Source organism: Virgibacillus xinjiangensis (genome assembly GCF_042643145.1).
Taxonomy (GTDB): Bacteria; Bacillota; Bacilli; order Bacillales; family Amphibacillaceae; genus Virgibacillus_O; species Virgibacillus_O xinjiangensis.
In genome coordinates this window covers 172,869-230,163 of record NZ_JBHRSA010000004.1, presented here as the reverse complement: position 1 = coordinate 230,163, position 57,295 = coordinate 172,869, and the positions used below count along the sequence as shown (strand labels likewise).

Here is a 57,295-nt window from a genome sequence, read left to right as displayed (position 1 = left end):
TATAAAGGAAACGAATCAAAGGGGTGTATCTGATGAGTAAGTATATTGCAGGGATTGATATCGGAGGAACCACCATTAAAATTGGGTTAATCAGTCAAGCTGGTGAAATCATGGAAAAATGGGAGATCCCAACAGATACATCCGACCAAGGGAAGCATATAGTTAAGGATATATGGGAATCCATAGTCACCAAGTTGGCGAGTATAGGAAAGGTTCGGGACGACATTTTGGGACTGGGCGTAGGTGCTCCTGGTTTCATCGATGGAGACACTGGCTTTGTATTTGAGGCAGTGAATATCGGTTGGAAGGATTTGGATTTGGCTGGGCAATTAAAGGAAATGTCCAATCTTCCGGTCTTTGTTCAAAATGACGCCAATATCGCCGTCTTGGGAGAAAATTGGAAGGGTGCCGGCAACCAGGCTCAAAATGTTATTGCCATTACGTTGGGGACAGGAGTCGGCGGCGGCATTATTGCAAATGGAGATATTGTGGACGGTGAGAACGGAATGGCAGGAGAGATTGGCCATTTCACCATCGATCCGGAAGGCCATCTGTGCAATTGCGGCCGGAGAGGCTGCCTGGAGACTATCGTGTCTGCCACCGGTATGGTCCGGCAGGCAGTAGAGCAGGCTCGTCAATATCCGGAAGGAAAACTTGCAAAACTGCAGAAACAGAAGGGAAGCATTTCGGCCAAGGATATTGCCGATCTGGCTGCCGAAGGTGATACGCCAAGTATCCGTATCATTAAAAAGAATGCAGAAATACTTGGTAGGCTCATTTCAAATATGGGGACTGTTATTAATCCTTCCAAAGTGTTGATCGGCGGCGGTGTATCCAAAGCGGGAGACATGCTGATTGATGAAATTGCACATGCTTTCCATGGTTATGCTTTAAAAAGGGTCAGCGATATATGCGAAATCAAGCAAGCTGAACTCGGAAATGATGCAGGCATCATAGGAGGGGCATTTCTTGTGAAGCAGAGACTCCTGGATGCTGAATTTGATAATAATCCTGTCTGATGATATATTAAGTCTTAATTCTCAATAAGAATCTTATTCTATTAAACTTAATATAGATGGTTTCAACTGCTTCCTGGTAGGGAAATTATTAAAGGGTCTGCGAGAAGTAGAAAGGAACAGCACTAAAAACGGCATCAATTAATTAACTGGTTAATAACAATAAGAGCATAAGGGAAAGAAATGGGAACATTTTGAAGGAGGAACTTATATGGAATGGAAACGACCCAGCGTCCCGCTGTATATTATCGCGGCGCTGTTGTTCGGCTTGAAAAGTTATATTGTATACCGCTTTGTATTTAATATCGGCCTAGAAAATTCAATGCAGGAGTTCATCCTGCTGATTAATCCTTTTGTAACGGCATTTTTATTTTTTGCCATCAGCGTTTGGTTCAATAAACAATCGCGTCAGATGAAATTCATCCGTTATGGTGCTCTGGCGGCAAGTTTGATTGTCTTTGCGAATGTAGTCTTCTACCGACAATTTACAGATTTCATCACGATACCTCAACTGTTTATGGGAAGCAACATGGCAGATCTCGGTTCAAGTATTTTCACGCTGATCATGCCATACGATGTCCTGCTTTTCGCGGATGTCGTCCTTATCTGGTATCTGAGTAAAAAGTATGAGAAAAATATGAGCGTACATTACGCACGGAGCGGAAAGGTTTTCGCCATGGCCATGTCCTTGGTTCTGCTGGCCGGGAATTTCTTCTTGGCAGAAATGGAAAGACCTCAGTTGTTCACACGAGGTTTCGACCGAGAGTACCTGGTGAAAAACATCGGTCTATTCAACTTTCACATTTACGATATTATCGTACAATCCAAGACGGAGTCCCAACGAGTATTTGCAGACGGTAATGAACTTCCGGAAATACAAGAATTCATTGATAAGAATGTGAAAGTAGAGGAAGGCAAATCTGAAATGTTCGGCGCTGCGGAAGGTAAGAATGTAATATATATCAATGCAGAATCGCTTCAGGAATTTGTCATTGGCAATACGCTTCATGGGGAAGAAATTACTCCTTTCCTAAATAGTTTGATAGATGATAAAGATACGTACTACTTTGAGAATTTCTATGAGCAGACTGGACAGGGAAACACTTCCGATTCAGAATTCCTGGTAGAGAATTCCTTGCATCCTCTCTCAAGAGGAGCAGTATTCTTCACTCACGGCGGCAATGAGTACCATGCACTTCCAGGGATTCTTGAAGAAAAAGGGTACACCTCATCGGTTCTCCACGCAAACAATAAAAGCTTCTGGAACAGGGAGCAGATGTACAACAGTATGGAATTTGACCACTTCTACGGGGAGGAATCCTATGAAGTGACGGAGGAAAACTCCTTTGGTTGGGGATTGCTGGATAAGCCATTCTTTGAGCAGTCCATGAAGTATCTGGAATCGATGGAACAACCATTCTATTCCAAGTTCATAACACTGACAAACCACTTTCCATTTGATATGCCGGAGGATGAAACTACGTTGGAGCCATATGATTCCAATTCCAATACGTTGAATAAATTCTTCCCGGCTGTCCGATATATGGATGAAGCAATCGAGGATTTCTTCGGACACTTGAAAGAAACAGGCCTGTATGAGGATTCTGTCATTGTGATAATGGGGGACCATATCGGCATCAGTGCCAACCATAACAAAGCAATGGCACAATACTTGGACAAGGATACTATCACACCGTATGACCAGGTACAGCTGCAACGAGTTCCATTATTTATACACATTCCAGGTCACGGGAAGGGAGAGGTGATTTCCGAAGTTTCTGGACAGATTGATATGAAACCAACGATGATGAGTCTGTTGGGAATTGAAGAGGATGAAAATGAAATCCGTTTTGGCAATGACCTGTTCTCTGATAACAGAAAAGGCTATGTAGCTTTAAGGAACGGCGACTTTGTGAGCGAAGAATATATTTCTACCGCTGGCATATGTTATGACAGGGAAACTGGCGAGAAGCTTGAAGCAGAGACGGAGAATACGAATGAAGATCATGCTGTAGATTCGTCAGCTGCTGCAGACGGTCCTTGTGCTCCTATCCAGGAAAAAGTGGAAAAAGAATTGGCTTATTCCGACAATCTTGTTTATGGAGACTTATTCCGGTTTATTGAGTTTGAAGAAGAAGATGAATAATAAAAAAACTGCCCTAAGTGTAGGGCAGTTTTTTTGCGTTATGGTACACAAAAGGCTGACTTGTATAATACGTCAGCCTTCTGTTTATTTCTACTGCTGTTTAAGATCCTGATATTTCCGAGATGAGGGTGGCTATCGCAAAGAAACCAAATGCCAGTGCAGTAACCGCAGAGAATCCAAGAGCAAACAAGTTCTTAAATTTCAACTGACGGATTACGGATACAACAGCTAAGAGAGCCACCAATAAAAATAAAATTGCCAATACAGAATGCATCATGTCATTTCCTCCTTATACAATTCCTAAAAGTTATCCTTGGTAAAGGAAATTCAGTTGTATTATTATGTAATCAGACGATTATATCTCTTATTTTATATTATTGTATGATTTTTGTCGAGGTATAACCATGGTTTTATCCATTGGATACCTAGTAGGAGATAATTATAATTATAGGAGGGTTATGATGGAAATACATGCTATGCAGCTGGGCCCATTAGGGACTAACTGTTATATTTTACAGGAGGGGAAGGAAGCACTAGTGATCGATCCGGGCGGTGATGCTCATAGAGTCATTGAATTTATGGAACACCAACAGTTGAAGCCTGCTGCCATATTGTTGACACATGCTCATTTCGACCATATTGGCGCCGTCGGAGAGCTGCGAAAGCATTACCAGATAGATGTATATCTTCATGAGAAAGAGGCTGATTGGCTGGAAGACCCTAAGCTTAATGGCTCTCTCCTGTTTACAGACAATGAAGTTGCTACTTCAGTTGCCGAGCATACCATAAAGCCGGGTAGGATGAATATTGGCAGTTTTTCATTTGAAGTCTTACATACACCCGGTCACTCACCGGGAAGTGTAAGTTTCGTTTTCAGGGAGCAAGACCGCGTTTTTAGTGGAGATGTTCTTTTTCAACGTGGTATAGGAAGAACAGATTTGCCTGGGGGAGATTTCCAAGAGTTGGAGAAAAGCATTAGGGAAAAGCTATATCAGCTCGCAGAAGAATGTACAATATACCCCGGCCATGGACCTACTACGGCCATTGGAGAAGAGAAAAGGGAGAACCCCTTCGTTTCTACGCGATAACAAAAAAACCCTATCCATATACGGATAGGGTTTTTTTGGCTTTTAATGTCCGAACCCAGGTACAAGTATAAATTCCGAATACCATGTAAAGCCGACGAAAAATACTGTACAGTAAGCACCGAACATATACATATACATGCGTTCAGATAATCTTAAGTAGCTCAATGTAAGGAAAAATGCCGTTTGAACAAGGAACAATAAAGCAGTTGTCGTCATATCACCTACATAGAACATAACAGTGAAAATACCTGTCCAAAAGGCAAGCACACGAAACATCCGATCCATGCTTTTCCCCCTCCTTTTGATAACCTTATCATTGTTATTATATACGAGTAATTAATAGTTGTAAACGAATGTTACTGAAGACAAAGAATTTAACCTTGCAAAATAGGTATAAATGTCTGTTCATTGGTGTTGGAACTTCATGTAGTTAGTCAACTCTGTTTGCGAATAGTCAGTAGTTATCAAAAAATGCAGCAATAACGTATCCGGGTCCATAGGAAAAATATCGATGACGACGTTTCCATCTGGGAAATCGTACATTGCGAGACGCGGCACCTCTTCTTGGGTGTCTAGATCTTTTTCTACTTTTGCTCTACCCATTTGAAATAATGTCTCAATCTTGATTTCCTCTAGATGATTCCTGCTAATATCAATGGTATTTTTATATGCATGTATACTTGAAGCCACACCGGACAAAACCACTAGAATAATCACCAGTACATACGGCAGGAAAAAGCCATGTTCTTTCTTATTCATAAAATATAAGAGTCTTTTCATATTTATCACCTTTAAGGGAAGTGACGGTTATTCGAATACCGTGGTTTAACTCTAAAAACTCCACATGTTTAATGTTTCTCAAGTAAATTTCGTGTCCTCTGCCATCTACCCGTCTTCGTATACTATTTTGATATATCTCAATGGTAGCCGTGGAATGGTCAGGGAGTTCTAACTGCATAGAGTCGGTAGTGAGTTCAAAACCGACCGATTGGATCAGGTCATTGCGGACAAAACGGAAGAACTGCTGGATAGATATTTCTTCTAGATTGTCTTTTGGTTGGGGATATAAAATCAAATAACTTACGAAAGGGAGACTTATTGCAAGGAGGCTCAGTGCAAAAAACAGATTAATGAAAGTAAACCCATCTTCATTTTTCCTTAATGCCATAGATACAATAAATTTCTTCTTTATGTTTTGCATTTTTCCATTCAGCACATCCTTTGATAAATCCGGCATCCATGAAAAAAGAATACGTAACGTCACGAACAGAATGGGATTTCGTATACTCAGCAGGCAGTGGACGGTCGTCTTGCCTGATATATAACTGTAGTTCATCGTGCAGACGCAAGGAGATATCCCGACGATCACTTAGGATTGCCTGTTCGGTGGATACAAGGGCTATTATCGGAAATACGGTGGTTACTGTCGTCATCAGGATGGTAAATGCCACCAAACTTTCAATGAAGGTGAAACCTCTAGTATTCAACAAGATGGAACCTTCCTTTCCCGGGTGGAAATACTGCTGAATAATGATGGCTTGGAGTAGTGATCAAGATCTGTCCAGCTTGGCGTATAGAGCCTGTTTTCGTAAAAGAAAGATACCTGAAGGAACTGGGAGCCATACGTACTCCAGGCGGATACTCTCTCACTTCTATTGCTTTCGATTCATAGAAAATAGTATATTTGTCGCTTTGAAAAGTAATACGTACATTATTCAGTGTGGAAGATGCAAGATGTTGGATATAAAGCACATCATGTTCAAAAGTTTCCAGAAACTCTTTCTCCCGCTGCTGTTCCAGAAGGGACAGGGAAACGGGAACGGAGAGAAAGAGGAGGATTGCGATGATACCAAGAGAAATTTGCAGTTCCAATAGGGTGAAACCCTTATTCAATTGCGGTTGGTACACTTACACTGCCGTCTGTATTGGTATAATTTAAATCCTGTCCATTTGAACATGTCGTCTGGTCTTCCGTAATATAGTCATCTGCAGCCAAAGCAGCAAGAGTTTCCGGGTAATCCCCATTTTCCAAATGATAAAGTGCAACCTGTGACTCGACAACAGATACAAGTGCTTCGCAACCTGTATCATGAACGCTCTCACTTCGGGTACTCAGATTAGGGACGATCAGAATAATCAATACAGAGATGATGGTCAACACGATGAGCATCTCAATTAATGTAAAACCTTTATTACTTTTCAACATAAATTATTCCTCCTTAAATGGATTGAATCATTTGGTACATCGGCCACATCAGAGTAATGTAAATGAATACAATGACGCCTGCCAAGATGATAAAGAACATTGGCTGAATCAAGGTTATTGCTTTAACGGTCTTTCTCTCCAATTCCTCCAATATCATTTCAGCGTATACAATCAAGTCTTTTTCCAACTCCTGCATATCTGCATTTTTTCTGAAAATGGAGGTCAACTGTCTATCCAATAAGGACATTTGCGTAAGTAATGAATAGATGGGAAGGCCTTTCTTCATTTCTCCTTCCATTAATGAGGAGTAATGCGCGATGATAGGCAGTTTTTCTTGATTTGCCATATAGGTTAAGATTTTGCTGAAAGGCATGCCCGTTTTCAACATCATCCCAAAGTGGGTAGCGAACAATAAGGAAGTATGCATTTTCAAAAAAGATCGATAGAAAGGAATCAACGTATACCATTTAATTTGCTTTTCAATATGCACAAACCTCTTAAGATAACGTCCTAATACGGCTGTAAAGGCAAGAATGATGATAAAAACGACGAGAAACGTGGTTGATATATCTATGATAAGAAGGGAGAGGTGAACACTTGCTGCGGAAGCCTCAGAGTTGGTATGAAAAAGGTTGGTGAAAGAAGGAAGCACGGAGGCTTTAAGGAAGTATAACAGAATGGAAAATATAACGAGGAGTACAAGGGGATAGCGAATAATCTCCTTTATTTTTTTCCGGTGTTTAAGCCTGTCTTCAAACATTTTGGCGCATTTTGAAATACTTCCCAGTATATCACCGTTTGCTCGGATGAAATATAAGTAGGAAATGATGGATGTATGGAAGTCTGCATCTTCAAAAGCTCGATCTAATGGCTTCCCGTTTTTTAACGAATGGATAATTATGTCTGCAGTAGACTTCAGCTCTTCATCCCACTTAACGGCTTCAAGTGCTTTAACTATCGGATAGCCTGTCGACAATAGCCGGCTCAAGCGATCCAGGAAGCGCAGTTGTTGTACGTCCGACAAACTCCGATTATTTCTTTTGGAAAGTGTTCTGTGGCAGAAACCCATAGGCAAAGGCCTTCTTTCTTAAGGAATCAAATGATTGGAAGGTAGGGGATTTACTTTTTTCCTCCCCATTGAGTATCTTTTCAAGTGGTCTGCCATCTAAAAGTTCCATTATAGCAGCTCTCCGATTCACGCTTTCTTTTAAACGAAGCGGCAGCAGTTCCAAGGCGGCAACAGCAATAAGAGATTGCTGCAAATCGACAGAAGACAATCCCATTTCCATTAATCGCTGGAGTGTGCCGACTGCATCTTTGGCATGCAGTGTACTGAGTACCAAGTGACCTGTCAAAGACGCTTCGAATGCAAAGGAAGCCGTCTGCTGATCGCGTATTTCTCCGATCATCAGAATATCCGGGTCATGGCGCAGGGCTGCTTTTAGACCTGTCTGATAGGTAATTCCGGCTTTTTCATTGATTTGCACTTGGAGGATATCATCAATATCCTTTTCAATTGGGTCTTCCAAGGTGATGGTCTGGTAGGAATTTTCTTTAAGGATGGTTTGCAAGAGGGCGTAAAGGGTGGTCGTTTTGCCGCTGCCTGTCGGGCCTGTGAACAAAATGATGCCTGCACGATTGGTGAGCCAACTTTTAATTTTTGCCAATTGATGGGGGAAAAGAAACAATTGCTCCAACGGAAGTTTATCATGCTGGGGGAGAATCCGGATGGCTAAGCTTTCCATTTGATTGACCGGTAGGGTGGACAGACGAAGAGAATAGGGGGTTCCTGAGTCGTTATGGACAACTGCTCCATCTTGCGGCTTTCTTGTTTCTCCGATATCCATTCCAGCGGTGAATTTGTAATACGTCAGCAATAGATGGTATTGGGAATTGGGGAGTTTTTTATAGTACAAGCGTTCTCCCAAAATCCTGAAATAAATATTCGTGTGGTTGGAGAACGGGTAGAAGTGAATATCCGAAGCTTGAGCTTCTACAGCGGAATGGAGCAATTGATCGGATAGAGTGGCAGCGTGATTCAAGGTAATGTTCACCTCCTCTCATCGTTTATTATTCGACAAAAAAAAAGAGACTCCTTTATTTTTCTTGCTTTTTATTAAATAAATTTGGAATAAACTAGATATAGTAAGGAAAAGATATAATACAAAGCGACGGGAGGTGATGAGATTGTCAGGTAATGATTATGTTAAATTTGTCACTCAGCAGCTTGTACAATATATGGATCAGCCCCCGGCTGAGAGGAAGAAAAAGAAAGAAAAGGACCAACAGGGACATCCTTTTTATATAAACAGATGGCTGGGAGTGATTCCCTTTGCATGGAAAACAATACGAAAGAAGGCAGAATAGCAGGGATGTAAACAACCTCTGCTATTTTTGCTTGGACCAATTCTCTGTAAGATAAAAAATTCCCCCATTGATTACTTCAAATGAAACGCTTGGCTGATAGCGTTCCTCTATTTCCTGCATCTCCTTTTCTTTTTGTGCATCTTCACCGGCTTCTCCATAGAAATAATTCAGCATATCCTGCTCCTCTCGAAGGGCAGAAATAGACTGTTCCGCCCATTCATGGGATTGATTTTCAATATAGTTGTCGAGCACGGATTGAATACGGAGGAAGCCGCTTTTCCACCGTATAAGGGGAGACAAGGTATAACAGTAATCAGAGATTTTAAGATCCAGCGGTATGTTGGAGAGTTTTTCCATCATCTCTGTTTCCATTTTTCCGCTGATTAGATGCAAGCCGATCGAATGGAGTTCCTCCTTTCTTTGTCTACCCGTATAGCTGATTTTCATGTTGATGACAAGCCACGGATGTAACGGCACGTTCTTGTGTGTATCAATTTTCTGGAAAAGTACGGTCTGTTTCTCATTGTTGATCAAATGGCGGATGATCTGTTGAAGCCGTGGGCTGCCAAAATGCACCCACTCGCCCTTTTCTCCCCTCTTGTCCGGATTTGTTATGAGCGTCAACGCCATTGGGTTGCCCTTCATTCCGGCATTATTCACATAATGCCAATAGAAAGGCCTGTTCATCAAGGCTTTATCCATTTCCTCTGTCAACTGAATTCTCAAGACTCCCTGTTTATTATCCAGTACATCACAATGGTGAGATTGGAAATACTTCTGCAAGAAAGAATTTAAATGATCAATTGCCATATTTTTTTTCCTCCCTGTCTTTTTCAATCTGTGAATGGCGGATGATCTCACCTAGATTATCCAATTTGATTTTGGTTTCACCGATAGAAGCAGACTCTTTATAGATGGAATGTATTTCCGATTCCAAGTCATTTATTTTCAATTCAGCCAATATATCATCCAAATGCCCGATTACTTGCTCGAACATATGGATTTTTTCATATAACAGGGACATGATATGTTCCTCAATGGTATCGCGGATTGCAAAGTTATAAATGTAGACATCTTTTTCTTGTCCATAGCGGTGAATTCGACCGATACGCTGTTCCAACCGCATGGGGTTCCATGGAAGGTCATAGTTGATCATTCGGTTGCAGAATTGTAGGTTGATCCCTTCACCGCCGGCCTCTGTTGCAATAAGCACTTGTGCTCGGTCTTTGAACAGCTGCCTCATCCAATCTTTTTTGCCGCGTTTGAAACCGCCACGGAAGGGAACGGAAGTGATGCCATGTTGCTGCAGATACCACTGCAAATATAATTGTGTCGCCCGATATTCCGTAAAAATGATCACTTTTTCATCTGAAAACGTTTGGATCAATTCAACTACCTTGCGGGCCTTGACATGATGTGGCAGTGTGCCTATACGGTCAAGAAGTGGTTGGAGACTATCTGTTTTCTCTTCATCGGCAGCCATCTTTTGCAATGATAAGTAACAGGCCTCCCTCGAAGAGCATAACTCCCTCAAATAAGTAATGTTAGTGAAGGAGGAAAGTGACTTGGTTGATGAATAGATATCATTGTATATATTCTTCTCTTCTTCACTGAACTCCATCCATACGGTTTCAATATGGCGGCTGGTTTGGTTCATGGAGGTTTCTTTCCTTGTATTGCGAATCATCACTTTTTGAATCAATTGCTTCAAATAGTAGTTATCCTTTAAATTGTTCCTATCCTTTCCAAATTGTTCTAGAAACGAATCATAGCTTCCTAGCAACCCAGGCTTCAATATGGAGACCAGGTTAAATATCTCAATCAGCTTATTTTGTACAGGGGTTGCGCTTAACAATAGGCAATACTTCTTCTTTAGGGAACGTACAAACTCATAGTTTTTCGTTTTATGGTTTTTTAATTTATGTGCTTCGTCAATCAGTAGAAAATCATAGTCGATATCCAAGATATCTTCCCGATGGGGAGTTTTTTTGGCAGTATCCAGGGAAGAGACGATAATATCATACTGATCCCACGGGTAGTTCTTACGATAGGAGATGGCGGGTATATAAAACTTCTCATTCAACTCTTTCACCCATTGGTTCACTAGCGAAGCCGGCACCAGCAGCAATGCTTTCTTCACCATTCCTCTGATCATGTACTCTTTTAGTATTAACCCTGCTTCAATCGTCTTCCCGAGACCGACTTCATCGGCTAATATCGCTCTCCCATTCATATCTTCTATCACTTGCTCTGCGGTGGACACTTGGTGTTCAAGAAATGTCATATGTGGTAAGTAATGCAGGGAGGTCAATCCGGAAAAATCCGGGCTTATTCTCATTTTTTCCGCGTGATACGCCATTTCAAAAAGTTCCCATGAGGATAGATTTTCTCCCTTGTCTGCAGCTGTTATGAGATGTTCAATAAAATTTTGGTCTTTCTCCACTTTAATAGATGCCATTTCGAATACTTCCTTTATAATGATAGTCGGTTAAAAAGTTTTTTAAAAATTGCTATATTCAAGATAATGATTATGATATAATCAACATTAGAACTTATGGGTTGACTGTTAAATAGTATGCCCAAAACGAAATAATTCATAAAAGCGGATGAAAGCAAGGGGAGAGTTTACTACATATTGCCCCGGTGTTTGAACTACCTGGTGCATTTTAGTAACGCCGAAGGAGCAAGCATATGCGAATCTCTCAGGCAAAAAGACTCTTGTTGGACGCAACTCTGGAGAGTGTCAGCCAATGGCAGGCCACCAAAGAAGCAAATATATATGGATTAAGAATGTTCATATATATGCAACTTTCTGGTTGAAGGACAGAGATTTCCCTATGAAAATGGGGGAATCTCTGTTTTTTTATAATTTACATTGAAGGAGTGATGAAATGACTGATATTAAAAGGACACCGATTTATCCAGAATACGAAAGTAGTGGGGCCAAGACCACCAATTTTGGCGGTTGGGACCTTCCTGTGCAATTTAAAGGTATTAAACAGGAACACGTGAACACCAGGGAGCGAGCGGGTTTATTCGACGTATCACATATGGGTGAAATCAAAGTGGAAGGTGTCAAGAGCTTGGAATTCTTGCAAAAGATGACAACGAATGATGTGGAGAAGCTTTATCCAGGCCGGGCACAATATACCTTTCTGTGCTATCCCGATGGTGGTACCGTCGACGACTTGCTGTTATACATGACTGGTGATAAGCAGTATCTGCTTGTTGTCAACGCAGCCAACACGGAAAAGGCTTTCGAATGGCTGCGGGAAAATAATACATACGGCAGTGAAGAGATTCGGTTAGCGGATGTTTCTGCAGAATATGTCCAGCTGGCACTCCAGGGGCCGGAAGCGAAAAATATCCTGCAGAAACTAACGAGCGACCCGGTGGACGAGATAAAATTCTTCCATTTCCGGAATTTGTGGTTTCCATCGCTCGATACAAATGCGCTGGTCTCCCGTACCGGTTACACGGGGGAAGATGGTTTTGAAATATATATGGACTATACATATGGAAGAAAGCTCTGGAGACTGCTGTTGGAAAATGGAAAAGATCAAGGATTGGAACCGGTAGGGTTGGGAGCAAGGGACACACTGAGGTTTGAAGCAAACCTTCCTTTATACGGCCAAGAGCTCTCACAGAGTATAACACCAGTGGAAGCTGGTCTATCTTTTGCTGTCAAAACGGGGAAAGAGGAAGATTTCATTGGAAAAGAAGTTCTGAAGGATCAGATAGAAAATGGATGCGAGCGCAGGATTTGCGGTATTGAGATGATAGATAAAGGAATACCGAGGACAGGCTATAAAGTGTTTTTACATGGGGAGGAAGTAGGTTATATCACTTCAGGTACACAATCTCCCACCCTTGGTATAAATGTTGGTAATGCTCTTGTCGATAGAGAAGCAGCAAAAGAAGGAACGGAATTGATGGTTCAAGTACGCAAACGAATGCTGAAAGGGCGTGTAGTCCCGCTGCCATTCTATAAACGAAAGAAATAGGGGAGGGAATTGGTGTGGAGTTTCGCTATCTACCAATGACAGAACAAGATAAGAAAGAAATGTTGTCCGCGATCGGTGTGGAGTCTACCGATGAACTGTTTTCTGACATTCCGGAGAATTTGCGTTATAAAGGCGAACTGGAATTGAAGAAACCGCTCAATGAGTATGCTTTGAAGAAAGAGCTAACACAGTTAGCAGAGAAGAATGTGAACATGAAAAAATATAGTTCGTTCCTTGGTGCCGGCGTATATGATCATTTTTTGCCGTCTGTTGTCGATCATGTCATTTCCAGGTCCGAGTTCTATACCGCTTATACGCCTTACCAACCGGAGGTATCACAAGGAGAACTGCAGGCCATCTTTGAATTCCAGACCATGATTTCCGAATTGACAGGCATGCCCATTGCAAATTCCTCCATGTATGATGGTGGGACTGCTTTAGCGGAAGCTGTAAACCTCAGTGCTGCGCAAATGAAAAAAAAGAGAATATTATTGTCAAAGGCGATCCATCCGGAGTACAGGGATGTTATTAGGACGTATGCGAAAGGACCTGGTTTGGAGATAGTGGAAATTGACCATGTAGATGGAACAACCAATCTGACCCAACTCGAAAGCGAGTTGGATGATCAGACGGCTGGTGTCGTCATGCAATATCCTAATTTCTTTGGGCAGATTGAGCCTTTAAAGAAAACAAAAGAGATAATGGAGCAATATAAAGCAATGTTCATCGTCTCCAGCAACCCATTAGCTCTTGGCTACTTGACACCCCCAGGGGACTTTGGTGCTGACATAGTTACAGGGGACACCCAAGTATTCGGGATACCCGCCCAATATGGAGGACCCCATTGCGGCTATTTTGCTGCCAGTAAGAAATTAATGAGGAAAGTTCCTGGCCGGTTGGTCGGACAGACGACCGATGAAGAAGGACATAGAGGATACGTATTGACGCTACAGGCAAGAGAGCAGCATATCCGCAGAGAAAAAGCTACTTCCAATATCTGCTCTAATCAGGCGCTTAACGCTCTGGCCAGTTCCGTAGCTATGAGTGCTTTGGGAAAGCAGGGATTAAGGAAACTAGCCATTCAGAATATGCAGAAAGCACGTTACTTGAAGCAGCAGCTGCAGGATATAGGACTGAACGTGGCATTAGCTGGCCCCTTCTTCAATGAATTAGTAGTGAAGCTCTCCTGTCCGGTGGATAAAGTTAATCAAGAACTGTTGAAGAGAGGGTTTATTGGCGGTTATGACCTGAGTGAGAATTACCCTGAATTAGACGGACACATGCTGATTGCGGTTACGGAAACCCGTACAAAAGAAGAAATCGATACGTTTGTTAGGGAATTGGGGGATATCAATGACTACTAAAGAATTTCCGTTGATTTTTGAGCGAGGAAAAGAAGGCAGGACCAGCTATAGTCTTCCGGAGATGGATGTTCCGGAAACGGATCTAGCCTCTGAGTTTGAGACTGATTATATCCGTAAGAATCCGTCTGGGTTGCCAGAAGTGAGTGAACTGGATATTATGAGGCACTATACAGGTTTATCCAAGCGTAATTATGGTGTAGATACAGGTTTTTATCCGCTGGGGTCTTGTACAATGAAGTACAATCCAAAGATGAATGAAGACATCGCGCGACTGGAAGGGTTCAGTCATATACATCCTTACCAGCCTACAGATACTGTACAGGGTGCATTGGAAGTGATGTATGATCTTCAAACTTCTTTGAAGGAAATAACAGGGATGCATGAGATTTCTTTACAGTCAGCGGCTGGAGCACAAGGAGAATGGACAGCTCTTATGATGATTCGAGCTCTGCATGAAGCAAATGGAGATACTGAGCGGACGAAGGTGATTGTTCCCGATTCAGCCCATGGAACGAATCCTGCTTCAGCAGCAGTTGCCGGTCTGGAAGCGGTGACCGTTAAGACGAACCCGGATGGACTTGTTGACATAGAACATCTAAAACAGGTGGTGGGCAATGACACTGCAGCACTGATGCTGACCAATCCGAATACGCTGGGACTGTTTGAAACAGAAATCAAAGAAATGGCGGAGATCGTGCATGAAGCTGGAGGGAGACTCTACTATGACGGTGCCAATCTCAACGCGATCATGGGGTATGTCAGGCCTGGGGATATGGGTTTTGATGCCGTCCATTTGAATCTGCATAAAACTTTTACAGGCCCTCATGGTGGTGGAGGTCCTGGATCCGGGCCAGTAGGGGTGACAGAAGAACTGGAGCCGTTTCTCCCTAAACCTGTATTGAAGAATCAAGGGGAAACCTATCTGTTTGACTATGATCGACCTCAGTCCATAGGGAGGATTAAACCCTATTACGGCAATTTCGGTATAAATTTGAGGGCGTATACTTATATCCGCTCCATGGGTGCCGAAGGGCTTAGGAAAGTCAGTGAGTATGCTGTTCTGAATGCCAACTATATGATGCGATCTCTTGAATCGGTGTACGACCTGCCATACCGCCAGCATTGTAAGCATGAGTTTGTTCTATCAGGCAAAAAACAGAAAAAGCTGGGAGTTCGAACGCTCGATATTGCAAAAAGACTGCTTGACTATGGATACCATCCGCCAACGATCTATTTTCCATTGAACGTGGAGGAGGCCATGATGGTAGAGCCGACAGAAACAGAATCGAAAGAAACCCTGGATGGGTTTATCGATTCGATCATTCAGATAGCCAAAGAAGCAGAGGAAGAGCCAGAGCTCGTCCAGGAAGCTCCACATGAGACAATTGTAAAGCGTATGGATGAAACAACAGCAGCAAGGAAGCCGGTATTGAAATACAATAGAGAATAAAAGAAAAGGCCCGGAACAGATGGTTTCAACTCCCGGGCCTTTTCTTTTGTTATTTTGTTTTAATCTTACCTGTCCATTTTTTAAAGCCGCCTTTTAGCTGGTAAAGGTCTGAATAGCCTTTCTTACGGAGTATCTGAGCAGCACGGGCAGAGCGTGAACCCCCTTGGCAATACAAGTAAACTGGTTTATCTTTCCGGATTTCCACAAGCCTTTGACGCAGTTGGGTAACAGGTATGTTTCTTGCTCCAAGAATATGACCTTTATCAAATTCCTGAGGTTCTCTGACATCAATCAGCTGTGCTTTCCGGTAATTTTCTTTGAATTGCTCTTCCGTCAATACTTTGAGGTACGATTTTTGTCTATAGTACCGGAAGATACTGACTCCCAGTAGAACTATTACAGCGATCAATAGAAATTCCATTATATTTCCCCCGTCATTCTCTTTTCTACATATCCATTATAGGCTTGTCTCCTTTTTTTTTCAAAGTTTTTTTCTTTAACATTGCATTTAAAGGACAGGTTGAGTAAGATAATGACTAAGACTGTCGAAAAATCTTCCGTCCTATCAGGCTGATATTCCCTGTATTTCACTATTGACAAAACGAAATGATTCTGCCTCCAAACACTATATATAGTGTTTTTTTATTTTTATAATCAATATATTGTTTTAGTTTCTTCCGATGTGGTATGGTATTACTAGATAACAACACAGACCAGCTAAAAGGAATTAGAGTGGCAAAGGAGAGGTATAATGTCGACAATCACGGCTAAATATCAGGGCATTGATGCAGCAGCACTGAACAAAGATATAGAACAATTTCCACAGGTCCACCCAATCACAAGCGATATGAAACTGACACATAATGGTGTATCCAGATTGGTTATGTTGGATCGTTATGCATTTAAGGATACGGAAAAGAAAACATTAAAAAAAGGTGATTTGGTCGTGCTGACCGTCAAGGCAGACCCTAAGTTCCCGGCCCGTGGGATCGGAAGAGTGGACGCAATTGATTGGGAGAATAACGAGGCATCCATCCAAGTTGACACAGAGTTCCAATCCGTCCTAGACGAGGAAGAGAATTCAGGCATTGTGCGACGCGGTCTGGATGTGATTGATAAACCACTCGAGTTATTTTATGAGCAGATTGCTAAAAGGAACGCTGCTGGGCTCTCCGCTGTCGAAAAAACTGTAGAGAAGCAAGAGGAGTGGTTTGAAAAATTCCATAGGGAGTTATCAAATCTTCACTTTATCCCTGCCGGTCGAGTTTTATATGGAGCCGGTGCCGATACGGATGTGACGTATTTCAATTGTTACGTCATGCCATACATCCAGGATTCCCGCGAAGGTATCTCGGATCACAGAAAGCAAGTGATGGAAATTATGTCTCGTGGTGGAGGAGTAGGCACTAACGGATCTACACTGAGACCTAGAAATACACTGGCCAGAGGGGTAAACGGAAAATCATCCGGTTCCGTTTCATGGCTGGATGATATTGCGAAGCTCACCCATCTAGTGGAACAAGGGGGTTCCCGTCGGGGAGCCCAGATGATCATGCTAGTGGATTCTCATCCGGATATTATAGAATTCATTATTTCCAAGATGCAGAATCCGCGAATTCTCCGCTACCTGATTGAGAACACCGATGACGAGCAAATTAAACAAATGGCTGAAGAGAAACTCAAATTCACTCCATTTACTGAGACGGAATTAGATCTCTACCAAGGAATCGTCAATTATCAGAACATGCCGGGTAAAGGTGGTTTTACCGAAGCTGCCATCCGTGAGGCCGAGGAAAAGCTGCGTACAGGCGGAACCTATGATGTACACAACCCAGACTTCCTGACAGGAGCCAATATATCTGTCTGTATCACAAAAGAATTTATGGAAGCTGTAGAAAATGATACGTACTATGAACTGCGCTTCCCTGATGTGGAGAGCTACTCCGAAAGTGAAATGCAAGCATATAATGATCAATGGCATGAAGTTGGCGATGTGCGCAAGTGGGAAGAAATGGGATATGGGGTTCGAGTGTACCGCCGTATTAAGGCGAAGGAGCTATGGAATCTCATCAATGTTTGTGCAACGTACTCTGCTGAGCCAGGTATCTTCTTCATTGATAATGCCAATGACATGACTAATGCGAGAAGTTACGGAGACCAAGTCGTTGCAACAAACCCATGCGGAGAGCAGCCGCTTGCGCCTTATTCGGTCTGTAACCTTGCAGCGGTCAATCTTGCGGAGATGGCTGATAAGCAAAATAAGAAGGTGGATTTCGATAAACTGAAAGAGACGGTAGAAACTGGTGTGCGCATGCAGGATAATGTCATTGATGCCACTCCATATTTCTTGGAGGAAAATAAGAAGCAGGCTTTAGGTGAACGTCGAGTCGGACTCGGTGTCATGGGTTTGCATGATCTGCTGATTTATTGCGAAACTGCTTATGGCTCTTCGGAAGGCAATAAACTGGTTGATCAGGTGTTTGAAACAATTGCAACGACAGCCTACCGTACATCCATTGAACTTGCTAAAGAAAAAGGAAGCTTTCCTTTCCTTGTGGGGAGTACAGAACAAGAGACTAGGTCCTTGCGGGAAGCCTTTATCAATACTGGATATATGAAAAATATGCCAGAAGATATAAGGAATGATATTCTTGTGTATGGTATTAGGAATTCTCATCTTCTGACGGTGGCGCCGACAGGCAGTACTGGAACAATGGTAGGTGTGAGTACTGGGCTGGAACCATACTTCTCCTTTTCCTATTATAGAAGTGGAAGGCTCGGCAAGTTTATTGAGGTGAAGGCAAGCATTGTGCAGGAGTATCTGGATGAGCATCCAGAGGCGGACGAAAATAATCTGCCAGAATGGTTTGTTACATCTATGGATCTAAGTCCAGAGGCACATGCAGATACACAATGCGTCATTCAACGCTGGGTGGATAGTTCAATTTCCAAAACAGTAAATGCCCCACGCGGCTATCGAGTGGACCAGGTCCAAAATGTATACGAACGACTATACAGAGGCGGTGCTAAAGGCGGTACGGTCTATGTAGATGGAAGTCGCGACTCACAAGTTCTGACCCTGAAAGCAGAAGAAAGCAGGGAAGGAGAGCAAACCGAGCTGTTCGAATATGAAGAAACAGAGAAACCGAAGGTTGTGCTCATGGATACGGTCCAGGAACTTGAAAAAACAGATGTTACCATAGGATCGGAAGTAGGTAATACATGCCCTGTTTGCCGTTCAGGTAAAGTTGAAGATATAGGCGGATGCAACACGTGTACTAGTTGTAATGCCCAGTTGAAATGTGGTCTTTAAATTAAAATTTCTCAGGACCGGCGTTAGACCGCCGGTCCTTTTTCATGTTCAGGAAGGAAGACCTTGTCTCTGTTTATCTTTTACGGTATCCTCTTAATACAAGAAGACTTTTTCCCTAAACTAAATCTTTTGCCGAAATGAGGAGATCGACAAATGCCTACCCCTAGTATGGAAGATTACATAGAACTTATTTATAACCTGATGGAAACTAAAGGGTATGTCCGTGTGTCTGATATAGCGGAGTCCTTGGAAGTTTACCCTTCTTCGGTGACAAAGATGGTCCAAAAACTTGATAAAGATGACTATTTGAATTATGAGAAGTACCGGGGTTTCACACTTACTGCCAAAGGAAAGAAAATTGGTGAAAGGCTGGTATATCGCCATGAACTGCTGGAACAATTTCTTGAACTCATCGGAGTGGATAAGGAGAATATCTACCAAGATGTAGAAGGTATTGAACACCACCTAAGCTGGAACTCCATCGACCGTATCGGAGATGTGGTCGAATATTTCAAAAATGACATAGACCGCATCGAGGAGCTGAAAGCTGTCCAAAAAAGGGACGAATAGTGGATATTAGAAAGTCGTCAGTAATCGCTGTTCTAATTGATTCCTTTTATGCTTAAAGATATAAAAACAGCATAAGGGGAGAGCATATGAAAATAGATGGGGTGTTTTCCGGCGGGGGTGTAAAGGCGTTCGCTTTTCTCGGAGCCCTTGAAAGCATCGAGGAGAATGGGCTGGAATTTGAACGGGTTGCCGGCACCTCGGCCGGCGCAATGGTGGCATCGTTTCTAGCTGCGGGCTATAAACATGTGGAAATTAGTGAGATGTTGCAGGAGATGGAGTTGAAGTCATTCCTTGATCCCCCTCGCCTCAGCAGGATTATACCAGCAAGCAAATGGCTGCTGTTGTATTTCCAGTTGGGGTTGTATAAGGGTGATAAACTGGAAAAATGGCTCAAAGAACAGCTGGCAGCAAAAAACATCCATACCTTTTATGATTTGAAGCCTGGTTATCTCAAAGTGATTATAAGCGATCTGTCGTTAGGCAAACTCGTTGTGCTGCCGGATGATTTGGAAAGGCTTTATGATATTGACCCGAATGAATTCTCAGTTGCTGCGGCAGTTCGGATGAGTGCAGGTTTTCCATATTTCTTCATGCCAAAGAAACTGGCAGGAAGAACCGGACAAAAAAGCATCATAGTTGATGGAGGTTTATTGAGCAATTTTCCTTTATGGGTGTTTAGCCAGGATGGGAGTCGCAATAGAAGACCTGTATTAGGTGTTAGATTGACGAAGTCGATGGAGAAATTCGGGAAGCCGAGAGATATAAATAATGCATTTGATATGTTCCATGCTTTATTTTTAACGATGAAAGAAGCCCATGATGCGAGATATATCTCCAAATCCCAGAAAAGTAACATTATCTTCATCCCGGTCGGGGACGTCGATGCCACTGATTTCCATCTCTCAGAAGGAACAAAACAGGCATTGATACAGACTGGGAGGGATTATGCCAATACCTTTCTTCAGTATTGGCCAAAATAAAAAAGAAACAGCCGTGCTGCTATTGTGCTCAGCCCGGCCGTTTCTTTTTGGATTTGTTACCGTCTATGACTCTCAAGTGCGAACCCGCACGACGGCTGGTTTTTTTCTTGATAGAGGCAGGCTGGTGTTTCTTTGCAGCCTTTGCCTGCATATTTGACGGATGACTTTTATATTTAGCTTTCGACTGTTTTACTGCTTTTTTGTATTTTTTCATATCATTCGAAGGAGCTCTCCGCTTCTGAATGAATAAGTAGAAGATACCAAAGAGTGCAGCACCTACTCCGAGCATAATCAATATATTTGTAAAGAAACTGGCTGTATTGGTCAATAGTTGTGATACGATTCCAACTGCTGCCAGGCCAATCAGCGCATAAACCAAGATGGAAAGCTTACTCTGTCCCATCCCAATATCCTCCTTTCAAAGGGTTGGAAATTGTCCTCACTTATTAATATATACCCTTTAATATAAGATTTATATCCCTTTATTAAGAAAATATCAGCTGAAATCTCTCTGTAGTAATTATTTCCGTCTCTGGCCGAATTATTCAATTCTGCGCGATTTTTTATGCTTACCTATAATTTACCAGAAAAATCATGGCATCACCAGCTTTTATTTTTATGGGTGGAGGAGGAAAGCACTGATAGCTTGAAGCTCTATTGGCCATAATAGGAGTGGAGGTGGATCGTATGCAAAAAAACAAAAAAGAGAAGCTGGAACAGAATAAAATGGAGGAGCCAATGGGGCTTTTGCCCAGATCCCTGCTTACCGGATTTATCGGTGGCATTTTTTGGAGTTTTATTGGTTTCATCATGTATTATTTCAACTTTACAGAACTCTCTTCCAAGCATTATCTGCTAAGGTCGTGGAACAGGTCAGGGTGGACGGACACTTGGCTTGGGGAAGCCTTGTCAATTCTGCTTGTCGGCCTTCTTTCCATTGTTGTTGCTCTTGTCTACTACATGCTGCTTAAAAAAGTGAACTCCCTATGGGCTGGAGCTGCTTATGGAATTATTTTGTGGGTGGTCATCAATTATATCGCCACACCTATCTTTGAAAACATTCCACCAGCCAATGAGCTGAGCTTGGAGACAATTATTTCATCGCTTTGCCTCTATATATTATATGGCACATTCATCGGCTATTCCATTTCCTACGATTATCACGAGACACAATTGAAGAAAAGTGATTAGGTGGTATGCTTCTCGACTGCTCTTATCGTTATTCAAAGCCTATGGTTTATGATAAACTGTTTACAGCTGCAGGATACGACAGAAGGTCACTTTAGGGAACAGAAAGGGATGAAAATATGGGGAAGCTTGCAAAACTCAGAGAAGCTTTGGAAGCAAATAACTTAGATGCACTATTAGTTACCAGCCCTGTAAACAGACAGTATATTACCGGTTTCACTGGTACTGCAGGGGCTGTAATCATTGGTCGGAATTCCGCTCGTTTCCTGACAGATTTCCGGTATATAGAACAGGCTCAAGAACAGGCAGAAGGTTTCCAAGTCATTGAGCATAAACAGCCGATCGAGAAAGAAATCAGGGATCAATTAAAAGACATGGCGGTATCGAGGATAGGCTTTGAGAAAAATCACGTAACGTTCAGCCAGTATGAGATCTATAAGCAGGTTTTTGAAGCGGAGTTAGTACCTGTGGGCGGACTGATCGAGGAAATCAGACTTGTCAAGGATAATCGTGAGTTAGAGATCATGAAACAAGCAGCTAGGATTGCCGATGAGGCATTCGAACATATCCAGCGGTATATAAAACCCGGTGTCAAAGAGATTGAAGTTTCCAATGAGCTGGAATTTTTCATGCGCAAGCAAGGGGCTGTGTCCTCCAGTTTTGATATCATTGTTGCTTCCGGTAAGCGCTCTGCTCTGCCACATGGAGTGGCGTCGGAAAAAGAAATACAATCGGGAGAATTAATTACATTGGATTACGGAGCCTTTTATCAGGGTTATTGCTCGGACATAACAAGAACACTTGCAGTAGGTGAAGTTAGCGATCAGCTTATGGCAATCTATAATACTGTTCTTAACGCGCAACAACGAGGACTGGATGGCATAAAGCCTGGTGTAACGTGTAAAGAAGCAGATGCACTGACAAGGGATTATATCAAGGAAAATGGCTATGGCGACTACTTTGGCCATTCTACTGGCCATGGGCTTGGTATGGAAGTACACGAAGGGCCTGCACTGTCCATGCGGTCTGAACGAAGACTTGAAGCCGGCATGGTGGTCACAGTGGAACCAGGCATCTATGTTCCAGGTGTAGGGGGATGCAGGATAGAAGACGATATTGTGATTACCGACACAGGAATGGAACGGCTTACCCATGCATCAAAAGAACTTATAACATTATAATTGAACGGAACTTTTAGGGTATAGGGAGGATAATCGAATGATTTCAGTAAATGACTTTAAAACAGGATTGACAATAGAGGTGGACAATTCCATCTGGCAGGTTATTGATTTCCAGCATGTAAAGCCAGGAAAAGGTGCGGCATTTGTTCGCTCGAAGCTGCGTAATCTGCGTAATGGCAATATCCAAGAGAAGACATTCCGTGCAGGTGAAAAGGTCAATCGTGCCCATATTGAAAACAGGAAAATGCAATACTTGTATGCTTCTGGTGATTCTCATGCTTTTATGGATACAAACACCTATGATCAAATTGAACTGACTACCAAACAAATTGAAAATGACCTGAAATTCATGAAGGAAAATATGGAAGTGAATGTCATCACCTATGAAGGTGAGGTGTTGGGAGTGGATCTGCCGAAAAACGTGGAACTTGAAGTGACGGAGACAGAGCCTGGAATCAAAGGCGACACAGCCAGTGGAGGGACCAAGCCGGCAACACTGGAAACTGGACATACAGTACAGGTGCCGTTCTTCATCAACAAAGGTGACGTACTACTCATCAATACTTCCGATGGAAAATATATTTCCCGTGCTTAGAAAAAAGGAACCAGTCCTCTGATAGAGGGCTGGTTTTTTTATGCTCATTTATAACCATAACGCTAAGGCTCCAATGCACTGTTAGTCATATTAGTCCGGCTTTGTCATACATATAATTATAAAGATAATGGCAGAAATGGAGGGTGGAAAATGAGGGAGATATTACGGCTGTTTCCGCCTGAAATGAGACAAGCAATCGAAAGGGGCATACATGAACAGAGGGATATCTTGCAGGAAATTCGAATTCGGCACCAACAGCCGATAGAACTGATTTTCGACATGGAAATTAAATGGGTGGACCGCGTGCCCACCAAGGAAGATATCATATATATCATCAACCAATTAAGCGAGTTCTCCTTGTATCGGATGGACGATGAACTTCAAAAGGGATATGTCACCATTGAAGGAGGGCATCGTGTAGGACTGGCTGGCAAAGTAAACACAATCAACGGAGCGGTCCAAGCTTTGAAACACATCACTTTTCTTAATATCCGTCTTGCTAAAGAGAAAATTGGTGCAGCTTCTCAAATCGTACCATATCTCCTGAACGGCTCCCGCTATTACAGTACGCTGTTTATCGGTCCTCCCCAAACTGGAAAAACAACGATTATCAGAGATTTGACCAGACAAATCGCTGATGGCTGGGGGGACGCCGCACCCCAAAAAGTTGCGGTGATTGATGAACGATCTGAAATTGGCGGTTCCATTAACGGGGTTCCCCAGCATAATCTCGGAATGCGCACGGACGTGATGGATGCCTGTCCAAAAGCAGAAGGAATGATGATGATGATCCGGTCAATGTCACCGGAAATCATTGTCGTGGACGAGATCGGTACCCAGCAAGACGTAGAGGCGCTCAAGGAAGCTATACATGCAGGTGTCACCGTTATAAGTACGATGCATGGAAGTAGTCTCGAAGAATTGAAAAGCAGGCCATCTGTTAGTGAACTGTTTGTGCAGCGGGCATTTCAGCGCGTTGTTGTATTGGAAAGGCAGAAAATTCCCGGTCGGATAAAAAATATCTATGACGAAAACGGGGAAGGCCTTCTCCAAAGGCGGCTTGGGGGGAAAAGAAATGAAATGGATTGGCGCACTTCTTTTCATAACGGCTACTACCTGGGTAGGCATTGAATGGAGTAATCGTTTAAGCGGGAGGCCCAAGCATATCAGGCAACTGAAGAATGCATTACAGATCCTGGAAGCGGAGATGTTGTACAGTCAGTTATCTCTGCAAGAAGCATTTTTCAGTATTTCCCGACAGGTCCCTGCACCTGTGAGCGGTTTTTTTGAAGGTTTGAGCCAGGATATGCAAGGAGAAATGAGCGAATTTATCCATGTATGGGAGAAGCATGTAGCAGGGTTGATCCGTGATTCCTGTCTTGGGAGCAATGAAGAAGAAATACTTCTTCAATTCGGCAGAACCCTTGGCCAGCATGATTTCCAACAACAGCAGAAACACATTCAATTAACAAGTAGTCACTTGCAGCGAGAAATGGAAGAAGCAAGGGATCTCCAATGGAGGTACAGTAAAATGGCCAAAAGTTTGGGATTACTGGGAGGATTGTTTATTGTATTGCTGCTTTTATAGCTGGAAAGGAGTATAGCTGTGCTTACAGATGCAAACCTGTTATTTCAAATCGCGGGGATAGGGATTATCGTGGCTTTGATACACACCATTCTAAAACAAATGGGGAAAGAAGAGATAGCACAATTTGCTACATTGCTTGGCTTCATAATTGTTCTTGTCATCGTGGTTAACGGCCTTTCCGATTTGTTCCAACAAATCAGGACCGTATTTCTCTTCCAAGGGTCGATTGCATGGATATTCTGCAGATAGTGCTACTGGGTGTTATTGCGAGCATTTTGTATATTATTGTGAAAGATATGAATTCATCCCTTGCTTTCCTGATCATCCTTGTCACAGGCATTATTATTTTTTTAGTGGTGGTACAGCATATTGCTACTATTTTTAAATTAATAGAAACATTGGGCAAAAAGGCGAATATTGAAGGAATGTATGTGGAAACTATTCTGAAAATAATCGGAATCGCTTATATTGCAGAACTTGGGGCTGGTATTACTAAAGACGCGGGACTGGGTTCCGTATCATCAAAGATTGAATTGGTGGGGAAGATCTTCATTCTGGTGCTGGCTGTGCCGATTATCACAGCACTGATTGAAGCGATCTTGACCTTCCTGCCTGCCGCTTGAAACAAAGGAGGAAGTATAGTGGATGGTCATTAAAAAAAGACATTGTATCGTATTTTTCACTGTACTATTTCTTCTTGTTGGACAAGCCCCTGTCTTTGCTGAGCCGGATACACAAGAGGTTGAGGACGCTCTAATGGATGAGATCTCCCTGGATGAGGTGCAAGAATATTGGAACGGACTAGTGGATGACTATGGAGGATATCTTCCGGAATTGGAAAAGACATCAGTATATGAATTCATCAAGGATCAGGACTCCATAACTGTAAAAGATACACTCCAAGGATTTATTGAATTTTTGTTTCATGAGCTTATTCAAAATGGAAGACTTCTTGGCATGCTTATAATGTTGACGCTATTTTCAAGTGTCCTACAAACGATGCACCATGCTTTTGAAAAATCTGCTGTCAGCAGAATAGCGTATTTTGTGGTCTATATCGTACTCTTGTTCATTACTTTGAACAGCTTTTATCTAGCTCTTTCCTACGCGAGAGATACCATTGATTCGATGACAAACTTCATGATTGCCTTATTGCCTCTTGTGCTTGGACTGATGGCCACGTTCGGAAATATTATGGCCGTCTCATTTTTTCATCCTGTGATCGTCTTCCTCATTCATGCAAGCGGCCTGCTTATTTCAAATTTCATTCTGCCATTGTTGTCATTATCCGCCCTCCTATTGATTGTAAGCAGTATAAATGAAGAATATAAAGTGACACATCTTGCGAACTTTTTCAGAAATGTAGCGATGGGGACATTGGGGGTTTTCCTGACAATATTCCTGGGCGTCATGTCTGTACAGGGGACAGCAAGTGCTATACAAGATGGAGTAGCGATGAAGACAACCAAATTCATTACAGGTAACTTCATTCCTGTTGTAGGAAGAACATTCACTGATGCTGCAGATACCATATTGAGTGCAACACTGCTCTTGAAAAATGCGGTAGGGATAGTCGGCGTACTGATCATCCTCTTTCTAGTACTCTTTCCAATCATCAAGATATTCGCCATTGCCCTCATCTATAAACTTGCTGCTGCAGTACTGCAGCCAATTGGAGATGGGCCGGTGATTTCCAGTCTAAACACGATCAGTAACTATATTGTCCTCATTCTTGCTTGTGTACTTGCCGTGTCATTCATGTTCTTACTGGCCATAGTAATCATAGTTGCAGCAAGTAACATTACTCTGCTGCTCAGATAGGGTGGTTTGAATGGATATTCTCTTCCAATGGGTAACCCAGATTATTCTATTTCTTTTGCTGGCAGCTGTCATTGATTTGCTGATACCTGCAACTACTATGAAGAAATATATAAAATTAACGATTGGTCTCATCTTGATTTTATTAATACTCCAGCCTATTTTTTATATATTTGACGTGGATATCGAGCAGCAGATCGACGCTGCCTTTTCACAAATGGAGGCAGGTGCAGGAAAGGAGGATTCCATGAAAAATTTGATAGAAATGCAAAAAAATGAAATACAAGCCTCCCAGGATGCATATATTTTAGAACAAATGGCTGTCCAGTTGAAAGATCTAGCAAGAGATCCATTAATGGAGAAGCACCAGGCGGAGATCAACGATATCACCTTTACGTTCTCCCAGGGTGAGGATTACAGCTTCGAAAGCCTGGAGGAGGTCATTGTCTATCTGCAAGATCATGGAGAAGGGGAGGGGGCAGTGAATGTTGTTGAGGAAATTGTCATCGATACAGAAGAACAGGAATCAGCCGACGAAGAACAGAATGAGCATGAAGAAGTAAAACTCCTGCTGCGGGAGGTCTGGGAGATTTACGATAAGGAAATCACCGTCATATGGGAAGGAGGGACGACTTGATAAAAAAACTGTTGGCATTATTTCAGTCAGATGGAAAAGGCGGTGGGACAGGCGGGGCATCGAAAAAAACCGGTTATATTGTCATCCTTGCATTAGCCGGCTTGATGTTTCTCATTATTGGCAATATATTCTCTACCCCTGAAGAAAATGGGTCTGCTAATGGGCCGCCAGAGGAGATGCAGTTGGAGCAGGATCAATTGGAAAGTCCCCCTTCAGATGATGTGCCGGTAACTGCGGATGTAGACGAGCTGGAACAGAGCTTCAAACAGGAAATGGAAGGAATGCTTAATAAAATTCAGGGTGTATCTGAGGCTGAAGTGATGGTGAACTTAGACTCCACCAATATAAATGTGTATGAAAAGAATCTGATCAAGGGGCAACAAACTACAGATGAAAATGACAAAAACGGTGGGACCAGAAAGGTGGAAGATACCACAGAAGAATCACAGGTAGTACTTGTACGTCAAGGAGATAAAGAAGTTCCCTTGTTAACTCAAACAGAGAAACCGGAAGTACGAGGGGTTTTTGTGGTAGCCAAGGGTGCTGATCATGCATCAGTCAAAAAGTGGATAGTAGAAGCGGTATCACGGGTTCTTGATGTGCCATCCCACAGGGTATCCGTCATGCCGAAGAAATAAGGAGGAATGATTATGTTGAAGAAACAAACCGTATGGCTATTGACTATGCTTAGTCTGATGATTGTATTAAGTGTTTATTATATGACAGCCGATACAGAGGATTTAGCTTATATTGACACGGGGGAAAATACGGCTGGCGAGGCCGTGGGTGATGAAAACCAAGAGACAGCTGGAGAGGCAGAGGTTGGAGATATTACGAATCTCGGGAATGATGAATTATTTACGTCATTAAGAATGGAACTGCAGGACAATAGAAGTATGGAGAAGGAACGGCTAAATGAAATTGTTGCTTCCAGCAACGCAACCGCTGAAGAGAAAGACGAGGCATTGGAAGCTATTGACGGAATCGATGAAGCATCAACAAAGGAGACAATCATAGAAGAGTCCATTTTAGCTGGAGCTGCCTATGAAGATGTATTGGTCCGTTCGGAGGAAGACGTGGTACATGTTCATGTGAAGGTGGATGAATTATCCAAATCGGAAGTGGTCAATATCATGCAGATGGTAAGAGATGAATTCGGAGATGTGACAGTAGATGTGAATTACCAGCCGACAGACAGTAAATAGTGGCAAATGTCACCGGACGGGTGCTTATCTGTCCGGTGACATTTGTGTCTGGAGTTTTCTTGAGTGATTACTTGAAAGGTCGCTTCTTCACAGACAATTGGTGGTATAAACAGAAATGTACACATATTTCAGAGTCTTGATGATCAAGCAATGCTATGACTTGCTTGATGTTTGGAACTATTATGTCGTAAAATATTAAAAAGAGTTATTGATACCTCATGCTAATATCTAATAAAGGAGTGCAGGAATGTTAAAAGTTCAAGAGATACGGGAAATCATTAAACTAATTGACAAATCATCTATTACGGAATTCAGCTATGAAACAGAGGGGGCTACCGTTTCATTAAAAAAATCGACACATAGTGAGGGGCCTGCCGCCGTTAGTCAAGCAGAGACGGCACCAGCCGTTCAGCAGCCTGCTCAGGGAGGTTCCAATGCAGTAGAGCACCCACAGCAGGAAGAAAAACATGCTCCTCGGCAGGAACAGAACGAACCTGCTAAAGAAAAGGAAGCAGATTATGATTATGAGGTTGTTTCCCCTATGGTCGGTACTTTCTATGCAAAACCAACCCCGGAAAGTGATCCATATGTTTCCAAAGGAAGCAATGTTTCGGATGATACAGTGGTCTGTATCGTAGAAGCGATGAAACTATTCAATGAGATTGAGGCTGAAGTAAGCGGAGAAATTGTAGAGATACTTGCGGATGATGGAGAATTGGTCGAGTATGGACAGCCGCTATTCAGAGTAAAGAAGCAGTAAGGGGATGGATCGTGTGATAAAAAAATTGTTAGTTGCCAACAGGGGAGAAATAGCTGTCCGTATTATAAGAGCGTGTAAAGAACTCGGGATCGAGACAGTGGCTGTATATTCAGAAGCTGATAAAGAAGCATTACATGTAAAATTGGCCGATGAAGCCTATTGTATAGGACCGACCTTGAGTAAAGACAGCTATCTAAATTTTACGAACATCATGAGTGCAGCGACTTTGACAGACGTAGATGCCATACATCCCGGTTACGGATTCCTCGCCGAGAACGCAGACTTTGCGGAAATTTGCAAAGCTTGTAATATCTCATTTGTTGGGCCGACACCAGAAGCCATCCAAAAAATGGGCATAAAAGACGTAGCCAGGGAAACAATGAAAAATGCCAACGTACCTATTGTGCCTGGGTCTGATGGAATTGTGGACGGAGAAGAGGAAGCAATAGAAATTGCAGAAAAAATCGGTTATCCTGTGATCATTAAAGCAACTGCTGGCGGCGGTGGTAAAGGGATACGTGTTGCTCGCACCAAGGAAGACTTGATCAGCGGCATCAGAGTCACTCAGAAGGAGGCGGAGACAGCCTTTGGAAATCCTGGAGTCTATATAGAGAAATTCATTGAAGACTTCCGCCACGTCGAAATACAAGTTTTAGCTGATAAACATGGGAATGTGGTGCACCTTGGTGAAAGGGACTGCAGTATACAACGACGTCTCCAGAAGCTAATTGAGGAAACACCGTCACCAGCTCTTACACCGGAGATCCGAGAGAAGATGGGAGCTGCTTCTGTAAAGGCAGCCAAAGCAGTAGGATACGAAGGTGCGGGAACCATTGAGTATATTTTTGACAGGAAAAGCCAGAACTTCTACTTTATGGAAATGAATACAAGAATCCAAGTGGAACATCCTGTTACAGAAATGGTTACGGGTGTGGACTTGATCAAAGAACAGATCAAGATTGCCGACCATGAAGCACTCTCGTTCGGCCAGGAAGATATAACGTTTGACGGATGGGCGATTGAATGTCGAATCAACGCAGAAAATCCATTCAAGAACTTCATGCCCTCTGCCGGCGATATAGAAATGTATCTGCCTCCTGGCGGTCTTGGCGTCAGAGTGGATTCTGCAGCATATCCAGGATACCGTATACCGCCTTATTATGATTCCATGATCGCAAAATTGATTACATACGCTCCTACACGAGAAGAAGCGATCAAAAGAATGAAGCGTTCATTGGATGAATTCGTTGTAGAAGGCGTTCACACCACCATACCGTTTCACCGTCAGATCATGGATCATGAAGTGTTTGAAAAAGGCGACTTTAATACGAACTTTTTGGAAGAACATCCAATAGTGGAAAAGAAAGATCAGTAGAGCCGAACTTTCATTAAACAGATAAGAGGAGTGATTATATGAGTGAACAACCATTGCTTAATGTCAGTGAAGACATGAGCTTGGGTACTGTAGAGATAGCTCCGGAAGTAATCGAGGTCATTGCGGGTCTAGCGGCCACTGAAGTGGATGGATTATATGCTATGAGGGGCAATTTCGCTTCTGGCGTGGCAGAGAAGTTCGGCAGAACCACCCATACGAAAGGTGTGAAAGTAGAACTGACAGATACCGGTATACTTATCGATCTGTTTGTTATATTAAATTATGGTGTTTCTATACCGCAAGTTGCTCAGAATATACAATCGGTCATCCGGCAAACCATCAAAAATATGACAGCATTGGAGATTAAAGAAATCAATGTCCATGTTGTCGGAATGCAGATGGAACATGCAGCAGAAACGGAAGAAATAGGCGGGTAGAAGAAGGGGCCAAGAGATAACTCTTTTGGCTCTTTCCTATTTCGTTTATACTGGTGCAAAATGGCTTGTCGGATCACTCTAGCGTTGCTACCCTAATCATGATATGATGAACTGCAGATAAGTATATAGAGGAGTTATGGATATGAACCGACACACAGCAAGGGAAAAGGCCCTCCAGATCCTATTTCAAATGGATCTCCATGAAAATGAATCACAGGCTGAAATGGAAGAGATGCTTGTAGCCGAAGGGAATGAACCGTTTCTTCGTAATTTGGTTGAAGGTGTCCGCCAAAGAAAGGAAGAGTTGGACGGTATGATCACTGATAAACTGGAGAATTGGTCGTTTGATCGGATTGCATCCGTCGAGAAAACCATCCTGCGCATTGCCGTGTATGAAATCAACTACCTGGATGATATTCCTTCCACTGTCTCCATCAATGAGGCGGTAGAATTGGGAAATAGGTTTGGGGATGAAAAGTCTGGAAAATTCATTAATGGGGTTTTATCCAAAATTATAGCTTAAAAAGGGGAATGGTACAGTGTCAGCTGAAGTGATCAACGGAAAAGAATTGTCATATGCTCTGAAACAGGAAATGAAGGAAGATGTAAAACTATTGAAAGACAAGGGGTTGACCCCTCATTTAACCGTTATTATTGTCGGGGATAACCCAGCCTCTAAATCTTATGTGAGAGGGAAACAGAAAGCCTCCGATGAGGTCGGCATTAGTTCAGATCTGATTGAACTCCCTGCATCGACCTCGGAAGAGAAACTGTTGCAAACCATAGAGGAACTAAACAATGATCCTTCCGTCCATGGTATTCTAGTGCAGCTTCCCCTTCCTGATCATATTAGGGAAGAAAATGTCATTGTATCCATCGATCCTTCCAAAGATGTGGATGGATTCCACCCGGTGAATATCGGGCGTATGATGACAGGAGAAGATACCTTTCTTCCATGCACGCCATACGGTATCATTACTATGCTGAAATCAAAAAACATAGAGATAGCCGGAAAACATGCAGTCGTATTAGGCCGCAGTAATATTGTCGGTAAACCAGTAGGACAGCTGCTGCTTAATGAAAATGCCACCGTTACATATTGTCACTCAAGAACAACCGATTTAAAGTCATTTACGAAACAGGCTGATATTCTTATAGTGGCCCTCGGTAGAACTGAGATGATCGATGAGACATATATTAAAGAAGGTGCTGTCATAGTAGACGTAGGCATCAACCGTCTGGATGACGGTTCACTAACCGGTGATGTGAATTTCGACCGTGCCAAAGAGACTGCCTCCTACATCACACCCGTCCCACGGGGAGTCGGTCCGATGACCATTACCATGCTGCTTAAAAATACCATCAAAGCAGCAAGAGGATTGTCCGGAAAGTGAAAAGCGACTTTCTTACGGTTTCTGCCCTGACGAAATATATTAAACGTAAATTCGAAACAGACCGCCATTTAAGGAATGTATGGCTTAAGGGTGAAATATCAAATTTCAAGCATCATAGCAGAGGCCATATGTATTTAACGATTAAAGATGATAACGCCAGGATACAAGCGGTTATGTTTGCAGGCAGTAACCGATACCTGAAGTTTAAACCCGAAAATGGCATGAAGGTACTGGTCAAGGGAGAAGTAAGTGTGTTTGAACCCTATGGACAGTACCAATTATATATTCAGCAGATGGAGCCGGACGGTATAGGGGCATTGTATCTTGCATTCGAACAGTTGAAAGATAAGTTATACAGGGAGGGTGTGTTTGAGGAGGCTCATAAGAAGCCTATTCCTCAATACCCTGTTCATATCGGTATAATCACCTCTCCAACCGGCGCTGCTGTCAGGGATATCATTACCACTCTTGATAGGAGATATCCAATTGTCGAAAAAACAGTGATTCCAGTTCTTGTACAAGGAGAGAATGCGGCTTCTTCTATCAGGCGGGCTATTGAATTTGCCAATGAACGAGGGAACTTTGATGTGCTGATAGTCGGTCGTGGTGGAGGGTCGATTGAAGAACTATGGAGTTTCAATGAGGAGTCGGTTGCCAAGGCAATCTTTGCATCACAAATCCCTATCATATCTGCAGTTGGCCATGAAACAGACACGACTATCTCCGATTTTGTCGCTGATTTACGTGCACCTACCCCAACAGGAGCCGCGGAGCTTGCAGTACCTTCAAGACAGGATCTACTGGAGAGGGTCGACCAATTAAGAAACGGACTTTCAAGAGAATTAGGAGGACTTGTACAAGAGGCTGAGCGGTATCTAAACCGCATCAAGCAATCGTATGCCTTCCGCTATCCTGAGATGCTTTTGAAACAAAGGGAGCAAGAATTGGATAAACAGCTGGAAGGGCTGAGTAAAGCAGTAGTCAGTACAGTGGACCGAAAGCGGCTCGAGTATATGAATCTCAACAGACGCCTAGCAATGCAGCATCCCAAAAAACAACTAGAACAAGCTGGAACCAGGCTCGTGTTTTTAAAGGAGCAACAGAGTCGGCTGATGAAAGAGAAAATAGAACGCAAGTACAACCAGTGGAACCAAGCTGTAGAGAAATTGACATTACTGAATCCTCTAGAAACGATGAAAAGAGGATTTGCGCTGCCCTATAACGCGGAAGGTGAGATTATAAAAACCAGGAAGCAAGTGATGGTAAAAGACATCATTCATGTGACCATCAAGGACGGAAACCTGACTTGTGAAGTATTGGATGTGGAGGAGGCTAACCGTGAGTGAAGAGAAGGAAATTTCCTTTGAAGAAGCAATGGAGAAATTGGAAGAAATCGTCGGGAAATTGGAGCAGGGTGACGTACCTTTAGAAAAAGCGATTAACTATTATCAGGAAGGAATGACCCTGAGTAAATTATGCAGTGACAAGCTGAAAAATGTGCAGGACAAGATGACGAAGATCATGAACGAACAAGGAGAACTTGAACCGTTTGATCTGCAGGAGGAAGAATAACGTTGGACAAAACCTTGAGCAGCTTTATTGAAGAAAAAAAGCAGTTGGTGGAAGTGGAATTGAAGCGTTATCTGAACACTTTGGAAGTTCCTCGGCGGTTAAAGGACTCCATGCTTTATTCATTGGAAGCAGGTGGGAAAAGATTGCGTCCGATCCTCCTCTTGGCAAGCTACAAGGCATATGGCGGTGAAGGAGATAAAGCACTTTCCGCTGCGGCAGGACTCGAAATGGTACATACCTATTCATTGATCCATGATGACTTGCCTGCAATGGATGATGACGACTTGAGAAGAGGAAAGCCGACCAATCATAAAGTGTTTGACGAGGCAACAGCGATATTAGCCGGTGATGCCCTCCTTACTTACAGTTTTGAAATCATACTGAATGATCCCCAGTTGAACGGTGAAGAAAAATTATCATTGACTAAGGCATTATCGCATGCTGCCGGTCCTGCTGGTATGGTCGGGGGACAAATCCAGGATATGCAGGCTGAGAAAAACCCTGTGACCTTGGAAGAACTGGAAACCATCCATGACATGAAGACCGGTGAGTTATTGAAATTTGCAGTATATGCTGGTGCATACCTTGCTAATGCAAATGAAAAACAACTCGGACATATCCAACAGTTCGCCTATTATCTTGGTTTGATCTTCCAAGTACAGGATGACATTCTTGATGTTACAGGCGAGGAGGATAAAATAGGCAAAGCGGTTGGCAGCGACCAAAATAATGAGAAAAGTACCTATCCGAAGCTTTTAGGATTGGATGGAGCAATCGATAAGAAATACAGGTATGTACAACAAGCAAAGGCAGCCTTGGAATCGGCGGGTGCAAATGGTACTTTACTGGAATCATTGGCTGACTTTTTCAGTGAAAGGGATCATTAGCAGTTTGTAGCGACAAGTGATAAATTATGATATAATGTAATTAATCAAGGGATGGTGCAGTATTCTAGTCAGTCTTCCTCTCCTGAAGGCGGGCCTAAAAATCCGCTAAAGGGCACATCGATGAAGTTCCTTGTGCAGGCTTGAGGCGCCCAGCCTTGGGTCTGTGCTGGGAGTTAAGGTTTTCGGGCGATCCGCAAAGGCATGTGGGCGTTGACCCGATTACCGCGGAGGCCCATCTCTGTCGTGGTTTCTAAGCCTAGCAACCATGATGGAATGGGGTATGAACCTGCATAATAAGGAAAGGGATACCTTATTTGCAGCGTAGCCTGCCTTGAGTGGTGTTGAGGGGATTAGGTCCTTAAATTGCAGGTCTGGTGGCCACTGCCCTGCGATTTTCTTTCCTATGAAATCAGCACTGCAAAAGAGGCTAGGGAGCAGGCAGAGGCTGCTGAGGAAATCTCCTAGACTGTTCGATGACATCCAAAAGGGATTATAGTGTGGACTAAGTGGTAATCCAGTCGAACTACCGGAGACGGAGTTCAGATGGGTTTAAAGGGGAACCGCCTGCATGGCAACATAGGGTATCCATCTGGGAAAACCTACTGGACCTAAGCCGCAGTTTTAACCTTTTGGGTGACCATTCCTTACTTACATAATGAATAATCGGGGTTGACCATGAACAACAAATTAAAAAAATCTTTGAAATTCAGTTTTACCATTGCCGTTATCACATTTGTGTTAGCGGCTATTTTTTCAGTCGTTTCATCATCCCTCTTGAATGACGTCATTTGGATTGTCGGGTTGGTGATCGTATTGATTATTGTATTGATTGGTGTGTTTTTCGATATGCTTGGTATTGCAGCTACTGCTGCCGATGAAAAGCCATTCCACGCAATGGCTGCAGAAAAAGTGAGTGGTGCTAAACAAGCGGTGATGATCACGCGAAATGCAGATAGGTTTGCCAGCTTTTGCAACGATGTGATTGGAGATATATCTGGGATTGTCAGCGGAACCGCTTCCGCTATTGTTGTCCTGCAGATTGCCAGGATATTCGGGGACGGAGAAGGTTCAGCTTTACAACTGGTTTTATCCACTATACTGACAAGCTTGGTGGCGGCGCTTACGGTTGGAGGGAAAGCTGTGGGTAAAACATTGGCAATACATTCTTCGACCAACATCATTTTTATGGTAGGCAGAATTGCTGCATGGATGGAGGATCATTTAAAAATCAACATCCTATCCAACAATAAGAGGAAGTAAGAGAAATAAACGTCCGCATATGGGCGAAAAAAGGGATTTAGTGAAATGGTTAAAAAACGATTGGACGAACTATTAGTGGAGCGGGAATTAGTTGAGACAACAGATAAGGCCAAGCGGGTAATCATGGCAGGAAATGTTTTTTCCCAACAGGAACGGATGGATAAACCCGGAATGAAAGTAAATGATTCGATTCCGTTGTCGGTAAAAGGAAAGGATATACCGTACGTGGGACGTGGTGGTCTTAAGCTTGAAAAGGCTTTACATGTGTTTAATCTGTCTGTATCGGGGAAAACAATGATGGATATTGGTTCCTCAACAGGAGGTTTTACAGATTGTGCCCTTCAAAATGGTGCGCGCCTTTGTTACGCCATTGATGTTGGATACAATCAGCTTGACTGGAGGCTGAGAAACGACGATCGAGTTATCGTGATGGAACGGACGAACTTTCGGTATGTTACCCAGGAAATGTTGGGATACGGCAAGCCAAACATGGCAACAATCGACGTTTCATTCATATCTGTCAAGAAAATGCTTCCTGTCTTGAGAGAACTCCTGGAAGCCAATAGTGATGTGATCGTACTGATAAAACCACAATTTGAAGCCCGCCGTGAGGAAGTCGGAGAAAAGGGAATTATACGTGATAGGACTGTTCATCAGCGGGTAGTAGAAGAGATACTTGGATTTGCCGAACAGCAAGGTTTCCAGGTTCATGGTCTCACTCACTCTCCCATCACAGGCGGAGATGGAAATATCGAATTTCTGGGACATCTTGGTTGGGAAAAAGAGGAAGAAAGACAAAAAATGTCTGAAACGCTAATAACTACTGTAGTGGATGAAGCTCATGAGGCCTTACGTGCAGGATAAGAATAATAAAGAATTCCAAGAGAAAAGGAGGTGGAAATGATGAGTAAGGTTCAGCGTCATATCAAGATAAGAGAATTGATTACCGAAAGAGAGATCGAGACACAAGATGAACTCGTGGATCTGTTGAAGGGGCTTGGATATAATGTCACCCAGGCGACTGTATCTAGGGACATTAAAGAACTACACCTTGTCAAGGTTCCTTCGAAAAACGGTGATTACAAATATAGCCTTCCTGCAGATCAGCGTTTCAATCCATTAGAGAAACTCAAAAGACTTATCATGGATGCGTTTGTGAAAATCGATCATGCAAGTCACTTTATTGTGCTCAATACACTCCCAGGTAATGCCCATGCGATTGGTGTACTTGTTGATAATCTTGACTGGGATGAAATAATGGGCACCATTTGCGGGGATGACACCTGTCTCATCATCTGTAAAAGCGAAGAAGACAGCGTCAAGATCAAAGAACGCTTTCTGGAGATGTTGTAAGTCTTTTAGGGTAGAGGTGAATAACAATGCTAACAGAGCTGTCCATACGCGACTTTGCCATCATTGATCAGGTGTCCATGACGTTCAACGAAGGATTGACTGTTCTAACTGGTGAAACGGGTGCAGGTAAATCAATCATCATTGATGCTGTTCAATTGCTTGCCGGAGGCCGGGGCTCCGTCGAGTTTGTCAGGCATGGCGCGAAGAAGGCTGAAATTGAAGGATTGTTCACTATAGAGGCAAATGACCATCCCATATACGAAAAAAGTGAACAATACGGTGTAGAAATCCAGGATGGACAGATTGTACTGCAACGGGTTATCACAGCAAATGGGAAAAGTATTTGTCGGGTAAATAGTAAGCTCGTAACGCTGGCGATCCTCAAAGAATTTGGCAAGACACTTATCGACATACACAGTCAGCATGAAACCCAGTCTTTGATGGACCCGGAGAATCATATCAATCTGCTGGATCTTTACGAACCGAAAAAGATTGCCAAGGCAAAACAAGAATATACATATCTTTATGAGAAATTGAGCATGTTAAGAAAGAAATATAGGCAACTAAATGACAATGAACAAGAAATGGCTCACCGATTGGACCTCCTTGAGTTTCAGCAAAAAGAATTGGAGCAGGCAAATCTTGCACCTGATGAGGATAAAGAGCTAGAAGAAGAGCGAGCGACCCTTGCCAACTATGAGCGTATTTACCAGAGTCTTCAGGATACCTATACAGCCCTATATGGAGAGCATAGAGGGTTGGATTGGCTGAATCAGGCCCAGATGGCCATACAGGATGCGAAGGATTACGATCCCTTTATATCGGAAAAGGCTGACGAGATCAGCAGCAACTACTACATTTTGGAAGAGCTGACTTATCAAATTCGCAATCATATTGATAGTCTGGAGTATGATCCTTCCCGGTTGAATGAAATAGAAGCAAGACTGGATGAAATAAACAGGCTAAAGAAAAAGTACGGCCCGACTGTCAACGAAATCCTGGAATATTATGCACAAATAGAAGAAGAAATGGAAGAGATCACGAATAAGGATTCCCATTTGAGCAATTTAGCCAACCAGATCCAAGAGATCGCTCAAGATGCCTACCTGGAAGCCAAACAATTGCATGATATACGTAAACATGCTTCCGACTCCCTTGTAGAAGAAGTTCATAAAGAATTGAAGAGCTTGTATTTGGAAAAAGCGACGTTCTCCATTTCCTTTGCAGAAGAACCAGCAGGTGAAGACAAGGCGAAGTTACTGCACACAAATGGATTTGACCAGATTCGATTCATGATTTCGACTAACCCTGGAGAACCACAGAAAGCACTGAATAAAGTTGCTTCGGGAGGGGAGATGTCGAGAATTATGCTGATCCTGAAAAAAATTTTTGCTAAACATCAAGGGGTAACCAGTGTTATATTTGATGAGGTCGATACAGGTGTGAGCGGACGTGTTGCCCAAGCCATAGCGGAAAAGATTGTCCAAGTCTCCAAGGATTCCCAAGTTCTGTGTATTACCCATCTGCCTCAGGTTGCTGCAATGGCGGATACACACAAATTCATCGAAAAAAGGCAAGAAAAAAACCGTACATCCACGTTGGTATCAGAACTGTCGTCCGAACAGCAGGTAGAAGAACTGAGCAGGATGATTACAGGTACGAAATTGACGGAAACCGCCAAAGAACATGCAAAAGAGCTGTTAGAGCTTGCTTCCTCATTTAAATCACATACCGTATGAATTCCGGCCGGGGAACGTTTCCCCGGCTATTGTTATACTTGAATTCCGCGATAATTGACTGGAAAAGATAAACATCTTTCTTATGTTTCACCAGTTTAAAATACCTGCCAAAAGGTCAAATTAGGAGTACAGAAATTAAAAATGGTGGTATGGGGTAGGAATACGAGGAGTGTGAATCAATGGACTGGAATAAAAAAAATAGATGGCGAATGTGTTCCGGTATGCTTATTTTGTTAGCATTATTGGCAATTCCCTTCATTACCCCTATTCAAAAATATATTGCAATTCCCACAAATATTGTCACCTTTGAAAGTCAAACTCCCGTTGAATTACCTGAATTAGGAGATAGTGCTGCTGTCAGTACAAATGATGACAGCATACAGGCAATAGACAGTTCTGCATTTTACGCAAAGGAGCCCGGGGACAGCGAACTTTTTTATGAAGTAGCTGGTTTTCCTGTTAAAAAGGTCAATGTTTCTGTCCTGAATGATGTGGAAGTCATACCTGGTGGCCAGTCCATCGGTGTTCAGTTGAACACCCTCGGTGTTCTGGTAGTTGGACATCACTTAGTTAATAGCACTGAAGGAACCGTATCTCCAGGAGAAGAGGCTGATATTAAAGTGGGGGATATGATTGTAGAGATAAATGATGAACCAATTGAATCCATGGAAAATGTAAAACCACTTGTTGAAGAAGCAGGTAAGAACGAGGAGAAATTGGAAATAACCTTAAAAAGAGGGAAAGAAACCGTCGAAACCACCCTCGAACCAGTCAAGGACAATAAAGAAGATGAATATAAAATAGGTGTTTATATAAGGGATTCGGCTGCAGGAATTGGAACGATGACATTTTACGATCCTAAATCCCATAATTATGGAGCCTTGGGACATGTCATTTCCGATATGGACACCAAAAAACCGATTGAAATTAATGATGGAACAATTGTCCGCTCTTCTGTAACATCAATTGAAAAAGGGAATAATGGAACGCCTGGTGAAAAGCAGGCCAAATTTTCCCTGAAAGAAAATCAAATCGGAAGCATCACAAAGAACAGCCCGTTCGGTATCTTCGGCGAGCTGAACGATCCGATCGACAATGGAAGTTATGAGGAGCCGATGCCGGTAGCTCTTTCCCATGAAGTGGAAGAAGGTCCCGCAAAAATTCTAACCGTGCTGGAGGGGGAAGAAGTAGAGGAATTTGACGTAGAAGTAGTTAGCAGTGTACCTCAAAAGTTTCCAGCTACTAAAGGAATGGTCATACAGATAACAGACGAAGAATTATTGGATAAAACAGGTGGCATTGTCCAAGGAATGAGTGGGAGCCCAATTATACAGAATGGTAAAATAATTGGAGCAGTAACGCATGTATTTGTCAATGATCCCACTTCCGGATATGGAGTGCATATTGAATGGATGCTCCAAGAAGCTGGGGTGGAACTATACAATCAGCAGGAGAAAGAGAAGGCTAGTTAATCGGAGACTTGCTATTGGATTGAATTCCAATGCAAGTCTTTTTCAAATTTTTTAACATTTAGTTGGAAAATTATGCTATACTACTTTTAGAAATAATATTCGACAAAAAGACATTCAAAATAGCAAAACATACCGATTTTCTTCGATATACAGAGAAATACCAAGATATTTTAAAAAATCCCAATGTTTTTCCAGAATATGAAGGATATTTAAAACTTTTGTTGAATATATACTATGGATAAAAGACAGTATTAGATAAGGGAGGACTTTTTTGGTGGAAAAAATTTCTGTATGTCTTGTGGATGACAATAAAGAACTGGTACAGCTGATGGAAGATTATTTTGAGGAGCAACCGGATATTGATGTAATCGGTACTGCGTATAACGGCAGGGACTGTTTGAATATGCTTGATGACTTGCAGCCTGACGTAGTAATCCTGGATATCATTATGCCCCATATTGATGGGCTGGCAGTCTTGAATACCTTAAGGTCGTCAGATAGGAAAAAGACCCCACAGGTTATCATGCTCACTGCCTTTGGACAAGAAGAAGTAATGAAAAAAGCAGTTGCACTTGGGGCCTCCTATTTTGTACTAAAACCGTTCGATTTGGATAATCTTGCCGACCAAATCCGTCAAATTGAAGGGAATACTGCCATACCTTCCAACTCGAGGAATTTAGTCAGAAAGGAAAGGCAGGGCAAAGATATCGAAGCGAGCATTACGAATATCATCCATGAAATCGGCGTGCCTGCACATATCAAAGGTTATATGTATCTACGTGAGGCGATTACCATGGTTTACAATGACATTGAGTTGCTTGGGTCCGTTACCAAAGTATTGTACCCGGATATCGCCAAGAAATTTAATACTACAGCTTCCCGTGTGGAAAGAGCGATTCGTCATGCTATTGAAGTAGCCTGGAGCAGGGGCAACATTGATTCCATTTCAGCGTTATTTGGCTATACGGTAAGTGTTTCCAAAGCAAAACCGACCAATTCGGAATTTATTGCAATGGTAGCTGACAGATTGCGGCTGGAACACAGGGCAAGCTGATGGAAGAAAAGCAAAAAATATTACTGTACACGGCATCCTAGCTGTATACAGTAATATTTTTTGGTCATTTGCCAACTATTTATTCAAAAAAGGCAGTGTATAATGATTGCAGGCCGCGCTGCAGCCCTTCTGATTCGATGCCAAACATCATGGACACCTCTGAAGAGCCTTGGTTGATCATTTCTATATTAACATTAGCTGAGGAGATGGCAGTCGTTGCCCGTTGAGCAATACCAATCGTACTTACTAGCCCTTCCCCTACAACCATGATCATTGCAAGGTCCCGATGAATGTCTATCTTTTCCGGCTTCAGTTCATTTTTCATCCGATCCAACACCCTTTTTTCCTTTTCAGGTGTCAATAAGCTTTCACGGATAATGATGGACATATCATCAATACCGGATGGAGCATGTTCAAAAGAAACTTCTTCATCTTCAAGAATCTGGAAGAGTTTCCGACCAAAACCAACTTCCCTGTTCATGAGGAATTTGCTTATATAGATGCTGCAAAAGCCGGTATCGCTCGCAATCCCAACCACGCATTTATCACTTTCCTTCTTTTCAGCCACGATATTAGTCCCCGGTGCATGCGGATTATTTGTGTTTTTGATGCATACAGGAATACCTTTTTCAAACGCAGGAATCAAGGCTTCGTCATGGAATACGGAGAAACCTGCATAGGAAAGCTCTCTCATTTCCCGATATGTCAAAGTAGTTATTTCTTTTGGATTGTCCACGAGTGTAGGGTTAACCGTATATACAGAATCTACGTCGGTAAAGTTCTCATAGAGCTCCGCCTGTACCCCAGCTGCTACGATAGCACCTGTGATGTCAGACCCGCCGCGGGAAAAGGTAATCAATTCACCTTCCGTGGTGTAGCCGAAAAATCCGGGAATGACAAAAATTCCGTCTTTTTCTCTTAAAGAATAGATTTTCGAGAAGCTTTCATCCAATATATGTGCGTTTCCTGGCTCATTACTTACAATGATGCCTGCTTCTTCGGGATTTATGTAGGAAGCATTTTCTCCGAGGGACGCAAGATAGCCGCTAAGTATTTTTGCTGAGCTGTCTTCTCCTACGGCTTTTAATGAATCTAATTTAAGTTCGATGGAAGTATCTTTTTCCAATACCTTCTCTATTGTCCTTCTGATATCTTCCAAGATATTCTCCGAAAGCTCTAGATCTTCAATGATTTCTTTGAACCGGCCCATAACCTTGTTTATATAGTGTGTGTATTCTTCACCGTGCTTATAGGCTTCTCCTAATTGAATGAGGATATCTGTCACTTTCTCATCTCCGGAATACCTTTTGCCTGGAGCGGAAACCACCACAAATTTTCGATTAGCGTCCGAACGGATGATTTCTGCTACTTTTTGTAATTGTACTGCATTAGCGACTGAACTGCCGCCAAATTTAGCGACTTTCATGGAATTTCCCCCTATGTCGAATATTTTTATTTTTTTATCATAACACAGCTGCTAAGGACTGTTAAGTAAGACCGGGTATATGATACCAACCCTCCCTTACTTCTCATCCTTTTTTTTTTGCTGTCTTTTTCGGTCCCTATGTACAACAAACCCTGCTATAAACCCAATGCCGGCTATAAACAGGAGGAACCCCGCTGCAAATTGGATCATGGTGTGCATGAATACGCTGTACACCTCATCGAATAAGGTATCCCTCATCAATTTGATTCCTAGTGCTGCGATAACTCCTGGTATTAACAAAACGACGATGGCAAAAATTCTGATCATGATGATCCCTCTTTATTAGATAAACTTTTATCAGTATAACAAAAATTGCTTCAAATAGAAACAAACCTTTATTTGCTAAAACATGCAGGCTATCGTATGATGGAATCATGCAAATTCATGCAAGGTGGGGTGCTATGAAACGTGTTCTTATTGTTGGCGCTGGAAAGGGAGGAACAGCTCTGCTGGAGATTCTTCGTGCTACAAGGCGGATGCAAATACTTGCAGTTGTAGATAGAAGAGAGGGGGCGCCTGGCCTTCAAATAGCAGCAGCGTATGGTTTGCCAACCGGACAGGATTGGTCTGAATGGATAGACCAAGCTGACATTATTGTAGAAGCTACCGGAGACGAAACTGTATTAGATGAATTGAAACAGAAGAAAGGGATGGATGCGGTCATCATCCCAGGTTCGGTTGCTTATGTCATTTCTGAACTTTTTGAAGAAAAAGAGTCATTGCTTGAACAGCTACGAATGCAAATGAGGAACCAGGACAGGATCCTGAACAATATCCGTGATGGTATGATTGTCATCGATCAAAAGGGGATTGTGCAATTTATCAATAAAAGTGCGGAGAGAATAGTCGGAATAAAAAAGGATCACTTCATAGGAAAACAAGTGGACGATGTAGTTCCAAACTCCCGCTTGCCTCAAGTACTCCGCACGGAAAGAAAAGAAGTCAATCAAAAACTCATGCTGAAGAACGGGAAAAAAGTTATATCTACGCGAATACCTATAGTTGATTCCGAAAAGAAGCTGGTTGGAGCTTTTTCCGTGTTTAAGGATATAACCGAAGTGGTGAATCTGGCGGAAGAGAATACCGACCTTAAAGAAATCAAAACAATGTTGGAAGCAATCATCCAATCTTCTGATGAAGCGATCAGTGTTGCAGATGAACATGGTAATGGTTTGATCATCAATCCTGCTTACACGAGGATCACAGGACTTAGAGAATCGGATATTATTGGAAAGCCTGCCACCGTTGATATTTCTGAGGGAGAAAGCATGCACATGAAAGTTTTGAAAACCAGAAGGCCGGTAAGAGGAGTGCGGATGAAACTTGGTCCGTCGAAAAAAGATGTGGTGGTCAATGTAGCCCCGATTATTGTGGATGGAAAGATAAAGGGAAGTGTCGGCGTACTTCATGACGTGTCAGAAATACAGTCATTGACAAGAGAATTACAGCGTGCAAGGCAGATCATCAGAAACTTGGAGGCAAAATATTCTTTCCATGATATTATCGGTGATTCCCCGGAAATGAAACTTGCTCTGGAACAGGCGAAAGTAGGCGCAAAAACTCCGGCAACGGTCCTGCTGCGGGGAGAGTCCGGGACAGGCAAAGAACTTTTCGCACATGCAATCCATAACGAAAGTGATCGGAAGCATAATAAATTCATTCGTGTAAATTGTGCTGCCATTTCTGAATCCATTCTGGAGAGTGAACTCTTTGGTTATGAGGAGGGAGCATTTTCAGGGGCGAAGCACGGAGGGAAGAAAGGTCTCTTTGAAGAAGCAAACATGGGAAGCATCTTCCTGGATGAAATTGGAGAACTATCCCTTCATATGCAGGCAAAGCTTCTGAGGGTTCTGCAGGAACATGAAATTGTGCGGGTAGGGGGGACAGAACCAGTATCCCTTGATGTAAGAGTGATCGCAGCAACTAATGTCAACCTGGAAAAGGCTGTCATGGCGAAAACATTTCGCGAGGATTTATATTATCGGCTGAATCGGCTGCCGATTTTCATACCTGCGTTAAGAGAGAGGATTTCCGATTTGCCCGCACTTGCTGAACACTCTCTTCGGAAATTGAATCAAGATTACGGTAGAAGTGTCAGAGGCTTGGAACAAGAGGCCTTAGGTTATTTAAAGACGTACCAATGGCCGGGAAACATCAGGGAATTGGAAAATGTGATCGGCCGGGCTATGATTTATATGGATATGGGAGAAGAGATGATCAAAAGAAAACACCTTCCATCATTTGGAGGGAGCGTCGAAGAATATTCTCCACCAGTGTCTGGGCAGACAGATACGAGAACCCTCCAGGAGGCTACTGAAGCATTTGAGCGCAGATATATTCAGGAAGCTTATAAGAGGAACGGTTTTAATAAAACGCAGACAGCCAAAGAGTTGAATGTGTCCATACGAAATCTGTACTATAAGATAGAAAAGTACAAATTAGATTAAATTGCATGCAAAAAATTGCGTTATTGCAAAAAAATGCATTGGGATCTCAGGTGGATGAAGCGCTTACAACGTCGAAGTATTGGCACGGTTTTTGCTTTATATCTCATGAAGGGGGAGGAACATGAACACATTAGCATCCTTGAAAGATATGATACCTAATCGGCAGAAGAAAGTTGCCGTTGCCCATGCAGCAGACCAGGGTATACTAAGAGCAGTTAAAAAGGCATTAGAACTAAATTTGTGTGAATTCCTCCTAGTGGGGGATGAAGTGGATATTGCAGCCGCGGCTCAGCAAGCGGAATTGGATATTCTCCAGGCGGGCATTACCATCAGACATGTCGGCCGGACAGAGTCTGTTGCTGGAGAGGCAGTTGCCGCCGTAGCAGAAGAAGAAGCCCAACTGGTAATGAAAGGCAGCCTTCCGACAAAAAACCTGCTGCGGGCAGTTTTGGATAAAAACAGGGGATTGCGAACAGGAAAAGTACTCTCACATACGGCGCTATTTGAAATCCCTGCTTTGGACCGGCTGCTGTTATTAAGTGACGCTGCTTTAAACATTACACCGTCTTTGAAGGAGAAAGAGCAAATCATTCATAACTCAGTCGAAGTAGCCCGGGGAATTGGTATGACCACACCCAAGGTGGCTTTGCTTGCTCCGGTCGAAACCGTCGATGAATCCATGCAGTCTACCATGGATGCTGCGTTATTGACTCAAATGTACAGAAGAGGGCAAATATCCGGTTGTGTCGTCGATGGGCCATTGGCATTTGATATTGCGATTTCTACAGAGGCAGCCGACCAAAAAGGAATCGTCTCAGATGTTGCCGGAAAGGCAGATGTTCTTATTGTTCCGACAATAGAAGCGGGAAATATGCTGTATAAATCATTCATTTACACCGGAAGGGCACAGGTTGCCTCTATCATCAGTGGGGCAAAAGTTCCTGTCGTACTCACTTCCAGGTCGGATTCCGCTCAGAGCAAACTAAATTCGTTGATGTTGGGTTTGGCATCTGCGGATAAGATATAGGAGGCAATAATAATGGAAATATTTAATTACATGGAAAATGCTGATTATGAGCAATTAGTGTTTTGCCAGGATAAAAACTCGGGTTTGAAGGCCATTATTGCAATTCATGACACAACTTTAGGGCCGGCATTGGGCGGCACTAGGATGTGGACCTATGACTCCGAAGAAAAAGCGATAGAAGACGCGTTGCGGCTAGCTAAAGGAATGACGTATAAAAACGCAGCAGCCGGACTGGACTTAGGCGGAGGTAAGACGGTGATCATTGGTGACCCGAAAAAGGATAAGAACCCAGAGATGTTCCGTGCTTTCGGCCGGTACATTCAGGGACTGAATGGACGATATATCACAGCAGAGGATGTAGGAACCACCGAAGAAGATATGGACCTTATCCATTTGGAAACAGACTTTGTTACAGGTATCTCCAAAACTTCCGGTTCTTCAGGCAATCCTTCACCCGTGACAGCATATGGGGTCTACAAAGGGATGAAGGCTGCTGCAAAAGCTGCTTATGGAAACGACTCCCTACAAGGTAAGACTGTAGCAGTACAGGGGGTAGGGAACGTCGCCTTTCGGTTATGCGGATATTTGCATGAAGAGGGTGCAGATTTAATTGTAACAGACATCCATAAAGAAGCTGTAGAGCGCGCAGTTGAAGCATACGGAGCCAAGGCTGTGGATCCGGAGGACATTTATGAGGTCGATTGCGATATCTATGCACCATGTGCATTGGGAGCCACAATCAATGACGATACAATACCCAAGCTGAAAGCAAAAGTTATTGCAGGTTCAGCCAATAATCAGCTGAAAAACTCAGAGCATGGCAAAACTCTCCACGAAAAAGGAGTGATTTATGCACCAGATTATGTGATCAACTCTGGTGGAGTCATTAACGTGGCGGATGAACTGCAAGGGTATAACCAGGAACGGGCGATGAGGAAAGTTGAGACAATTTACGACAGCCTAACTAAAGTCTTCCAAATTTCGCACAGGGATAATTTACCAACCAATATCGCGGCTGATCGTATGGCAGAAGAAAGGATTCAGTCGGTCCGTAATTCCACGAATCAATTCCTGTTGAACAATCAAAATATTTTAAGCAGAAGGAAAAACAATAGATAGCTGTTATGGAGGTTTGCGTGGTGTATCAAAGTTTTAGAGTGCTTGTGATCAATCCTGGCTCCACTTCCACAAAAATAGGTGTATTTGATGATGAAATCTGTATCTTTCAGAAAACGATCAGGCATCAGGCCCAGGAATTGCAACAGTACAACCGAGTTATTGACCAGTATGACTTCAGAAAAAAGGTCATACTGGAAAACTTGGATTATGAAGGGATCAATATCTCAAAGCTTCATGCAGTATGCGGACGCGGAGGGCTGTTGAAACCGATTGAAGGCGGAACCTATTTGGTGAATGATGACATGCTTTATGATCTGAAAGTTGGGTTGAATGGAGAGCATGCTTCTAATTTGGGAGGGATCCTCTCCTATGAAATAGCCTATGGCTTGAATATACCTGCCTACATTGTCGATCCAGTGGTGGTTGATGAACTCGAGGAAGTCGCGAGGTTCTCTGGCGTCCCAGATATTCCGCGAAAAAGTATCTTTCATGCATTGAACCAAAAGGCAGTTGCCAGAAAAGCGTCAACAGAACTTGGCAAATCCTATCAGGAATTATGTATGATCGTGACCCATATGGGAGGGGGGATTACGGTAGGGGCCCATCGTCATGGAAGGGTTGTAGATGTCAACAATGGGTTGCACGGGGATGGTCCGTTTTCTCCTGAAAGAGCTGGAACTGTTCCAGCGGGTGATCTGGTTCAACTGTGCTACTCAGGAGAACTGTACAGAGATGAAGTGATGAAGAAGCTGGTAGGTGAAGGTGGCTTAATGGCCTACCTTGGCACAACCGATGCAATGGAAGTCGAAAAGCGAATAGAAAAGGGAGATAAATTTACAGAGCAAGTGTATGAAGCTATGGCTTATCAGATTTCAAAGGAAATTGGTGCAATGGCTGCTGTTCTAGAGGGGAATGTGGATGCCGTCGTACTAACAGGAGGACTCGCGTATAGTAAGCTGCTTATCCATATGATTACCAAAAGGGTGAAATGGGTAGCAGATATACTTACTTACCCAGGTGAAAATGAGTTGGAGGCGCTCAATGAAGGAGTGCTGAGGGTCCTTCGAGAGGAAGAACAGAGTAAGGTATACCCACACAACTAATCGATAAAGGAGTTATCTACATATGACAAAAGATTATGATCTCGTCGTATTGGGAGGAGGCACAGGGGGATATGTTGCTGCCATCCGCGCTTCCCAGCTTGGAATGCAGGTAGCAGTAGTAGAAAAAGGAGAGCTTGGTGGGACCTGTCTTCATCGTGGCTGTATCCCTTCGAAGGCGTTATTGCGCAGTGCAGAAGTGTTCAGGCTGGCTGGGGAATCTGAAGATTATGGGGTGGAAACAGGGGCTCCATCATTGAATTTCACCCGTGTCCAGCAGCGAAAGCAAGGAATTGTGGACACTCTCCACAAGGGCGTGAAGGGACTGATGAAAAAAGGGAAAATCGATGTATACCATGGTTTTGGCCGAATCTTAGGTCCTAGCATCTTCTCTCCTATTCCAGGAACAATTTCGATTGAATACGAGAATGGAGAAGAGAATACGATGATCGTTCCTAAAAATGTACTCATAGCAACAGGGTCTCGACCATCATCTCTGCCAGGACTTCCGGTGGACGGCATTGATGTGATGACTTCTGATGAGGCATTGTCGCTGGATAAGCTTCCTGACTCAATCTTAATTATAGGTGGAGGAGTCATAGGTATTGAGTGGGCTTCTATGTTATGTGATTTCGGTGTCAAGGTGACAGTACTGGAATACCTCGACCGTATCCTTCCTTCCGAGGATAAGGAGATTGCCGCTGAGGTAGAAAAACAGCTGGCAAAAAGAGGAGTGGTATTCAAAAAGGGAAGGAAAGTTAACCCCGAAACACTGGAAATTGGAGAAGGTGTCTCTATTAAAGCAGAAAATGATGCACATGAAGAGGTCTTCCATGCTGAAAAATTGCTGGTCTCCGTAGGGAGAAAGGGCAACATCTCCAATATTGGCTTGGAAAATACAGATATCAATACAGAAAAAGGTTATATTGAGACCAATGATTTTTATCAAACGAAAGAGTCTCATATTTATGCCATTGGTGATGTAGTTGGCAGTGTTCAATTGGCGCATGCGGCTTCCCATGAGGGGATAATAGCGGTAGAGCATATGGCTGGTTTGGATCCGCTGAAAATAGATTATGAGCAAGTTCCTTCTTGCATTTATTCATATCCAGAAGCGGCCAGTGTTGGTTTGACAGAACAGCAGGCAAAAGACAGAGGCTTTGATCTGAAAGTAGGCAAATTTCCATTCCAAGCAATCGGCAAAGCTTTGGTTCACGGAGAGACGGGTGGATTTGTGAAAATCATTTCAGATATAGCAACAGATGATATTCTGGGAGTTCACATGACCGGACCTCACGTAACTGATTTGATATCTGAGGCAGGCCTTGCAAAAGTTATGGATGCAACCCCTTGGGAAATTGCATCTACTATACATCCACATCCGACCCTTTCCGAAGTTATCGGGGAAGCAGCGATGGCAGTGGATGGAAAACAAATCCATGGTTGATATTTAAAGGAGGTATCAGAATGGGAATAGCTCGACATAAAGCCTTGGGCTTAACCGACGAAACAGCATTGGAAATGTATAAAACCATGCTTCTTGCCAGAAAGTTGGATGAAAGAATGTGGCTATTGAACCGTGCAGGCAAGATTCCATTTGTTATTTCCTGTCAAGGACAGGAGGCGGCGCAGGTCGGTGCATCTTTTGCGCTGGATAGGAAGAATGACTTTACTGCCCCATATTACCGTGACCTGGGTGTTGTATTGGCATTCGGAATGACCGCCAAAGATTTAATGCTCTCAAGTTTTGCCAAGGCAGAAGACCCTAATTCCGGTGGGCGGCAAATGCCTGGACACTTCGGACAACGAAAAAACAGAATTCTATCCGGCTCGTCTCCGGTAACCACCCAAGTTCCTCATGCAGTTGGTGTTGCTCTCGCGGCAAAAATGGAAAAAAAGCGGATTGTTTCCTTTGCAACACTAGGTGAGGGTTCTTCCAATCAAGGTGATTTCCATGAGGGCCTCAATTTCGCGGGCGTTCATAAACTGCCTGTCATTACCATGGTGGAAAATAACCAGTACGCCATCTCCGTACCAGTCGAGAAGCAGATTGCGAGTAAGAATGTTGCCGATAGGGCGGCTAGTTATGGAATGCCAGGTGTTTCGGTAGACGGCAATGACCCTCTATCCGTATATGAAGCAGTCAAAGAAGCAAGAGACCGTGCTGTAAATGGGGAGGGGCCGTCATTGATTGAAGCAGTAACATACCGTTTTACCGCCCATTCTAGTGACGACGATGATCGCTCCTACCGGGAAAGTCAGGAAGTGGAAGAAGCTAAGAAGAAGGATGGCTTAAAAATGTTTGCTTCTTATCTGACAGAACAAGGAATATTAACTGACAAGATTGAAGAACGAATGTTGAATGACATAAAAAGAGCAGTAGATGAAGCCACTGACTACGCTGAAGATGCACCATACGCAGCAGCAGAGTCTGCCTTGGATTTTGTATATGAACAGTAGGGAGGGGTCATGAGATGCCAGTAATTTCGTATATTCAAGCAGTAACCACTGCTTTACGAGAAGAAATGCAGCGTGATGATAAAGTCTTTATCCTCGGTGAAGATGTTGGGAAAAAGGGAGGAGTTTTCCGGGCGACAGATGGGTTATATGAAGAGTTCGGGGAGTCGAGGGTGCTTGATACTCCGCTTGCGGAATCGGCCATCGCAGGAGTCGGAATCGGTGCGGCCATGTATGGGATGAGGCCGGTGGCGGAGATGCAGTTTGCTGATTTTATCATGCCGGCAGTAAACCAAATTATCTCGGAAGCCGCAAAAATGAGGTATCGCTCCAATAATGACTGGCAAGCTCCTATCACTATCCGTGCACCTTATGGTGGAGGAGTACATGGCGCTTTGTACCACTCTCAATCTGTAGAGGCGATTTTCGCAAATCAGCCTGGACTCAAGATCGTCATGCCTTCTACGCCGTATGATGTAAAAGGTCTACTGAAGGCGTCTATCCGGGATAATGATCCGGTATTATTCTTCGAGCATAAACGCGCTTACCGCCTGCTGAAAGGGGAGGTTCCTGAGGACGACTATGTCTTGCCTATTGGAAAGGCAGATATAAAAAGAGAGGGTACCGATGTAACAGTTATTACCTACGGACTTGCTGTCCACTTTGCCTTGCAGGCTGCCGAAAAGCTCGCCGAAGAAGGAATCGATGTTCATATCCTTGATTTGCGCACAATATACCCAATGGATAAGGAAGCGATCATAGCTGCAGCTCAGAAAACAGGAAAGGTGCTGTTGGTTACAGAGGATAACAAAGAAGGTAGTATTATTGGAGAAGCTGCGGCCATTATTGCTGAAAATTGCTTATTTGACCTTGATGCACCTATCAGTCGATTGGCGGGCCCAGATGTGCCTGCAATGCCTTATGCTCCACCGATGGAAAAATACTTTATGCTCAACCCAGATAAAGTGGAAGCTGCCATCAGAGACTTGGCAGAATTCTAGGATTGCTGCTATGTCCATACAGTAATGATTCGTAAAGGACTGCTGAAGGACGAATATGAAGGAGGGACTATCATGCCGACAGAAAAAATCAGTATGCCTCAATTAGGGGAGAGCGTTACAGAGGGAACGATCAGCAACTGGCTTGTCAAAGCAGGGGACCATGTGGATAAATATGACCCTATTGCCGAGGTGATGACCGATAAGGTTAATGCTGAGGTTCCCTCTTCCTTCTCCGGGACGATCACGGAGATTGTTGCTCAAGAAGGCGAGACAATCGAGGTCGGTGAACTTATATGCTACATAGAGACGGAAGGGCAAAGTGAGGAAGTCCCAACCGGGGAAGTAGCGAAAGAGCCTGGAAATACGGAGGCGGATGCACAGTCGGGACGAACGGAAGAAAAGTCTTCGATGAAAAAACGTTACTCACCAGCGGTATTGAGACTAGCACAGGAAAATGACATAGACCTGGAAGAGGTGGAAGGAACCGGAAGGCACGGAAGGATCACTCGGAAAGATATGGAGCGAATTATTGCTCAAGGGGGACCGGCTAATCGTTCCAATGTACTGGAAAAAAGCCGTCCTAAAGATGGAGAAACATCTGGCAAGAACTCAGAGGAAGAACCGAATATAACGGCCTCCTTGCCGTCAACAACCGAGAGTGGTGACACTGAAATCCCAGTAACAGGAGTCCGAAAGGCGATCGCCCAAAACATGGTACGGTCTACGCAAGAAATTCCCCATGCTTGGATGACTGTAGAAGTGGATGCAACGGAGATGGTTCGTTACAGAAGTAAAAAGAAAGATGAGTTTAAACAAAAAGAAGGGTACAGTCTTACTTTCTTTGCCTTCTTCGTAAAAGCTGTTGCTCAAGCACTCAAAGAATTTCCACAGCTCAATAGCACATGGGCAGGGGATAAGATTATTCAGCGCAAGGATATAAATTTATCCATCGCTGTAGCTAAAGATGAGGAATTGTTCGTTCCGGTCATCAAACATGCTGATGAGTTAAGTATAAAAGGGATTGCCAGGGAAATAAATGAGCTTGCAAATAAGGCCCGCAGCGGAAAACTCACCTCGTCTGATATGCAAGGGGGCACTTTTACCGTAAACAATACTGGTTCTTTTGGCTCAGTGTCCTCTATGGGAGTGATTAACCACCCACAGGCAGCTATCCTTCAAGTAGAATCGATTGTAAAACGCCCTGTAATTATAGACGATATGTTTGCGGCACGAGACATAGTGAACCTATCCCTCTCCCTGGATCATCGTATTCTTGATGGTCTTGTCTGTGGCCGCTTCCTTGCAAGGGTGAAAGAGATCATTGAAAATATCAATGATACTACTACTAGCCTATATTAAGGATATTGCCATTTTATTGAAAAACTAAAGTAAACTTGTTAAGCTATGTAATAAGAAACCAGTCTAATAAAAGGAGATTTGTCCTATGGATTTTAATTTATTCATGAATGACATCGTGGATGCAGCGCGTAAAGATATTCAGGAAGCCGGTTATCAGGAACTCACCACACCGGAAGAAGTGGATCAAGCCTTGAAACAGGAGGGAACTACCCTTGTAATGGTAAACTCCACTTGTGGATGTGCAGGCGGAGTAGCAAGGCCAGCTGCAGCCAATTCCATTCATTATGACAAACGCCCTGACCATCTTGTCACTGTATTCGCTGGACAGGACAGGGAAGCGACTGAAAGGGCACGTGAATATTTCGAAGGGTATCCGCCATCTTCCCCATCGTTTGCTTTGCTGAAAGACGGTAAAATCGTAACGATGTTGGAGCGTCATGATATTGAAGGTCATTCTACTATGGATGTGGTAGGCCAGCTTCAAAAAATTTACGATGAGCACTGTGAAGAGCTGTAACGAAAAGCAGTTTGATGGATCAAAGGAAGGGCTGGCAGAGCCCCGGATACATGCATTACCAGGAGGCTGCCTCTCACCAGTGAGGTTAGCCTCCTTTTTATAACAAAAGGATTTGTGAACGAGGGAGATATGATTGTGAAAGTCGGCTATCGTACCATCAAGACCGCAGCAGGAACTCCTATAGCTATTACGATTGCTCAGTTGTTCGGTGTATCAAACTTTGTATCAGCCGGTATATTGACCATTCTCTGTATCCAGCCTTCAAGAAAGCGTTCTTATTTAAGTGCATGGCACCGTCTGCTGGCATGTTTATTGGCCATTGTATTTTCTTTCGTCTTCTTTGAAATCTTTGGGTATAATCCAGTCTCTGTTGGACTTATGCTGCTGACTTTTATTCCTACGACTGTCTATTTTAAGGTTACCCCTGGGATTGCGACGAGTTCGGTCATCATATTGAATCTCTATGCAAGCGGGGCAATAACGGCTGCCTTCGTGTTAGACCAGCTGTTATTGATCGCTACCGGTATCGGAACAGCTTTACTTATGAATCTATATATGCCAAGCCTTGATAATGAATTGAACGTAAAGCAAAAGCAACTGGAAAAGAATTTTCAAGTCATATTATATGAAATAGCTCTGTATGTCAGAAATAAAGATATCGAGTGGGATGGCAGGGAAATCACCGAAACGGAGAGAATACTTGATAGCGCGGGAGACTTGGTAGAACGTGATAGAGAGAACCATCTACTGAGGAGTGAACATCCCTATAGGGAATACTTCCGCATGAGAGCAAGACAATTCGAACTCCTTCAACGGATGATGCCGTTGGTTACAAAACTGCCGAATCAGGTGGTCACTTCTGAAAAAATTGCGTCTTTTTTCGAAAAGCTGGCAGAAAATGTCACTCCAGCAAACAGGGCATCTGTTTTTCTGGAGGAGTTGGAAGAGCTGAAACAGGAGTTTGCTGCAGAAGATCTTCCGGTGACCAGAGAAGAATTCGAAATCCGTGCGAATCTTTTCCGGCTGCTTCATGAGATAGAAGATTACCTGCTGTTAAAGAAAAAATACAAAAAGAGTGATGTAAAGAAGGGGCAGAAAATTGCTAGAAGGTAAATGTATCCATTGTTTCGCCCTGTTTACAATCGGACTTTACAGTGGCAATTTATAAAGATGACTGGAACTTCATTGTCCCAGTCATCCTAGATATTAGATGAATAATGAAAATGCATAAGTGAATGTGGAAAGAAGCATAGCAATGATCATTATATATACCATGAATTTGACTCTGCGTTCACGTTTGGACCTTTTAGGTTTCGCTGCCACAGTAAAGACCCCCTTTTAACCCATCTGCTATTTTTATTTTAACTTTTATTTTTGTCATGGACAAGTAGCAAAAAATATTTAACAATAGAATGAACGGGAGATTATAAGGATCAATCGAAAGGGGATGGAGAAGATGACCGACCGAAAGGATGAAATGCAAAAAGAGAATTGGGAAAAGTCAGTGGATTCCGTATTAAAGCGCTTCCCTGAACGGAAAGACCCATTTACAACGTCATCAGACATAGAAGTGGATCGTTTATATGATGGGGGAAATGAAGTAGAACATGAACTTGGGTATCCAGGGGAATATCCATATACGAGAGGAATCCAGCCGACCATGTACAGGAGCAAGTTGTGGACCATGCGTCAGTATGCTGGGTTCGGCAGTGCTTCTGAGACTAACAAACGTTTCCGCTATCTATTGGACCAGGGGCAGACTGGGCTCTCGGTTGCATTTGATCTGCCGACCCAGATAGGCTACGATTCAGATGATCCGATGTCGGAAGGAGAGGTAGGTAAAGTAGGTGTTGCGATCGATTCCTTGAAGGATATGGAAAAGTTGCTGAACGGTATTCCTTTGGATAAGGTCAGTACTTCGATGACGATCAATGCGCCAGCCGCGATTCTGCTATGCATGTATATTGCAGTCGGAGAGAAGCAGGGTGTCCCTCCAGAAAAACTGACTGGAACCATTCAAAATGATATTCTGAAGGAGTATATTGCCAGGGGCACTTACATATATCCTCCAAAACCATCCATGCGCCTGATTACCAATATATTTGATTATTGCCAACAGTATGTTCCGCGATTCAACACCATAAGCATTTCCGGCTATCATATCAGGGAAGCAGGCTCGACTGCTGTACAGGAGGCAGCATTTACTTTGGCAAATGGCATGGCTTACGTGGACGCTGCGATAGAATCCGGGCTTGAGGTTGATTCGTTTGCCCCGCGTCTTGCTTTCTTTTTCAATGCTCATAACAATTTCTTTGAAGAGATTGCAAAATTCCGGGCTGCACGAAGAATTTGGGCTAAGATCATGAGAGAACATTATCAGGCGAATAATCCGAAAAGCTGGAAACTTCGCTTTCATACTCAGACAGGAGGATCCACCCTGACTGCCCAGCAACCGGATAATAATATTGTACGGGTTACACTACAAGCACTGGCTGCTGTACTCGGGGGAACACAAAGTCTTCACACCAATTCAAGAGACGAGGCTTTGTCATTGCCTACAGAAGAGTCTGCAAGGATTGCGCTCCGGACACAGCAGATTATCGGCTATGAAAGTGGTGTGGCCGATACCATCGACCCGATTGGCGGCTCTTATTATGTGGAAGCGCTCACTGACCAAATGGAAAAGGAAATCGATGCGTATCTCGAAGAAATCAAAGAAATGGGTGGGGCTGTACAGGCAGTAGAAGAAGGATACATGCAGCG

The 57,295-nt window shown here is 43.2% G+C and carries 63 protein-coding genes and 1 riboswitch (2 of these 64 only partly in view); of the genes, 47 read left to right on the top strand and 16 right to left on the bottom strand.

Going from position 1 to position 57,295, the window contains the following annotated elements; all coding sequences use genetic code 11:
• The 3 genes from ACFOGI_RS02190 to ACFOGI_RS02180 all read left to right on the top strand — a co-directional run.
• Positions 1–40: the 3' portion of a YqgQ family protein gene (locus tag ACFOGI_RS02190; RefSeq protein WP_390267736.1), read on the top strand. The gene continues 182 nt to the left of window position 1, outside the view; the window shows 40 of its 222 coding nt (coding positions 183–222); the start codon falls outside the window, past its left edge; the stop codon is at positions 38–40.
• Positions 33–1,019, top strand: coding sequence for an ROK family glucokinase (locus ACFOGI_RS02185; protein ID WP_390267733.1), 987 nt, complete (start codon positions 33–35; stop codon positions 1,017–1,019). Before ACFOGI_RS02190 ends, ACFOGI_RS02185 begins: the two co-directional genes overlap by 8 nt.
• A 208-nt stretch (positions 1,020–1,227) precedes the next feature.
• A complete protein-coding gene (locus tag ACFOGI_RS02180; protein WP_390267730.1) occupies positions 1,228–3,162 on the top strand; it encodes an LTA synthase family protein in 1,935 nt (644 codons plus the stop codon).
• Between the two features lie 100 nt (positions 3,163–3,262).
• Here the strand turns inward: ACFOGI_RS02180 and ACFOGI_RS02175 are convergent, their stop codons facing one another.
• Positions 3,263–3,439 (bottom strand): DUF2759 family protein, encoded by a 177-nt coding sequence (locus tag ACFOGI_RS02175; protein ID WP_390267727.1) that lies wholly within the window; start codon positions 3,437–3,439, stop codon positions 3,263–3,265.
• Between the two features lie 184 nt (positions 3,440–3,623).
• On the opposite strand from ACFOGI_RS02175, the gene ACFOGI_RS02170 reads away from it, so the two are divergent.
• Positions 3,624–4,250: an MBL fold metallo-hydrolase gene (locus tag ACFOGI_RS02170; protein WP_390267724.1), complete on the top strand. Its 627-nt coding sequence runs from the start codon at positions 3,624–3,626 to the stop codon at positions 4,248–4,250.
• A gap of 42 nt (positions 4,251–4,292) precedes the next feature.
• Here ACFOGI_RS02170 and ACFOGI_RS02165 read toward each other — a convergent pair whose 3' ends face one another.
• The 8 genes from ACFOGI_RS02165 to comGA form a co-directional block, all read right to left on the bottom strand.
• The gene (locus tag ACFOGI_RS02165) at positions 4,293–4,535 is read right to left on the bottom strand and encodes a DUF2626 domain-containing protein (protein WP_390267721.1); all 243 of its coding nucleotides are present in this window, start codon (positions 4,533–4,535) and stop codon (positions 4,293–4,295) included.
• A 120-nt stretch (positions 4,536–4,655) separates the two neighbouring features.
• Positions 4,656–5,030, bottom strand: a complete 375-nt coding sequence (locus ACFOGI_RS02160) for a hypothetical protein (protein WP_390267718.1) — start codon at positions 5,028–5,030, stop codon at positions 4,656–4,658.
• Entirely contained in the window at positions 5,002–5,418 is a 417-nt protein-coding gene (locus ACFOGI_RS02155; RefSeq protein ID WP_390268064.1) for a competence type IV pilus minor pilin ComGF, read from the bottom strand. The genes ACFOGI_RS02160 and ACFOGI_RS02155 overlap by 29 nt, the downstream gene beginning before the upstream one ends.
• Positions 5,399–5,740, bottom strand: a complete 342-nt coding sequence (locus ACFOGI_RS02150) for a type II secretion system protein (protein WP_390267715.1) — start codon at positions 5,738–5,740, stop codon at positions 5,399–5,401. Before ACFOGI_RS02150 ends, ACFOGI_RS02155 begins: the two co-directional genes overlap by 20 nt.
• Positions 5,727–6,158, bottom strand: a complete 432-nt coding sequence (gene comGD, locus ACFOGI_RS02145) for a competence type IV pilus minor pilin ComGD (RefSeq protein ID WP_390267712.1) — start codon at positions 6,156–6,158, stop codon at positions 5,727–5,729. The genes ACFOGI_RS02150 and comGD overlap by 14 nt, the downstream gene beginning before the upstream one ends.
• A complete protein-coding gene (comGC, locus tag ACFOGI_RS02140; protein WP_390267709.1) occupies positions 6,136–6,456 on the bottom strand; it encodes a competence type IV pilus major pilin ComGC in 321 nt (106 codons plus the stop codon). The genes comGD and comGC overlap by 23 nt, the downstream gene beginning before the upstream one ends.
• A 13-nt stretch (positions 6,457–6,469) precedes the next feature.
• On the bottom strand, positions 6,470–7,480 hold the full coding sequence (gene comGB / locus ACFOGI_RS02135; protein ID WP_390267706.1) for a competence type IV pilus assembly protein ComGB: 1,011 nt from the start codon (positions 7,478–7,480) through the stop codon (positions 6,470–6,472).
• 7 nt (positions 7,481–7,487) lie between these two features.
• Complete coding sequence (gene comGA / locus ACFOGI_RS02130) at positions 7,488–8,498, bottom strand: competence type IV pilus ATPase ComGA (protein ID WP_390267703.1); 1,011 nt, start codon at positions 8,496–8,498, stop codon at positions 7,488–7,490.
• 145 nt (positions 8,499–8,643) lie between these two features.
• Between comGA and ACFOGI_RS02125 the strand changes: the two genes are divergently transcribed.
• Positions 8,644–8,823 carry a YqzE family protein gene (locus ACFOGI_RS02125; protein ID WP_390267700.1) on the top strand — a complete coding sequence of 60 codons (180 nt, stop codon included), beginning with the start codon at positions 8,644–8,646 and terminating at the stop codon, positions 8,821–8,823.
• A gap of 21 nt (positions 8,824–8,844) precedes the next feature.
• Here ACFOGI_RS02125 and ACFOGI_RS02120 read toward each other — a convergent pair whose 3' ends face one another.
• Positions 8,845–9,633 (bottom strand): YqhG family protein, encoded by a 789-nt coding sequence (locus ACFOGI_RS02120; RefSeq protein ID WP_390267697.1) that lies wholly within the window; start codon positions 9,631–9,633, stop codon positions 8,845–8,847.
• On the bottom strand, positions 9,623–11,281 hold the full coding sequence (locus ACFOGI_RS02115) for a DEAD/DEAH box helicase (protein WP_390267694.1): 1,659 nt from the start codon (positions 11,279–11,281) through the stop codon (positions 9,623–9,625). Before ACFOGI_RS02115 ends, ACFOGI_RS02120 begins: the two co-directional genes overlap by 11 nt.
• 148 nt (positions 11,282–11,429) lie before the next feature.
• Positions 11,430–11,551, top strand: a riboswitch (glycine riboswitch).
• Positions 11,552–11,714: 163 nt separating this feature from the next.
• On the opposite strand from ACFOGI_RS02115, the gene gcvT reads away from it, so the two are divergent.
• From gcvT to gcvPB, 3 genes are read left to right on the top strand one after another with little or no spacing between them, the layout of a single operon-like run.
• A complete protein-coding gene (gene gcvT / locus ACFOGI_RS02110) occupies positions 11,715–12,827 on the top strand; it encodes a glycine cleavage system aminomethyltransferase GcvT (protein ID WP_390267691.1) in 1,113 nt (370 codons plus the stop codon).
• Positions 12,828–12,841: 14 nt separating this feature from the next.
• Positions 12,842–14,191 carry an aminomethyl-transferring glycine dehydrogenase subunit GcvPA gene (gene gcvPA / locus ACFOGI_RS02105; RefSeq protein WP_390267688.1) on the top strand — a complete coding sequence of 450 codons (1,350 nt, stop codon included), beginning with the start codon at positions 12,842–12,844 and terminating at the stop codon, positions 14,189–14,191.
• On the top strand, positions 14,181–15,641 hold the full coding sequence (gene gcvPB, locus ACFOGI_RS02100; RefSeq protein WP_390267685.1) for an aminomethyl-transferring glycine dehydrogenase subunit GcvPB: 1,461 nt from the start codon (positions 14,181–14,183) through the stop codon (positions 15,639–15,641). The genes gcvPA and gcvPB overlap by 11 nt, the downstream gene beginning before the upstream one ends.
• 49 nt (positions 15,642–15,690) lie before the next feature.
• Here the strand turns inward: gcvPB and ACFOGI_RS02095 are convergent, their stop codons facing one another.
• A complete protein-coding gene (locus tag ACFOGI_RS02095; RefSeq protein WP_390267682.1) occupies positions 15,691–16,062 on the bottom strand; it encodes a rhodanese-like domain-containing protein in 372 nt (123 codons plus the stop codon).
• A gap of 330 nt (positions 16,063–16,392) precedes the next feature.
• On the opposite strand from ACFOGI_RS02095, the gene ACFOGI_RS02090 reads away from it, so the two are divergent.
• The 3 genes from ACFOGI_RS02090 (at position 16,393) to ACFOGI_RS02080 (ending at position 20,504) form a co-directional block, all read left to right on the top strand.
• Positions 16,393–18,954: a vitamin B12-dependent ribonucleotide reductase gene (locus ACFOGI_RS02090; RefSeq protein WP_390267679.1), complete on the top strand. Its 2,562-nt coding sequence runs from the start codon at positions 16,393–16,395 to the stop codon at positions 18,952–18,954.
• A gap of 153 nt (positions 18,955–19,107) precedes the next feature.
• Positions 19,108–19,524, top strand: coding sequence for a transcriptional regulator MntR (gene mntR, locus ACFOGI_RS02085; protein ID WP_390267677.1), 417 nt, complete (start codon positions 19,108–19,110; stop codon positions 19,522–19,524).
• Between the two features lie 86 nt (positions 19,525–19,610).
• Positions 19,611–20,504 carry a patatin-like phospholipase family protein gene (locus ACFOGI_RS02080; protein ID WP_390267674.1) on the top strand — a complete coding sequence of 298 codons (894 nt, stop codon included), beginning with the start codon at positions 19,611–19,613 and terminating at the stop codon, positions 20,502–20,504.
• A gap of 28 nt (positions 20,505–20,532) precedes the next feature.
• On the opposite strand, the gene ACFOGI_RS02075 is transcribed toward ACFOGI_RS02080, so the two are convergent.
• The gene (locus tag ACFOGI_RS02075) at positions 20,533–20,907 is read right to left on the bottom strand and encodes an SA1362 family protein (RefSeq protein ID WP_390267671.1); all 375 of its coding nucleotides are present in this window, start codon (positions 20,905–20,907) and stop codon (positions 20,533–20,535) included.
• 284 nt (positions 20,908–21,191) lie between these two features.
• Between ACFOGI_RS02075 and ACFOGI_RS02070 the strand changes: the two genes are divergently transcribed.
• The 25 genes from ACFOGI_RS02070 (at position 21,192) to spo0A (ending at position 42,019) form a co-directional block, all read left to right on the top strand.
• Positions 21,192–21,695, top strand: a complete 504-nt coding sequence (locus ACFOGI_RS02070; protein WP_390267668.1) for a YqhR family membrane protein — start codon at positions 21,192–21,194, stop codon at positions 21,693–21,695.
• Positions 21,696–21,811: 116 nt separating this feature from the next.
• The gene (locus ACFOGI_RS02065) at positions 21,812–22,873 is read left to right on the top strand and encodes a M24 family metallopeptidase (protein WP_390267665.1); all 1,062 of its coding nucleotides are present in this window, start codon (positions 21,812–21,814) and stop codon (positions 22,871–22,873) included.
• A gap of 37 nt (positions 22,874–22,910) precedes the next feature.
• A complete protein-coding gene (gene efp, locus ACFOGI_RS02060; RefSeq protein ID WP_390267662.1) occupies positions 22,911–23,468 on the top strand; it encodes an elongation factor P in 558 nt (185 codons plus the stop codon).
• Positions 23,469–23,618: 150 nt separating this feature from the next.
• Entirely contained in the window at positions 23,619–24,599 is a 981-nt protein-coding gene (spoIIIAA, locus tag ACFOGI_RS02055; RefSeq protein WP_390267659.1) for a stage III sporulation protein AA, read from the top strand.
• Entirely contained in the window at positions 24,544–25,056 is a 513-nt protein-coding gene (spoIIIAB, locus tag ACFOGI_RS02050; protein ID WP_390267656.1) for a stage III sporulation protein SpoIIIAB, read from the top strand. Before spoIIIAA ends, spoIIIAB begins: the two co-directional genes overlap by 56 nt.
• 18 nt (positions 25,057–25,074) lie before the next feature.
• On the top strand, positions 25,075–25,305 hold the full coding sequence (spoIIIAC, locus tag ACFOGI_RS02045; protein WP_390267653.1) for a stage III sporulation protein AC: 231 nt from the start codon (positions 25,075–25,077) through the stop codon (positions 25,303–25,305).
• Complete coding sequence (gene spoIIIAD / locus ACFOGI_RS02040) at positions 25,287–25,679, top strand: stage III sporulation protein AD (RefSeq protein ID WP_390267650.1); 393 nt, start codon at positions 25,287–25,289, stop codon at positions 25,677–25,679. Before spoIIIAC ends, spoIIIAD begins: the two co-directional genes overlap by 19 nt.
• A 22-nt stretch (positions 25,680–25,701) precedes the next feature.
• Positions 25,702–26,877, top strand: a complete 1,176-nt coding sequence (gene spoIIIAE / locus ACFOGI_RS02035) for a stage III sporulation protein AE (protein WP_390267647.1) — start codon at positions 25,702–25,704, stop codon at positions 26,875–26,877.
• 10 nt (positions 26,878–26,887) lie between these two features.
• Positions 26,888–27,511, top strand: coding sequence for a stage III sporulation protein AF (spoIIIAF, locus tag ACFOGI_RS02030; protein ID WP_390267644.1), 624 nt, complete (start codon positions 26,888–26,890; stop codon positions 27,509–27,511).
• On the top strand, positions 27,508–28,149 hold the full coding sequence (gene spoIIIAG, locus ACFOGI_RS02025) for a stage III sporulation protein AG (protein ID WP_390267641.1): 642 nt from the start codon (positions 27,508–27,510) through the stop codon (positions 28,147–28,149). The genes spoIIIAF and spoIIIAG overlap by 4 nt, the downstream gene beginning before the upstream one ends.
• Positions 28,150–28,161: 12 nt before the next feature.
• On the top strand, positions 28,162–28,716 hold the full coding sequence (locus ACFOGI_RS02020; RefSeq protein ID WP_390267638.1) for a SpoIIIAH-like family protein: 555 nt from the start codon (positions 28,162–28,164) through the stop codon (positions 28,714–28,716).
• Between the two features lie 247 nt (positions 28,717–28,963).
• Positions 28,964–29,476: an acetyl-CoA carboxylase biotin carboxyl carrier protein gene (gene accB, locus ACFOGI_RS02015; protein WP_390267635.1), complete on the top strand. Its 513-nt coding sequence runs from the start codon at positions 28,964–28,966 to the stop codon at positions 29,474–29,476.
• 13 nt (positions 29,477–29,489) lie between these two features.
• Entirely contained in the window at positions 29,490–30,851 is a 1,362-nt protein-coding gene (gene accC, locus ACFOGI_RS02010; protein WP_390267632.1) for an acetyl-CoA carboxylase biotin carboxylase subunit, read from the top strand.
• Positions 30,852–30,889: 38 nt separating this feature from the next.
• Positions 30,890–31,288: an Asp23/Gls24 family envelope stress response protein gene (locus ACFOGI_RS02005; RefSeq protein WP_390267629.1), complete on the top strand. Its 399-nt coding sequence runs from the start codon at positions 30,890–30,892 to the stop codon at positions 31,286–31,288.
• A 142-nt stretch (positions 31,289–31,430) separates the two neighbouring features.
• On the top strand, positions 31,431–31,811 hold the full coding sequence (gene nusB, locus ACFOGI_RS02000; RefSeq protein ID WP_390267626.1) for a transcription antitermination factor NusB: 381 nt from the start codon (positions 31,431–31,433) through the stop codon (positions 31,809–31,811).
• Positions 31,812–31,827: 16 nt separating this feature from the next.
• Positions 31,828–32,682 carry a bifunctional methylenetetrahydrofolate dehydrogenase/methenyltetrahydrofolate cyclohydrolase FolD gene (folD, locus tag ACFOGI_RS01995; RefSeq protein ID WP_390267623.1) on the top strand — a complete coding sequence of 285 codons (855 nt, stop codon included), beginning with the start codon at positions 31,828–31,830 and terminating at the stop codon, positions 32,680–32,682.
• A complete protein-coding gene (gene xseA, locus ACFOGI_RS01990) occupies positions 32,679–34,028 on the top strand; it encodes an exodeoxyribonuclease VII large subunit (RefSeq protein ID WP_390267620.1) in 1,350 nt (449 codons plus the stop codon). Before folD ends, xseA begins: the two co-directional genes overlap by 4 nt.
• Positions 34,021–34,254: an exodeoxyribonuclease VII small subunit gene (locus ACFOGI_RS01985; RefSeq protein ID WP_390267617.1), complete on the top strand. Its 234-nt coding sequence runs from the start codon at positions 34,021–34,023 to the stop codon at positions 34,252–34,254. The genes xseA and ACFOGI_RS01985 overlap by 8 nt, the downstream gene beginning before the upstream one ends.
• A gap of 2 nt (positions 34,255–34,256) precedes the next feature.
• Positions 34,257–35,141, top strand: coding sequence for a polyprenyl synthetase family protein (locus tag ACFOGI_RS01980; RefSeq protein WP_390267614.1), 885 nt, complete (start codon positions 34,257–34,259; stop codon positions 35,139–35,141).
• Between the two features lie 675 nt (positions 35,142–35,816).
• Positions 35,817–36,401 carry a hypothetical protein gene (locus tag ACFOGI_RS01975; protein WP_390267611.1) on the top strand — a complete coding sequence of 195 codons (585 nt, stop codon included), beginning with the start codon at positions 35,817–35,819 and terminating at the stop codon, positions 36,399–36,401.
• A 45-nt stretch (positions 36,402–36,446) separates the two neighbouring features.
• Positions 36,447–37,265 carry a TlyA family RNA methyltransferase gene (locus ACFOGI_RS01970; RefSeq protein WP_390267608.1) on the top strand — a complete coding sequence of 273 codons (819 nt, stop codon included), beginning with the start codon at positions 36,447–36,449 and terminating at the stop codon, positions 37,263–37,265.
• Between the two features lie 39 nt (positions 37,266–37,304).
• Positions 37,305–37,754 (top strand): transcriptional regulator AhrC/ArgR, encoded by a 450-nt coding sequence (ahrC, locus tag ACFOGI_RS01965; RefSeq protein ID WP_390267605.1) that lies wholly within the window; start codon positions 37,305–37,307, stop codon positions 37,752–37,754.
• Positions 37,755–37,780: 26 nt separating this feature from the next.
• Complete coding sequence (gene recN / locus ACFOGI_RS01960; RefSeq protein WP_390267602.1) at positions 37,781–39,493, top strand: DNA repair protein RecN; 1,713 nt, start codon at positions 37,781–37,783, stop codon at positions 39,491–39,493.
• Between the two features lie 179 nt (positions 39,494–39,672).
• Positions 39,673–40,965 (top strand): SpoIVB peptidase, encoded by a 1,293-nt coding sequence (gene spoIVB, locus ACFOGI_RS01955; protein ID WP_390267599.1) that lies wholly within the window; start codon positions 39,673–39,675, stop codon positions 40,963–40,965.
• Positions 40,966–41,239: 274 nt separating this feature from the next.
• Complete coding sequence (spo0A, locus tag ACFOGI_RS01950; RefSeq protein ID WP_390267596.1) at positions 41,240–42,019, top strand: sporulation transcription factor Spo0A; 780 nt, start codon at positions 41,240–41,242, stop codon at positions 42,017–42,019.
• Positions 42,020–42,098: 79 nt separating this feature from the next.
• Here the strand turns inward: spo0A and ACFOGI_RS01945 are convergent, their stop codons facing one another.
• The gene (locus ACFOGI_RS01945; protein WP_390267593.1) at positions 42,099–43,445 is read right to left on the bottom strand and encodes an aspartate kinase; all 1,347 of its coding nucleotides are present in this window, start codon (positions 43,443–43,445) and stop codon (positions 42,099–42,101) included.
• Positions 43,446–43,541: 96 nt separating this feature from the next.
• Complete coding sequence (locus tag ACFOGI_RS01940) at positions 43,542–43,772, bottom strand: DUF2627 domain-containing protein (protein ID WP_390267590.1); 231 nt, start codon at positions 43,770–43,772, stop codon at positions 43,542–43,544.
• 134 nt (positions 43,773–43,906) lie between these two features.
• On the opposite strand from ACFOGI_RS01940, the gene ACFOGI_RS01935 reads away from it, so the two are divergent.
• The 10 genes from ACFOGI_RS01935 to ACFOGI_RS01890 all read left to right on the top strand — a co-directional run bounded on the left by ACFOGI_RS01935 (position 43,907) and on the right by ACFOGI_RS01890 (position 55,645).
• On the top strand, positions 43,907–45,952 hold the full coding sequence (locus ACFOGI_RS01935; protein ID WP_390267587.1) for a sigma 54-interacting transcriptional regulator: 2,046 nt from the start codon (positions 43,907–43,909) through the stop codon (positions 45,950–45,952).
• Positions 45,953–46,073: 121 nt separating this feature from the next.
• The gene (locus ACFOGI_RS01930) at positions 46,074–46,979 is read left to right on the top strand and encodes a bifunctional enoyl-CoA hydratase/phosphate acetyltransferase (RefSeq protein WP_390267584.1); all 906 of its coding nucleotides are present in this window, start codon (positions 46,074–46,076) and stop codon (positions 46,977–46,979) included.
• Positions 46,980–46,991: 12 nt separating this feature from the next.
• The gene (locus tag ACFOGI_RS01925; protein ID WP_390267582.1) at positions 46,992–48,098 is read left to right on the top strand and encodes a Leu/Phe/Val dehydrogenase; all 1,107 of its coding nucleotides are present in this window, start codon (positions 46,992–46,994) and stop codon (positions 48,096–48,098) included.
• 5 nt (positions 48,099–48,103) lie between these two features.
• The gene (gene buk, locus ACFOGI_RS01920; protein ID WP_390267579.1) at positions 48,104–49,201 is read left to right on the top strand and encodes a butyrate kinase; all 1,098 of its coding nucleotides are present in this window, start codon (positions 48,104–48,106) and stop codon (positions 49,199–49,201) included.
• A 22-nt stretch (positions 49,202–49,223) separates the two neighbouring features.
• Entirely contained in the window at positions 49,224–50,645 is a 1,422-nt protein-coding gene (lpdA, locus tag ACFOGI_RS01915; protein WP_390267576.1) for a dihydrolipoyl dehydrogenase, read from the top strand.
• A 20-nt stretch (positions 50,646–50,665) separates the two neighbouring features.
• On the top strand, positions 50,666–51,658 hold the full coding sequence (locus tag ACFOGI_RS01910; RefSeq protein ID WP_390267573.1) for a thiamine pyrophosphate-dependent dehydrogenase E1 component subunit alpha: 993 nt from the start codon (positions 50,666–50,668) through the stop codon (positions 51,656–51,658).
• 14 nt (positions 51,659–51,672) lie between these two features.
• Positions 51,673–52,656: an alpha-ketoacid dehydrogenase subunit beta gene (locus ACFOGI_RS01905; protein WP_390267570.1), complete on the top strand. Its 984-nt coding sequence runs from the start codon at positions 51,673–51,675 to the stop codon at positions 52,654–52,656.
• A 72-nt stretch (positions 52,657–52,728) separates the two neighbouring features.
• Positions 52,729–54,015, top strand: coding sequence for a dihydrolipoamide acetyltransferase family protein (locus ACFOGI_RS01900; RefSeq protein WP_390267567.1), 1,287 nt, complete (start codon positions 52,729–52,731; stop codon positions 54,013–54,015).
• A gap of 85 nt (positions 54,016–54,100) precedes the next feature.
• A complete protein-coding gene (locus ACFOGI_RS01895; RefSeq protein ID WP_390267564.1) occupies positions 54,101–54,532 on the top strand; it encodes a BrxA/BrxB family bacilliredoxin in 432 nt (143 codons plus the stop codon).
• Positions 54,533–54,667: 135 nt separating this feature from the next.
• Positions 54,668–55,645: an aromatic acid exporter family protein gene (locus tag ACFOGI_RS01890; protein WP_390267561.1), complete on the top strand. Its 978-nt coding sequence runs from the start codon at positions 54,668–54,670 to the stop codon at positions 55,643–55,645.
• Positions 55,646–55,738: 93 nt separating this feature from the next.
• Here ACFOGI_RS01890 and prli42 read toward each other — a convergent pair whose 3' ends face one another.
• Positions 55,739–55,855, bottom strand: a complete 117-nt coding sequence (gene prli42 / locus ACFOGI_RS01885) for a stressosome-associated protein Prli42 (protein ID WP_390267558.1) — start codon at positions 55,853–55,855, stop codon at positions 55,739–55,741.
• A 133-nt stretch (positions 55,856–55,988) separates the two neighbouring features.
• On the opposite strand from prli42, the gene ACFOGI_RS01880 reads away from it, so the two are divergent.
• Positions 55,989–57,295, top strand: the 5' portion of a protein-coding gene (locus ACFOGI_RS01880; protein ID WP_390267555.1) for an acyl-CoA mutase large subunit family protein. 340 nt of this gene lie beyond the right edge of the window; the window shows 1,307 of its 1,647 coding nt (coding positions 1–1,307); the start codon lies at positions 55,989–55,991; the stop codon falls past the right edge of the window.

What these genes read in the sequence shown, in the direction of transcription:
- ACFOGI_RS02185 (WP_390267733.1), top strand. Translation starts at nt 33, where the DNA reads ATGAGTAAGTATATTGCAGGGATTGATATCGGAGGAACCACCATTAAA.
- ACFOGI_RS02180 (WP_390267730.1), top strand. Translation starts at nt 1,228, where the DNA reads ATGGAATGGAAACGACCCAGCGTCCCGCTGTATATTATCGCGGCGCTG.
- ACFOGI_RS02175 (WP_390267727.1), bottom strand. Translation starts at nt 3,439, where the DNA reads ATGATGCATTCTGTATTGGCAATTTTATTTTTATTGGTGGCTCTCTTA.
- ACFOGI_RS02170 (WP_390267724.1), top strand. Translation starts at nt 3,624, where the DNA reads ATGGAAATACATGCTATGCAGCTGGGCCCATTAGGGACTAACTGTTAT.
- ACFOGI_RS02165 (WP_390267721.1), bottom strand. Translation starts at nt 4,535, where the DNA reads ATGGATCGGATGTTTCGTGTGCTTGCCTTTTGGACAGGTATTTTCACT.
- ACFOGI_RS02160 (WP_390267718.1), bottom strand. Translation starts at nt 5,030, where the DNA reads ATGAAAAGACTCTTATATTTTATGAATAAGAAAGAACATGGCTTTTTC.
- ACFOGI_RS02155 (WP_390268064.1), bottom strand. Translation starts at nt 5,418, where the DNA reads ATGGCATTAAGGAAAAATGAAGATGGGTTTACTTTCATTAATCTGTTT.
- comGC (WP_390267709.1), bottom strand. Translation starts at nt 6,456, where the DNA reads ATGTTGAAAAGTAATAAAGGTTTTACATTAATTGAGATGCTCATCGTG.
- ACFOGI_RS02120 (WP_390267697.1), bottom strand. Translation starts at nt 9,633, where the DNA reads ATGGCAATTGATCATTTAAATTCTTTCTTGCAGAAGTATTTCCAATCT.
- ACFOGI_RS02115 (WP_390267694.1), bottom strand. Translation starts at nt 11,281, where the DNA reads ATGGCATCTATTAAAGTGGAGAAAGACCAAAATTTTATTGAACATCTC.
- gcvT (WP_390267691.1), top strand. Translation starts at nt 11,715, where the DNA reads ATGACTGATATTAAAAGGACACCGATTTATCCAGAATACGAAAGTAGT.
- gcvPB (WP_390267685.1), top strand. Translation starts at nt 14,181, where the DNA reads ATGACTACTAAAGAATTTCCGTTGATTTTTGAGCGAGGAAAAGAAGGC.
- ACFOGI_RS02095 (WP_390267682.1), bottom strand. Translation starts at nt 16,062, where the DNA reads ATGGAATTTCTATTGATCGCTGTAATAGTTCTACTGGGAGTCAGTATC.
- ACFOGI_RS02090 (WP_390267679.1), top strand. Translation starts at nt 16,393, where the DNA reads ATGTCGACAATCACGGCTAAATATCAGGGCATTGATGCAGCAGCACTG.
- mntR (WP_390267677.1), top strand. Translation starts at nt 19,108, where the DNA reads ATGCCTACCCCTAGTATGGAAGATTACATAGAACTTATTTATAACCTG.
- ACFOGI_RS02080 (WP_390267674.1), top strand. Translation starts at nt 19,611, where the DNA reads ATGAAAATAGATGGGGTGTTTTCCGGCGGGGGTGTAAAGGCGTTCGCT.
- ACFOGI_RS02075 (WP_390267671.1), bottom strand. Translation starts at nt 20,907, where the DNA reads ATGGGACAGAGTAAGCTTTCCATCTTGGTTTATGCGCTGATTGGCCTG.
- ACFOGI_RS02070 (WP_390267668.1), top strand. Translation starts at nt 21,192, where the DNA reads ATGCAAAAAAACAAAAAAGAGAAGCTGGAACAGAATAAAATGGAGGAG.
- ACFOGI_RS02065 (WP_390267665.1), top strand. Translation starts at nt 21,812, where the DNA reads ATGGGGAAGCTTGCAAAACTCAGAGAAGCTTTGGAAGCAAATAACTTA.
- efp (WP_390267662.1), top strand. Translation starts at nt 22,911, where the DNA reads ATGATTTCAGTAAATGACTTTAAAACAGGATTGACAATAGAGGTGGAC.
- spoIIIAA (WP_390267659.1), top strand. Translation starts at nt 23,619, where the DNA reads ATGAGGGAGATATTACGGCTGTTTCCGCCTGAAATGAGACAAGCAATC.
- spoIIIAB (WP_390267656.1), top strand. Translation starts at nt 24,544, where the DNA reads ATGAAATGGATTGGCGCACTTCTTTTCATAACGGCTACTACCTGGGTA.
- spoIIIAD (WP_390267650.1), top strand. Translation starts at nt 25,287, where the DNA reads ATGGATATTCTGCAGATAGTGCTACTGGGTGTTATTGCGAGCATTTTG.
- spoIIIAE (WP_390267647.1), top strand. Translation starts at nt 25,702, where the DNA reads ATGGTCATTAAAAAAAGACATTGTATCGTATTTTTCACTGTACTATTT.
- spoIIIAF (WP_390267644.1), top strand. Translation starts at nt 26,888, where the DNA reads ATGGATATTCTCTTCCAATGGGTAACCCAGATTATTCTATTTCTTTTG.
- ACFOGI_RS02020 (WP_390267638.1), top strand. Translation starts at nt 28,162, where the DNA reads ATGTTGAAGAAACAAACCGTATGGCTATTGACTATGCTTAGTCTGATG.
- accB (WP_390267635.1), top strand. Translation starts at nt 28,964, where the DNA reads ATGTTAAAAGTTCAAGAGATACGGGAAATCATTAAACTAATTGACAAA.
- ACFOGI_RS02005 (WP_390267629.1), top strand. Translation starts at nt 30,890, where the DNA reads ATGAGTGAACAACCATTGCTTAATGTCAGTGAAGACATGAGCTTGGGT.
- nusB (WP_390267626.1), top strand. Translation starts at nt 31,431, where the DNA reads ATGAACCGACACACAGCAAGGGAAAAGGCCCTCCAGATCCTATTTCAA.
- ACFOGI_RS01975 (WP_390267611.1), top strand. Translation starts at nt 35,817, where the DNA reads ATGAACAACAAATTAAAAAAATCTTTGAAATTCAGTTTTACCATTGCC.
- ACFOGI_RS01970 (WP_390267608.1), top strand. Translation starts at nt 36,447, where the DNA reads ATGGTTAAAAAACGATTGGACGAACTATTAGTGGAGCGGGAATTAGTT.
- ahrC (WP_390267605.1), top strand. Translation starts at nt 37,305, where the DNA reads ATGAGTAAGGTTCAGCGTCATATCAAGATAAGAGAATTGATTACCGAA.
- recN (WP_390267602.1), top strand. Translation starts at nt 37,781, where the DNA reads ATGCTAACAGAGCTGTCCATACGCGACTTTGCCATCATTGATCAGGTG.
- spoIVB (WP_390267599.1), top strand. Translation starts at nt 39,673, where the DNA reads ATGGACTGGAATAAAAAAAATAGATGGCGAATGTGTTCCGGTATGCTT.
- ACFOGI_RS01945 (WP_390267593.1), bottom strand. Translation starts at nt 43,445, where the DNA reads ATGAAAGTCGCTAAATTTGGCGGCAGTTCAGTCGCTAATGCAGTACAA.
- ACFOGI_RS01940 (WP_390267590.1), bottom strand. Translation starts at nt 43,772, where the DNA reads ATGATCAGAATTTTTGCCATCGTCGTTTTGTTAATACCAGGAGTTATC.
- ACFOGI_RS01935 (WP_390267587.1), top strand. Translation starts at nt 43,907, where the DNA reads ATGAAACGTGTTCTTATTGTTGGCGCTGGAAAGGGAGGAACAGCTCTG.
- ACFOGI_RS01930 (WP_390267584.1), top strand. Translation starts at nt 46,074, where the DNA reads ATGAACACATTAGCATCCTTGAAAGATATGATACCTAATCGGCAGAAG.
- ACFOGI_RS01925 (WP_390267582.1), top strand. Translation starts at nt 46,992, where the DNA reads ATGGAAATATTTAATTACATGGAAAATGCTGATTATGAGCAATTAGTG.
- buk (WP_390267579.1), top strand. Translation starts at nt 48,104, where the DNA reads ATGGAGGTTTGCGTGGTGTATCAAAGTTTTAGAGTGCTTGTGATCAAT.
- lpdA (WP_390267576.1), top strand. Translation starts at nt 49,224, where the DNA reads ATGACAAAAGATTATGATCTCGTCGTATTGGGAGGAGGCACAGGGGGA.
- ACFOGI_RS01910 (WP_390267573.1), top strand. Translation starts at nt 50,666, where the DNA reads ATGGGAATAGCTCGACATAAAGCCTTGGGCTTAACCGACGAAACAGCA.
- ACFOGI_RS01905 (WP_390267570.1), top strand. Translation starts at nt 51,673, where the DNA reads ATGCCAGTAATTTCGTATATTCAAGCAGTAACCACTGCTTTACGAGAA.
- ACFOGI_RS01900 (WP_390267567.1), top strand. Translation starts at nt 52,729, where the DNA reads ATGCCGACAGAAAAAATCAGTATGCCTCAATTAGGGGAGAGCGTTACA.
- ACFOGI_RS01895 (WP_390267564.1), top strand. Translation starts at nt 54,101, where the DNA reads ATGGATTTTAATTTATTCATGAATGACATCGTGGATGCAGCGCGTAAA.